The sequence below is a fragment of the Sulfurimonas indica genome, from assembly GCF_009192995.1.
In the GTDB taxonomy this organism is placed as follows: Bacteria; Campylobacterota; Campylobacteria; order Campylobacterales; family Sulfurimonadaceae; genus Sulfurimonas; species Sulfurimonas indica.
This window is the reverse complement of sequence record NZ_SDID01000006.1, coordinates 56,813-114,483: the sequence shown is the minus strand read 5'-3', so window position 1 is coordinate 114,483 and position 57,671 is coordinate 56,813. Positions and strand designations below refer to the sequence as shown.

General features: G+C 37.9%; 57 protein-coding genes and 5 tRNA genes (1 of these 62 cut by a window edge). 38 read left to right on the top strand and 24 right to left on the bottom strand.

What is annotated here, in order from left to right:
- The first annotated feature begins 75 nt into the window (after nt 1-75).
- From ES948_RS04350 to tkt, 6 genes are read left to right on the top strand one after another with little or no spacing between them, the layout of a single operon-like run.
- Complete coding sequence (locus ES948_RS04350; RefSeq protein ID WP_152183715.1) at nt 76-450, top strand: (2Fe-2S) ferredoxin domain-containing protein; 375 nt, start codon at nt 76-78, stop codon at nt 448-450.
- An 8-nt stretch (nt 451-458) separates the two neighbouring features.
- Entirely contained in the window at nt 459-824 is a 366-nt protein-coding gene (panD, locus tag ES948_RS04345; protein ID WP_152183714.1) for an aspartate 1-decarboxylase, read from the top strand.
- On the top strand, nt 824-1,135 hold the full coding sequence (locus ES948_RS04340; protein ID WP_152183713.1) for a YbaB/EbfC family nucleoid-associated protein: 312 nt from the start codon (nt 824-826) through the stop codon (nt 1,133-1,135). Before panD ends, ES948_RS04340 begins: the two co-directional genes overlap by 1 nt.
- The gene (locus ES948_RS04335) at nt 1,136-2,119 is read left to right on the top strand and encodes a DUF7488 domain-containing protein (protein WP_152183712.1); all 984 of its coding nucleotides are present in this window, start codon (nt 1,136-1,138) and stop codon (nt 2,117-2,119) included.
- Nucleotides 2,120-2,138: 19 nt separating this feature from the next.
- A complete protein-coding gene (locus ES948_RS04330) occupies nt 2,139-2,987 on the top strand; it encodes a polyprenyl synthetase family protein (RefSeq protein ID WP_152183711.1) in 849 nt (282 codons plus the stop codon).
- 9 nt (nt 2,988-2,996) lie between these two features.
- Nucleotides 2,997-4,916, top strand: coding sequence for a transketolase (gene tkt, locus ES948_RS04325; protein ID WP_152183710.1), 1,920 nt, complete (start codon nt 2,997-2,999; stop codon nt 4,914-4,916).
- Nucleotides 4,917-4,925: 9 nt separating this feature from the next.
- On the opposite strand, the gene ES948_RS04320 is transcribed toward tkt, so the two are convergent.
- Nucleotides 4,926-6,485: a SagB/ThcOx family dehydrogenase gene (locus tag ES948_RS04320; protein WP_152183709.1), complete on the bottom strand. Its 1,560-nt coding sequence runs from the start codon at nt 6,483-6,485 to the stop codon at nt 4,926-4,928.
- A gap of 59 nt (nt 6,486-6,544) precedes the next feature.
- Entirely contained in the window at nt 6,545-7,453 is a 909-nt protein-coding gene (locus ES948_RS04315) for an AEC family transporter (protein ID WP_152183708.1), read from the bottom strand.
- 26 nt (nt 7,454-7,479) lie between these two features.
- Here ES948_RS04315 and ES948_RS04310 point away from each other — a divergent pair, with 26 nt between their 5' ends.
- On the top strand, nt 7,480-7,800 hold the full coding sequence (locus ES948_RS04310) for a thioredoxin family protein (RefSeq protein WP_152183707.1): 321 nt from the start codon (nt 7,480-7,482) through the stop codon (nt 7,798-7,800).
- Here the strand turns inward: ES948_RS04310 and rlmB are convergent.
- The gene (gene rlmB / locus ES948_RS04305; RefSeq protein ID WP_152183706.1) at nt 7,787-8,539 is read right to left on the bottom strand and encodes a 23S rRNA (guanosine(2251)-2'-O)-methyltransferase RlmB; all 753 of its coding nucleotides are present in this window, start codon (nt 8,537-8,539) and stop codon (nt 7,787-7,789) included. The genes ES948_RS04310 and rlmB overlap by 14 nt on opposite strands.
- A gap of 3 nt (nt 8,540-8,542) precedes the next feature.
- Nucleotides 8,543-9,271, bottom strand: a complete 729-nt coding sequence (locus ES948_RS04300) for a YaaA family protein (RefSeq protein ID WP_152183705.1) — start codon at nt 9,269-9,271, stop codon at nt 8,543-8,545.
- Between the two features lie 83 nt (nt 9,272-9,354).
- On the opposite strand from ES948_RS04300, the gene ES948_RS04295 reads away from it, so the two are divergent.
- From ES948_RS04295 to ES948_RS04200, 20 genes are all read left to right on the top strand, one after another.
- Nucleotides 9,355-10,140: an MBL fold metallo-hydrolase gene (locus ES948_RS04295; RefSeq protein ID WP_188109448.1), complete on the top strand. Its 786-nt coding sequence runs from the start codon at nt 9,355-9,357 to the stop codon at nt 10,138-10,140.
- Between the two features lie 55 nt (nt 10,141-10,195).
- Nucleotides 10,196-10,272 (top strand) — tRNA-Thr (locus tag ES948_RS04290).
- Nucleotides 10,273-10,333: 61 nt separating this feature from the next.
- A tRNA-Tyr gene (locus tag ES948_RS04285) sits at nt 10,334-10,418 on the top strand.
- Nucleotides 10,419-10,433: 15 nt separating this feature from the next.
- Nucleotides 10,434-10,509, top strand: a tRNA-Gly gene (locus ES948_RS04280).
- 159 nt (nt 10,510-10,668) lie between these two features.
- Nucleotides 10,669-10,743: transfer RNA gene (locus tag ES948_RS04275), tRNA-Thr, on the top strand.
- A 90-nt stretch (nt 10,744-10,833) separates the two neighbouring features.
- The gene (gene tuf, locus ES948_RS04270; protein ID WP_152183703.1) at nt 10,834-12,033 is read left to right on the top strand and encodes an elongation factor Tu; all 1,200 of its coding nucleotides are present in this window, start codon (nt 10,834-10,836) and stop codon (nt 12,031-12,033) included.
- A gap of 46 nt (nt 12,034-12,079) precedes the next feature.
- The gene (rpmG, locus tag ES948_RS04265) at nt 12,080-12,232 is read left to right on the top strand and encodes a 50S ribosomal protein L33 (RefSeq protein ID WP_152183702.1); all 153 of its coding nucleotides are present in this window, start codon (nt 12,080-12,082) and stop codon (nt 12,230-12,232) included.
- Between the two features lie 133 nt (nt 12,233-12,365).
- Nucleotides 12,366-12,441: transfer RNA gene (locus ES948_RS04260), tRNA-Trp, on the top strand.
- A gap of 73 nt (nt 12,442-12,514) precedes the next feature.
- Complete coding sequence (gene secE / locus ES948_RS04255) at nt 12,515-12,694, top strand: preprotein translocase subunit SecE (protein ID WP_152183701.1); 180 nt, start codon at nt 12,515-12,517, stop codon at nt 12,692-12,694.
- A 10-nt stretch (nt 12,695-12,704) separates the two neighbouring features.
- A complete protein-coding gene (gene nusG, locus ES948_RS04250; protein WP_152183700.1) occupies nt 12,705-13,232 on the top strand; it encodes a transcription termination/antitermination protein NusG in 528 nt (175 codons plus the stop codon).
- Nucleotides 13,233-13,257: 25 nt separating this feature from the next.
- Nucleotides 13,258-13,683: a 50S ribosomal protein L11 gene (gene rplK, locus ES948_RS04245; RefSeq protein ID WP_152183699.1), complete on the top strand. Its 426-nt coding sequence runs from the start codon at nt 13,258-13,260 to the stop codon at nt 13,681-13,683.
- A 68-nt stretch (nt 13,684-13,751) separates the two neighbouring features.
- On the top strand, nt 13,752-14,444 hold the full coding sequence (gene rplA / locus ES948_RS04240; protein ID WP_152183698.1) for a 50S ribosomal protein L1: 693 nt from the start codon (nt 13,752-13,754) through the stop codon (nt 14,442-14,444).
- A 186-nt stretch (nt 14,445-14,630) separates the two neighbouring features.
- Complete coding sequence (gene rplJ, locus ES948_RS04235) at nt 14,631-15,116, top strand: 50S ribosomal protein L10 (RefSeq protein WP_152183697.1); 486 nt, start codon at nt 14,631-14,633, stop codon at nt 15,114-15,116.
- Between the two features lie 67 nt (nt 15,117-15,183).
- Nucleotides 15,184-15,558 carry a 50S ribosomal protein L7/L12 gene (rplL, locus tag ES948_RS04230; RefSeq protein ID WP_152183696.1) on the top strand — a complete coding sequence of 125 codons (375 nt, stop codon included), beginning with the start codon at nt 15,184-15,186 and terminating at the stop codon, nt 15,556-15,558.
- A gap of 213 nt (nt 15,559-15,771) precedes the next feature.
- The gene (rpoB, locus tag ES948_RS04225; protein WP_152183695.1) at nt 15,772-19,917 is read left to right on the top strand and encodes a DNA-directed RNA polymerase subunit beta; all 4,146 of its coding nucleotides are present in this window, start codon (nt 15,772-15,774) and stop codon (nt 19,915-19,917) included.
- Nucleotides 19,910-24,430 carry a DNA-directed RNA polymerase subunit beta' gene (gene rpoC, locus ES948_RS04220; RefSeq protein ID WP_152183694.1) on the top strand — a complete coding sequence of 1,507 codons (4,521 nt, stop codon included), beginning with the start codon at nt 19,910-19,912 and terminating at the stop codon, nt 24,428-24,430. The genes rpoB and rpoC overlap by 8 nt, the downstream gene beginning before the upstream one ends.
- 177 nt (nt 24,431-24,607) lie before the next feature.
- Nucleotides 24,608-24,982, top strand: a complete 375-nt coding sequence (rpsL, locus tag ES948_RS04215; protein WP_152183693.1) for a 30S ribosomal protein S12 — start codon at nt 24,608-24,610, stop codon at nt 24,980-24,982.
- Nucleotides 24,983-25,096: 114 nt separating this feature from the next.
- Entirely contained in the window at nt 25,097-25,564 is a 468-nt protein-coding gene (gene rpsG / locus ES948_RS04210; protein ID WP_152183692.1) for a 30S ribosomal protein S7, read from the top strand.
- A 12-nt stretch (nt 25,565-25,576) separates the two neighbouring features.
- Nucleotides 25,577-27,667, top strand: coding sequence for an elongation factor G (fusA, locus tag ES948_RS04205; RefSeq protein ID WP_152183691.1), 2,091 nt, complete (start codon nt 25,577-25,579; stop codon nt 27,665-27,667).
- A gap of 117 nt (nt 27,668-27,784) precedes the next feature.
- Nucleotides 27,785-28,456 (top strand): hypothetical protein, encoded by a 672-nt coding sequence (locus tag ES948_RS04200; protein ID WP_152183690.1) that lies wholly within the window; start codon nt 27,785-27,787, stop codon nt 28,454-28,456.
- Here ES948_RS04200 and ES948_RS04195 read toward each other — a convergent pair.
- On the bottom strand, nt 28,443-29,156 hold the full coding sequence (locus tag ES948_RS04195) for an arginyltransferase (RefSeq protein WP_152183689.1): 714 nt from the start codon (nt 29,154-29,156) through the stop codon (nt 28,443-28,445). The genes ES948_RS04200 and ES948_RS04195 overlap by 14 nt on opposite strands.
- A 53-nt stretch (nt 29,157-29,209) precedes the next feature.
- Between ES948_RS04195 and ES948_RS04190 the strand changes: the two genes are divergently transcribed.
- A complete protein-coding gene (locus tag ES948_RS04190) occupies nt 29,210-29,533 on the top strand; it encodes a hypothetical protein (protein ID WP_152183688.1) in 324 nt (107 codons plus the stop codon).
- On the opposite strand, the gene prfB is transcribed toward ES948_RS04190, so the two are convergent.
- Nucleotides 29,530-30,627, bottom strand: coding sequence for a peptide chain release factor 2 (gene prfB / locus ES948_RS04185; protein ID WP_152183687.1), 1,098 nt, complete (start codon nt 30,625-30,627; stop codon nt 29,530-29,532). The two genes, ES948_RS04190 and prfB, sit on opposite strands and share 4 nt — an antisense overlap.
- A gap of 62 nt (nt 30,628-30,689) precedes the next feature.
- Between prfB and panC the strand changes: the two genes are divergently transcribed.
- Nucleotides 30,690-31,511, top strand: a complete 822-nt coding sequence (panC, locus tag ES948_RS04180; protein WP_152183686.1) for a pantoate--beta-alanine ligase — start codon at nt 30,690-30,692, stop codon at nt 31,509-31,511.
- On the opposite strand, the gene ES948_RS04175 is transcribed toward panC, so the two are convergent.
- From ES948_RS04175 to flgB, 4 genes are read right to left on the bottom strand one after another with little or no spacing between them, the layout of a single operon-like run.
- Nucleotides 31,488-33,248 carry a peptidoglycan D,D-transpeptidase FtsI family protein gene (locus tag ES948_RS04175; RefSeq protein WP_152183685.1) on the bottom strand — a complete coding sequence of 587 codons (1,761 nt, stop codon included), beginning with the start codon at nt 33,246-33,248 and terminating at the stop codon, nt 31,488-31,490. The genes panC and ES948_RS04175 overlap by 24 nt on opposite strands.
- A gap of 7 nt (nt 33,249-33,255) precedes the next feature.
- On the bottom strand, nt 33,256-33,555 hold the full coding sequence (gene fliE / locus ES948_RS04170; protein ID WP_152183684.1) for a flagellar hook-basal body complex protein FliE: 300 nt from the start codon (nt 33,553-33,555) through the stop codon (nt 33,256-33,258).
- Between the two features lie 15 nt (nt 33,556-33,570).
- The gene (flgC, locus tag ES948_RS04165; RefSeq protein WP_152183683.1) at nt 33,571-34,065 is read right to left on the bottom strand and encodes a flagellar basal body rod protein FlgC; all 495 of its coding nucleotides are present in this window, start codon (nt 34,063-34,065) and stop codon (nt 33,571-33,573) included.
- A complete protein-coding gene (gene flgB, locus ES948_RS04160) occupies nt 34,065-34,496 on the bottom strand; it encodes a flagellar basal body rod protein FlgB (RefSeq protein ID WP_152183682.1) in 432 nt (143 codons plus the stop codon). The genes flgC and flgB overlap by 1 nt, the downstream gene beginning before the upstream one ends.
- Before the next feature lie 322 nt (nt 34,497-34,818).
- On the opposite strand from flgB, the gene ES948_RS04155 reads away from it, so the two are divergent.
- The 4 genes from ES948_RS04155 to ES948_RS04140 all read left to right on the top strand — a co-directional run bounded on the left by ES948_RS04155 (nt 34,819) and on the right by ES948_RS04140 (nt 38,170).
- Nucleotides 34,819-35,298, top strand: a complete 480-nt coding sequence (locus ES948_RS04155; protein ID WP_152183681.1) for a type II secretion system protein — start codon at nt 34,819-34,821, stop codon at nt 35,296-35,298.
- A 137-nt stretch (nt 35,299-35,435) separates the two neighbouring features.
- Nucleotides 35,436-35,882: a prepilin-type N-terminal cleavage/methylation domain-containing protein gene (locus ES948_RS11145; protein WP_281346797.1), complete on the top strand. Its 447-nt coding sequence runs from the start codon at nt 35,436-35,438 to the stop codon at nt 35,880-35,882.
- A complete protein-coding gene (locus ES948_RS04145) occupies nt 35,869-36,309 on the top strand; it encodes a prepilin-type N-terminal cleavage/methylation domain-containing protein (RefSeq protein WP_152183680.1) in 441 nt (146 codons plus the stop codon). Before ES948_RS11145 ends, ES948_RS04145 begins: the two co-directional genes overlap by 14 nt.
- A gap of 13 nt (nt 36,310-36,322) precedes the next feature.
- The gene (locus tag ES948_RS04140; protein WP_152183679.1) at nt 36,323-38,170 is read left to right on the top strand and encodes a primosomal protein N'; all 1,848 of its coding nucleotides are present in this window, start codon (nt 36,323-36,325) and stop codon (nt 38,168-38,170) included.
- Here ES948_RS04140 and ES948_RS04135 read toward each other — a convergent pair.
- Both ES948_RS04135 and ES948_RS04130 read right to left on the bottom strand, forming a co-directional pair.
- Complete coding sequence (locus ES948_RS04135) at nt 38,154-38,726, bottom strand: NUDIX hydrolase (protein WP_152183678.1); 573 nt, start codon at nt 38,724-38,726, stop codon at nt 38,154-38,156. The genes ES948_RS04140 and ES948_RS04135 overlap by 17 nt on opposite strands.
- Entirely contained in the window at nt 38,719-39,906 is a 1,188-nt protein-coding gene (locus tag ES948_RS04130; RefSeq protein ID WP_152183677.1) for a M23 family metallopeptidase, read from the bottom strand. Before ES948_RS04130 ends, ES948_RS04135 begins: the two co-directional genes overlap by 8 nt.
- A gap of 101 nt (nt 39,907-40,007) precedes the next feature.
- Here ES948_RS04130 and ES948_RS04125 point away from each other — a divergent pair, with 101 nt between their 5' ends.
- The 3 genes from ES948_RS04125 to ES948_RS04115 are packed head-to-tail and all read left to right on the top strand — an operon-like array spanning nt 40,008 to nt 43,021.
- Nucleotides 40,008-40,802 carry a plasminogen-binding N-terminal domain-containing protein gene (locus ES948_RS04125; protein ID WP_152183676.1) on the top strand — a complete coding sequence of 265 codons (795 nt, stop codon included), beginning with the start codon at nt 40,008-40,010 and terminating at the stop codon, nt 40,800-40,802.
- Nucleotide 40,803: 1 nt separating this feature from the next.
- Nucleotides 40,804-42,189: an FAD-linked oxidase C-terminal domain-containing protein gene (locus ES948_RS04120; RefSeq protein ID WP_152183675.1), complete on the top strand. Its 1,386-nt coding sequence runs from the start codon at nt 40,804-40,806 to the stop codon at nt 42,187-42,189.
- Between the two features lie 4 nt (nt 42,190-42,193).
- The gene (locus ES948_RS04115) at nt 42,194-43,021 is read left to right on the top strand and encodes a YihY family inner membrane protein (RefSeq protein WP_152183674.1); all 828 of its coding nucleotides are present in this window, start codon (nt 42,194-42,196) and stop codon (nt 43,019-43,021) included.
- Here the strand turns inward: ES948_RS04115 and ES948_RS04110 are convergent.
- From ES948_RS04110 to ES948_RS04095, 4 genes are all read right to left on the bottom strand, one after another.
- On the bottom strand, nt 42,965-44,248 hold the full coding sequence (locus ES948_RS04110; RefSeq protein ID WP_152183673.1) for a ComEC/Rec2 family competence protein: 1,284 nt from the start codon (nt 44,246-44,248) through the stop codon (nt 42,965-42,967). The two genes, ES948_RS04115 and ES948_RS04110, sit on opposite strands and share 57 nt — an antisense overlap.
- The gene (dnaB, locus tag ES948_RS04105) at nt 44,249-46,726 is read right to left on the bottom strand and encodes a replicative DNA helicase (protein ID WP_152183672.1); all 2,478 of its coding nucleotides are present in this window, start codon (nt 46,724-46,726) and stop codon (nt 44,249-44,251) included.
- Between the two features lies 1 nt (nt 46,727).
- Nucleotides 46,728-47,783: a flavodoxin-dependent (E)-4-hydroxy-3-methylbut-2-enyl-diphosphate synthase gene (gene ispG, locus ES948_RS04100; RefSeq protein ID WP_152183671.1), complete on the bottom strand. Its 1,056-nt coding sequence runs from the start codon at nt 47,781-47,783 to the stop codon at nt 46,728-46,730.
- Between the two features lie 82 nt (nt 47,784-47,865).
- Nucleotides 47,866-49,890 (bottom strand): TonB-dependent receptor, encoded by a 2,025-nt coding sequence (locus ES948_RS04095; protein WP_152183670.1) that lies wholly within the window; start codon nt 49,888-49,890, stop codon nt 47,866-47,868.
- A gap of 127 nt (nt 49,891-50,017) precedes the next feature.
- Between ES948_RS04095 and ES948_RS10835 the strand changes: the two genes are divergently transcribed.
- A complete protein-coding gene (locus ES948_RS10835) occupies nt 50,018-50,173 on the top strand; it encodes a hypothetical protein (protein ID WP_188109447.1) in 156 nt (51 codons plus the stop codon).
- Here the strand turns inward: ES948_RS10835 and ES948_RS04090 are convergent.
- Nucleotides 50,159-51,178, bottom strand: a complete 1,020-nt coding sequence (locus ES948_RS04090) for an agmatine deiminase family protein (RefSeq protein ID WP_152183669.1) — start codon at nt 51,176-51,178, stop codon at nt 50,159-50,161. The genes ES948_RS10835 and ES948_RS04090 overlap by 15 nt on opposite strands.
- Before the next feature lie 15 nt (nt 51,179-51,193).
- On the opposite strand from ES948_RS04090, the gene ES948_RS04085 reads away from it, so the two are divergent.
- Nucleotides 51,194-52,213, top strand: a complete 1,020-nt coding sequence (locus tag ES948_RS04085) for an alanine racemase (RefSeq protein ID WP_152183668.1) — start codon at nt 51,194-51,196, stop codon at nt 52,211-52,213.
- Here ES948_RS04085 and ES948_RS04080 read toward each other — a convergent pair.
- The 7 genes from ES948_RS04080 to ES948_RS04050 all read right to left on the bottom strand — a co-directional run.
- Entirely contained in the window at nt 52,205-54,169 is a 1,965-nt protein-coding gene (locus ES948_RS04080) for an EAL domain-containing protein (RefSeq protein ID WP_152183667.1), read from the bottom strand. The genes ES948_RS04085 and ES948_RS04080 overlap by 9 nt on opposite strands.
- A 66-nt stretch (nt 54,170-54,235) precedes the next feature.
- Nucleotides 54,236-54,730 carry an NlpC/P60 family protein gene (locus ES948_RS04075; protein ID WP_152183666.1) on the bottom strand — a complete coding sequence of 165 codons (495 nt, stop codon included), beginning with the start codon at nt 54,728-54,730 and terminating at the stop codon, nt 54,236-54,238.
- A gap of 5 nt (nt 54,731-54,735) precedes the next feature.
- A complete protein-coding gene (locus ES948_RS04070) occupies nt 54,736-55,128 on the bottom strand; it encodes a hypothetical protein (RefSeq protein WP_152183665.1) in 393 nt (130 codons plus the stop codon).
- Nucleotides 55,128-55,364 (bottom strand): PP0621 family protein, encoded by a 237-nt coding sequence (locus tag ES948_RS04065; protein WP_152183664.1) that lies wholly within the window; start codon nt 55,362-55,364, stop codon nt 55,128-55,130. The genes ES948_RS04070 and ES948_RS04065 overlap by 1 nt, the downstream gene beginning before the upstream one ends.
- Entirely contained in the window at nt 55,361-55,948 is a 588-nt protein-coding gene (rsmG, locus tag ES948_RS04060) for a 16S rRNA (guanine(527)-N(7))-methyltransferase RsmG (protein WP_152183663.1), read from the bottom strand. The genes ES948_RS04065 and rsmG overlap by 4 nt, the downstream gene beginning before the upstream one ends.
- A 35-nt stretch (nt 55,949-55,983) precedes the next feature.
- Nucleotides 55,984-57,480 (bottom strand): GGDEF domain-containing protein, encoded by a 1,497-nt coding sequence (locus ES948_RS04055; RefSeq protein ID WP_152183662.1) that lies wholly within the window; start codon nt 57,478-57,480, stop codon nt 55,984-55,986.
- A gap of 176 nt (nt 57,481-57,656) precedes the next feature.
- On the bottom strand, nt 57,657-57,671 hold the final stretch of the coding sequence (locus tag ES948_RS04050; protein WP_152183661.1) for a PAS domain-containing protein. 549 nt of this gene lie beyond the right edge of the window; only the last 15 of its 564 coding nucleotides appear in the window; its start codon lies beyond the right edge, outside the window; it ends in the stop codon at nt 57,657-57,659.

The following is a 57,671-nucleotide window of genomic DNA, read 5'->3' as shown; positions in this document are numbered from 1 at the left end:
GAACTTATTTAGTGATGTTAGAAAATAGGCTGATATTTTTGATATAATTGCACAAAAATTTTAAGGATAATTTCTATGGGAATTCCACAACCGGCATTTTATATTTTCAAATGTGAGCAGTCAGCTCCTCCAGGTATGCCAAAACCATCATGTGTTACACCACAAACTCAAGACCTTTTTCAATATCTTGCACAAAAATTGATGCAAGAGGGAATCATGGGTACAGTTCAACCGATTCGTACTTCATGTATGAACCGTTGTCAAATGGGACCAGTTATGCTTGTTGAGCCAGGTCATACAATGTATGCAGGATTAACTAAAGAAAAAATTGATAAAATAGTACAAGAGCATATCCTAGGCGGAAACGTTGTTGAAGAGTTTGTAATTGACTCTGAGATGTGGGATGAGCCAATTAGCCCGGCTGATATGAAAAAACAGATGGGAATGTAGGAAAAATAATGACAATAGAGATGTTGTACAGCAAAATCCATCGAGCTACTGTGACAGATGCCAACTTGAACTATGTTGGCTCTATTACGATAGATGAGGAGCTTTTAGAGGCTTCCAAGATGCGAGTTGGACAAAAAGTAGAGATACTTAACATCAACAATGGTGAAAGATTTTCTACTTACATTATCCTTGGTGAGCGTGGAAAGCGTGATATCTGTCTTAACGGAGCAGCTGCGCGTAAAGTTCACAAAGGTGACAAAGTCATCATTGTTGCCTATGCTACATATGATGAGAAAGAGCTTGAAACATACAAGCCGACTGTTGTTTTACTTAATGATGAGAACAACATTGACGAAGTTCTAGAGAGTATCTAATGTTTGGGGATATGGGTGATTTAAGTAAAATGCTGCAAGGCTTTGAAGAAAATGCCCAAAAGCTCAAAGATGAACTTGCAAGCAAAACTTTTTCTGTTAAGAGTGGCGGTGGTATGATAGAGCTTACACTTAACGGTAACGGTGAAGTCATTGATTTAAACATCGATGATGAACTTTTAAGTGATAAAGAGTCTCTACAGATTCTGCTTATCGGTGCGATTAATGATGCAAACAAGATGGTTCAACAAAACCAACAGCAAAGTGCTCTTGGCATGCTAGGTGGTATGGGCTCGTTTGGTGGAGCAAAGTAGGTGTTTTTTCGCCTCTTTGTTCTTGCTTCTCTTCTTTTTATAAATCTATACGCCTGTAAAGGCGGTTATGCTGCCTGTGTGGCAAAAGTAAAAGATTCTCACGCAATACAAAACAATACTTTACAAATCCCTCTTAAAAAAAGTACAAGACTGCTTTATACACATAGTAAACCAGATGCAAAAATTTTAAAATATGACCCTTTTCTCTCACTTTATCTCATAGAGGACCCAAAACCTTTTGCATACCCTTTTGATATCAATATGCGCTTGCAACTAGGCACTGCAATGGTGACAGACAAAAGCTCACGTGAGGGAAAATTTATTGAAAATCAGATAGGACTGAACACTTTGGCACGTTACAGTGAACCACTGCTGATTCCATCACTGCTTACGAGTTCTTGCTGTTCACTCGAAGGTGTAGTAACTTCTCGTGACATCATCCAAAAAGAGTATCTTAAACATTTTATAGATGCAAAAAAGAGTGAATATGGTGATATTGGTATTCGTGTGAAAAACGAGAAAGGCTCTGTTATTGTCACTGCAAGTGATCCGTTTTTTGAACACAATCCTTTTCAAGTGGGTGACTGCATAGTAGTTTTTGATGGAAGAAAAGTAAAAGCAGCCTCAACACTGATGCGTATGATTCTTTTTAGTAAAAGAGGTGTGAAACACAAAGTAAAAGTAAAAAGAGGTAATCAATATCTTACCTATATAGTCACAACAAAAAAACGCTATGGTGGCGGTGAACTCAGTGATACATTTTTAGAATCACGGGGGCTTTATTTTGACAGAGCACTCCGACTGATAAGCATAGAGAAAAAGTTCAAAGGCTATGGCATCAAAAAAGGTGACAGACTCATTCAAATCAACGGTGTGAAGATAAAAAGCCAAAAAGAGTTGCGTGAGTATCTTCAAAAAGCCAAAGACTACTCTTCTTTACTTTTTGAGCGTAACGGCTTCCAGTTTTTTGTAAATATTAAGTAGAAAAAAAGTACAATTTCACATGCAAAACTTCGAGCAATTTTTATTAGATAATTTACCACAGTCAAAGAGTATTCACCCGACCTATGAGAGTGCCCTGCACAATATGCTCGAAGCTGGCGGAAAGCGTTTTCGTCCTGCACTGCTTTTAGGCGTTGTCAAAGCCTATAATCCTCTGATGATTGAGTCTGCCTATCATGCGGCATATGCAATAGAACTGTTGCATACTTACTCCCTTATCCATGATGATCTGCCGGCAATGGATGATTCACCTCTGCGCCGTGGACATCCAACACTCCATGTCACTTATGATGAGGTAACGGCAATACTCGTTGGTGATGCGCTTAATACCTACTCTTTTGAACTGCTGAGCAATGCTCCTTTTTCAGATGAGATAAAAGTAAATCTCATCCGTGAGCTCGCACAAAACGGTGGTCTTAACGGTATGGTACTAGGTCAGGCAATAGACTGTTATTTTGAGAACAAGCCTTTGGCTCTTGAAGATATAAAAACACTCCATACAAACAAAACTGCCAAGCTTATAGCTGCGGCATTGAAGATGGGTGCACTCATTGTTGAGCGTGAGAATGAAGCAGATGAGCTTTATGATTTTGGTATAAAACTTGGTCTGCTTTTTCAGATTCAAGATGACATACTCGATGTAACACAAAGCTCTGAAGAGGCAGGCAAACTGACAAACAATGATGAAGAGAAGAACTCTTTTGTAACGATTTTAGGTTTAGATGAGGCTCTGCGTGAGGCGAATCTTTTAGCAGATGAATTAACAAAAAGTATGCAGAGTTTTGATGAGAGCCTACAGCGTGAGCTCTCACCAATACTTACAAAGTACATTAATAGACATAAAAACTAAGGATAGATGATGAGTGATAATGCAATGCGTCAAAAGATGGCAAACAGTATAAGATTTTTAGCAGCGGACATGGTTCAAAAGGCAAATTCAGGTCACCCGGGTGCACCTATGGGACTTGCAGATATTGCAGTGGTTTTAAGTGAGCATTTAAAGCACAATCCTAAAAACCCATCATGGTTAAATCGTGACAGACTTGTATTTTCAGGTGGACATGCAACAGGTCTTATCTACTCACTCTACTATCTTTGGGGATACGGTTTAGAGATTGAAGATCTTAAAAACTTCAGACAGCTCGATTCACTGACACCGGGACACCCGGAATTTGGACATACTGCAGGTGTTGAGATCACAACTGGACCACTTGGTCAGGGTGTGGCAAATGCGGTTGGTTTTTCAATGGCTTCAAAATTTATGGGCGCACAGGTAAACAGCGAGACTGCAAAACTCATTGACCATCACGTTTATTGTCTTTGTGGGGATGGTGACTTGGAAGAGGGCATCAGTTATGAAGCATGTTCTATCGCAGGGCACAATAAGCTTGATAACCTCATTCTTATCTATGACTCAAACCGCATAACTATTGAGGGAAATACTGACCTTTCAATTTCAGAAGATATCAGAGGCAGATTTGAATCTCAAGGCTGGGAAGTTTTAGAGTGTAATGGACATGATTATGACGAGATTGATGCGACTATCACGCAGGCAAAAAAAGCTGACCGTCCTGTAATTATCATCGCAAATACTATCATCGCAAAAGGTGCAGGTCCACTAGAAGGAAGCCATCACTCACATGGAGCACCGCTTGGTGAAGATGTTATCGCTGATGCAAAACGAGGAGCTGGATTTGACCCTGAGAAAAAATTCTTTGTGCCTGAAGATGTAATGGCGCGTTTCCGTTGTGCTATAGAAGCAGGGGACTTGGCAGAGCGTGAGTGGATTCACTCACTTAAAACTGCACCGCTGATGGAGCAAAATGAAGCTTTAGAGGCACTCCTTAACCATGACTTCTCACGCATTCAGTGGCCTGAATTTGACAAAGCGGATGCGACAAGAAACACAAATGGAAAGATTTTAAATGCTATTGCAAAAGCAATTCCTGCATTTATTGGTGGTTCAGCAGACCTTAGTCCATCGAACAAAACATTTTTAAATGATATGGGTGTATTTCCAAAAGGAAAAAACATCTACTTTGGTATCCGTGAGCATGCGATGGCTTCCATCGCCAATGCAATGGCACTTTATGGGCCATTAATGCCATTTACTTCGACATTCTTTGTCTTCTCAGATTACCTTAAACCTGCAGCACGTATTGCAGCACTTACGGGTATTCAGCAGTTCTTTATCTGGACGCACGACTCTATCGGTGTTGGTGAAGATGGACCAACACACCAGCCTATCGAGCATCTTTCACAATTCCGTGCACTGCCTAACTTCTATGTATGGAGACCGGCTGATGGACGTGAGAATGTAGAGGCTTGGAAAAAAGCATTGACAATGGAAAAATCTCCATCTGCTTTTGTCTGTTCACGTCAAGGTTTGGCTGTTTTACCTGATGCTGTTACAGGTGAGGCAAGCCGTGGCGGATATCTTCTAAGCGCTGATGATAATGCAGAAATCACTCTTATGGCTTCAGGAAGTGAAGTGGAACTTGCACTCAAAACAAAAGAAGTTTTAAATGCAAAAGGCAAAAAAGTAAATGTTGTTTCTGTACCGTGTTATGACCTCTTTATTGAGCAAGATAAGGCTTACATCGACTCTATCATTAAGGCTGAAACGAAAAAAGTAGCGATTGAAGCTGCTCGTGGATTAGAGTGGTACCGTTTTGCTGATGAGGTTATCGGGATGGATACATTCGGTGCTTCAGCTCCAGCGGCACAACTTTTTGAAAAATTTGGCTTTACTGCTGAGAAAATAGCACAAAAAATATAAAATAACTCTCTAGATTCTGTCTGCATAAGCAGGCAGTGTCATTATTCTACTATCTACAAACCCACGTCCAACTGTAAAGTGATATAAAATCTGAAACTTATTGTTCTTGAGCCCCAAAAGTGAATGCATCGTATCATCAAGATAACATCCGATACCCGTACCGCTAAGTCCTTGTGAGGTTGCTTCAAGATAGAGCTGTTGCCCAATCACTCCACACTCCCAGTAGAGTTCTTTGTATCTGTGTGGTCCATAATTGACTATCTCTTCTGAAAATCTACAAAGCATTCCCAAAGAGAAACTCCCGTCACTTGCTATATCTTGCGAGCAGCTGATGGCCTTTGATGCAAAGTGGTAGTCATCCTCTTTTAAAAAGTAGAGGTTCTCTAAATCACATGTTTGCCATAAAAAGTCACTGTGCATCTCTGATTGGAGGCTCTCTTTGTCTGCTTCATCTCGGAGTAAAATATAAAGCCCGCTTTTATATCCATCTACTCTATGAACAAATATACAGAGATGTGCTGCATTTCTCTTACCGTCAAGTGAGCCGTTTACACTGGCAAGTATGGTGTGAAACTGCTTCTGCGTGATTGTTGAGATATCACTCTTCATTACGTGAACACTTCTGCGTTTTAGCACAACCTCTTTAGACTCTTTTGTAGGCTCTCTTTGTACGGAGAACTTTTGGAGCTCTTTTTGTGGTATCTCTTTTGTAGAGGTTGCTTCGATGATTTGTGGAATTATCTCCCATTCATGCATCGAAGGGCTTAACTTATTGGCAATGCCTTCGTATCTATCTGGCAGAGCAGTGATGAGCTCTGAAATATCGCTCTTTGGAGATATCTCTGTTGGAGAGATGGCCAAAACCATATCGGGATGTTCTGTTTCGAAAAAGCGCTCTTTTTGGTCCAGCCCTAAAAGTTTCGCCATCACTGCATCATCTAGCGAGTCCAGTCGCGTTGTATGCCACCCTAACATCTTTGCAGAGAGCACAACACTCTGCCATGCATGCCCTGCATCAAGGTTAACATATCGAAAAGCTCGCTCGCCATATTTCCAGACCTCTCTCCATGCAATGCTAGAGAGGGCAAGAAAAAATGTTCCTTTAGGAAATTGTTGCCATATATCACTCTCAAACTTAGCCAAAAGTTCTAAAGTGTGCTCTTTTGGAGCATAGTGTATGACAGATGAGTGCTGCGATATATCAGCAAGTGCTGGCAGAATCAGATAGGCTTCTGTTGGATGTAGGTTCCCACTTGAAGCATTACACCGCACTGCCCACTGGCTTGTGTTAGAACTTTTCCAAGCTGCTATTGCCAAAGAGAATTGCAGTAGTTGTGAGAGTGCTTCTTTACAGAGTGGAGCAGAAGGATTATCGGCATCAAGTAAAGAGTAGGGAATTGTGGCATTCTCTATAGCAAGAGGAAGTACTGTTTTTTGTGTCCCTTGATACTCACGGAAAGGATCTGGTTGCGTACTCCAGTCCATATAACCGAGTGAGCGTGCATATCTTTGCTGTGAATGTTTTGTGACTTCATGGTAATGAAAAACCCTGTTTATATCTTTATTCATACTTTTATTTTCTTAAATGCAAGAGAAAATTTTTTCGCTAGAGATATTTGTAACATTATTTAAAGATAGTCAAGCGCTTTGATGCCTACAAAGATAATGCCAAGAAAAAGAAAGGAGCTGATCAGCACAAGAGCTGTTACAACTTTTGGTCGGCAGTCATAGAGGGATGCCAGATTGACATTGGCAACTGCTAGCGGCATAATGAGCTCTATAAAAATGATGCCTTTTATCATGGAGTCTAGTTCAATGTTATAAAGAACCACAAAAGCAATAAGCGGCAGCAGGAGAAACTTAAAACCCAGTACCCATGAGATGAGCGTTTTGTTTATCTTGTTGATTTTTGTACCATAGAGGTAGATACCAAATAAAAAAAGCTGCATTGTTATAGATGCATAGGCTCCCATCATAAGCATCTTCATAATGGACTCATTTGGTTTGTAGCCATTCACGCTTAAAAATATTGCGAGTATTGCTGCCCAGAGAATAGGCAGCTTTATAATGTTTTTGAGAGATGTTTTTACATCAAAACTTCCGCGTGAGTAGAAATAGACACCTATTGTGTAGACAACAAAGACATTGACAAGGTTAACAACCGTTGTGTAGGGGATGGAAGCCTCTCCAAAGATGGCGATGTTGAGAGGAATACCTAAGTTTCCGGTATTGCCGATGATGGCTACTACCATGGCTATGGAGTACTCTTTTTTATGGCTAAAGAGATGGTGTGCAAAGAGTGCTGAAAAAATCAGCGCAATAACAACTATGACAAGATAGAGTGAGGGCGCATAGAGCAGTGTAATGTCAACCGGATGCAGCAGTAATCCCCAAAAGGTTAGAAAAACCTGTAAAAAGTAGATATTTAAGAGTGTGATGGTCTTATCATCGATTTGTTCTTTAAAAGTTCTTTTGGACAAGTAGCCCATAACGATAAAAACATAAATACTTAAAATTGAAAATATAATTGAACCCATGTTAAAAGTCTAGTATAATTTCACTTATGAATACAATAGAAAATATAGAAAAAACAATAAAAGAGAATATGGCAGTGATGCTTTATTTCTCAGCACCGACTTGTAATGTCTGTCATGCACTCAAGCCAAAGCTGCTTGATGCGATAGAGAAGAATTTCAAAGAGTTTGAGATTATCACTGTCGATGTCTCCGTGGAACAGGATATCGCAGCACACTATAGTGTCTTCGCGATTCCGACGGTACTTATCTTTTTAGACGGTAGAGAGTTTGTAAGAAAATCTCGTCATATGTCCATCGATGAGGTCATAGCTGAGATAAAACGTCCGTATGAGATTATGACCTCATAAAGGCGATAAGTGCAGCTGTGATGGCAACATTGAGTGATTCAACCCCACGTTGCATTGGAATCTTGATGGAGTCATTACAGAGTGCAGCAACCTCTTTGCTCACTCCCTCACTCTCATTTCCAAGTACATAGATACTTCTCTTTTTCTCTTTTATACTGTAGATATCACTCTCTGCGTGAGAAGAGAGTGCGTAGATGTTAGCATCGTCAAGCTCACGCAGCAGATCTTCAAGTTTGTCACAAAAGTAGATAGGGAGTTTAAAAAGTGTTCCTGCACTGGCTTTTACGACCAAAGGGGAAATCTTTGCAGAGTTTTTCTTTGGAAGGATGATACCGTCAACATTTCCTGCAGCACAGCTTCGTATAATCATTCCAAGATTTTGTGGATTGTGAATGCCATCAAGAGCAATGAGCCGATAAGAGTCTAGTTTTTTTATCGTATCAGTACTTTGGTAACTTTTTGAAACTATGTCTATTGCTACGCCCTGGTCCTGTTTGGCATTTTTGGAAATGCGTGAGAGTGCATTTTTGTCATGTTTAGTGACTTCGATACCACGATTTTTTGCTAAGGTCAGTATCTTTTTAATGGAGCCGTCAGGTTTGTTTGAGTTTGCCAAATGAAGTTTGTGAATAGTTATGCTCTCATCTTGCAGCATCTCAATGACAACATTTCTGCCATAGAGTGTAATGACTTTTTCAAAAAAAGCCTTTTTATCTTTATACTCTTGTGAATCACTCATCTTTTACTCCACTATATTGAAAACTATTTCAGTTTTGTTTTTTGTCTTTTTAATCTCATGGACACTCAGCCCTTCTATCTCAAGGCTGTTAAACTCCTCAAGTGATGTGATATTGGCACGTGCTACCTCACGCAGGACTATGCCTCGATACGCTTTTGCCCAGTGAGAAACTGTTTTACCATTCTTTAAAAACTTGAGTGTCGTGTAGGGTTTTGTCACTTTGTAAAACTTGTCATAATATCCTGCGCGCAGGTCTAAAATATCATGCTCACTCAAGTAGAGGTCAAGTTGGTAGGAAAAACGCTCTTTGTAAAACTTCTCAGGAGCAATTTCTCCAATAGAGTTTCCCTGTTTCACTTTATAGTTCGCAATGGTGTCGCCTCCAAGGAGCGGTCCGTAGAGGTTTGAAAATATAAGTGTATGCTCACGCAGGTATGCCTGCGTGAGGCTATCTTGCTCACTGTATTTGAGATAGTCATAAGCCACACCGGCATAACGCTTTATGGCATGCATAAGCGGTGAGTTGAAAATATCTACAATATAAGGCTCACACTCAGAGAACTTTTTAAATCCAAAGAGTTTTTTTATAGCCTCTTCATCACCTGATAGAACTATATCATTGTATGCTTTTAAGATCTCGTCTCTTGCATGTGTCGCTCCAAAGAGCTCTTTAGGAGTTTCATTACCCCCTGCATTTTTTCCTTCTGATGGTGAAAAAAGTATTTTTAACATTATAGTTTTTTGTCCTCAGTAAATTTTTATCTAATTATATCTACATAATGGTATAATGTTTGCAAATGATTCAAGAAGTGTGTATGAAAAACGAGAAAAGTATTCAAGTATTGGGAGCATTTGGGACAAAGGCCAAAGGCTTTGGTACGACATCATTTTTAGTGAATCCGACCACTGCAATAGATGCGGGGAATTTACTCGATGCTTTAGAAGAGCGCTCTATAGAGATAGAAAATATTTACTTGACACACTCACACCTCGATCACATTGTCGATATCGCTTACATATTGGACAACTACTTTAGCCTTCGCACAAAAACACTCAATATCATGGGTTTACCTGAAACGATTGAAGCTGTAAAAGAGAGCTTTTTAAACGATACAATCTGGCCTGATTTCTCTACTATCAAACTCTATGGAAAAGATGAGATGGTTATCAAATACATTGAGATAAAAGAGGGAGAAGTATACCAGATTTCAGAAGATGAAACAATTACACCTTTTTTGACAGACCATACAGTGGCAAGTTGCGGATATATCTATACAAAAGAGAACAACTCTATTATGATTACAGCAGATACCTATTCTTTAGAGAATGTGCAAAAAATCATAGAGAATGATAAATGTATAACGAGCCTGATTCTGGAGTGCTCTTTTTCAAATAATATGAAAGAACTCGCTATTGAGAGTAAACATCTTACTTCTGAGCTGCTTTTTGAACAACTCAATAAGTTCCAAAGAGATGATTTTTCACTCTATATCAATCATATAAAACCGACATATCGAGAAAAAATCTACAGTGAGATAGAAGATTTCAAAGGAAAATGGAAGCCAAAAGTTTTAAATGATAAAGATTTTATAACTTTTTAGCAAAAACTCTTGACATTGAAAATATTTTGCACTATAATTCTGGCTCAAATTCGATGCCGACATAGCTCAGTTGGCTAGAGCAGCTGATTTGTAATCAGCAGGCCCGGGGTTCAAATCCTCGTGTCGGCACCATTGAATTTTGAATATTAGAAACAGTGTTAGACCAGAATATGATACAGTAAGTATCACGGATGGTGGGATAGTCAAGTGGCCAACGACGGCAGACTGTAAATCTGCTCCCTATGGGTTCAGAGGTTCGACTCCTCTTCCCACCACCACTCAAAGAAAAACACGCGGGTGTAACTCAGTGGCTAGAGTTCCTGCCTTCCAAGCAGGCTGTCGAGGGTTCGAATCCCTTCACCCGCTCCACTTTGATTCTGGAAGCTGAAGTATAATTTCACCTTACTTCATAATGACTATATATTATTTATACAAATATCTATATAGCAAAAAATCTAATCACATTTACTAATATTTTATTATATGTAAAGAATCATGCAATGATTTCTTGAGTTTGATAATAACTGTGCTTATGTGGCTCAGTGGTAGAGCACTTCCTTGGTAAGGAAGAGGTCGTGGGTTCAATTCCCATCATAAGCTCCATCACGAAACTATTTAACAAATTTAAGAAATAATTGAATGATTTTTGGATATAATTCCATTTCAATTCACAAATTAAGGTCGGAGGACACTATGGCAAAAGAAAAGTTTGAACGTACTAAACCGCATGTTAACATCGGTACAATCGGTCACGTTGACCACGGTAAAACAACACTAACAGCAGCTATTACTGCAGTACTTGCAGTTAAAAATGAAGCACAGTTTATGGATTATGATCAAATCGATAATGCTCCAGAAGAGAGAGAGCGTGGTATTACTATCGCTACTTCACACGTAGAGTATGAAACTGACAAACGTCACTATGCACATGTTGACTGTCCAGGTCACGCGGATTATGTTAAAAACATGATTACTGGTGCTGCACAAATGGATGGTGCTATTCTTGTTGTATCTGCAGCGGATGGTCCAATGCCACAAACTCGTGAGCATATTCTTCTTTCTAAGCAAGTAGGTGTACCATACATCGTTGTTTTCATGAACAAAGAAGATATGGTTGATGATGAAGAGCTTTTAGAGCTTGTTGAGATGGAAATTCGTGAACTTCTTGATCAATACGAATTCCCGGGTGATGATACACCAATTACTGCAGGTTCTGCATTAAAAGCACTTGAAGAAGCAAAAACTGGTACTTTAGGTGAGTGGTCTGATAAGATTATTGCACTTATGGATACTGTAGATGAGTACATTCCTGAGCCAGAGCGTGAAACTGATAAAGATTTCTTAATGCCAGTTGAAGATGTGTTCTCAATCTCTGGTCGTGGTACAGTTGTTACTGGACGTATCGAGCGTGGTATTGTTAAAGTAGGTGACGAAGTTGAAATCGTAGGTATCAAAGATACTCAAAAAACTACTGTAACTGGTGTTGAAATGTTCCGTAAAGAGATGGAGCAAGGTGAAGCTGGTGATAACTGTGGTATCCTTATTCGTGGTATCGCTAAAGACGAAGTGGAGCGTGGTCAAGTTCTTTGTAAGCCAGGTTCAATCACACCACACACTAAATTTACTGCTGAAATCTACGTATTAAGTAAAGACGAAGGTGGTCGTCATACTCCATTCTTCAATGGTTACCGTCCACAGTTCTACGTACGTACAACAGATGTAACAGGTGCAATCACTTTACCAGAAGGTACTGAGATGGTTATGCCAGGTGATAACGTAAGCATCACTGCTGAGTTAATTCACCCAATTGCAATGGAAAAAGGTACTAAGTTCGCTATCCGTGAGGGTGGACGTACTGTTGGTGCTGGTGTTGTTGCAGAGATTCTTGAGTAGTTTGGATTTTTCCAAACTGCCCAAATCCTTCTAAAGGTAAACAATAATGAGAGAAGCAATTCACTTAGGTTGTGAGAAGTGTACAAGACGTAACTACCACACAACTAAAAATAAAAAAACTCATACTGAAAAATTTTCAGTAAGAAAATATTGTAAATTCTGTAAAGAACATACAATGCACAAAGAGATGAAACTGTAAGGTTTCTTCTAAATTAAGGCACTGGTGCCGCGGGCTTCCTGTCGAAGGAAACCAAGCGTTAGCGTAGATGGCGGAATTATTTCCGACATCGTCACTATTTAGTAGGGGTGCCCTAAATTTTTTACAAAAATTTAGGCGTGTAGCTCCAATGGTAGAGCACCGGATTCCAAATCCGGGTGTTGGGGGTTCGAGTCCCTCCACGCCTGCCACCCATTTATTATTAGTAGAGCTTGAGAGCTTTATTTATAATAAATGACATTTTAAGTATAATGGAAAGAATTCATGGAATTAAGTAAACACATTCGCAATGCAAAACTAGAGTTAAGTAAAGTTATCTTTCCTACAAAAGGTCAGGTAAAACAAGCATATATCGCTGTAATTATTGTTGTATCGGCAGTAGCAGCATTTTTGGCTTTGGTTGACCTTTTAATGTCATCAATAATGTCAGCGATTTTAGGTTAAGGAGAAAGTTATGGCACATCAATGGTACTCAATCCAAACCTATGGAAGTGACAGAGCAGTTAGAGATGCAATCTTTAATATGATTGAAGAGTATGGTCTTCAAGACAAAATTACAGATGTAATTGTTCCAACAGAAGATGTTATCGAAGTAAAAGATGGCAAGAAAAAAGTAAGTGAGCGTTCACTCTATTCTGGGTATGTATTTGCAAGAATCGATCTAGATACTGAGATTCAGCACATGATTCAATCGATTCCAAAAGTATCTGGATTTATTGGCGAGGCAAATGTGCCAACACCTTTAAGTGAACATGATATCAATGTTATACTTGATCGTGTAAATAATCGTGCAGCACCAAAACCAAAAGTATTTTTTGACAACGGTGAAACTGTTCGTATTATTGACGGACCGTTTGCAAACTTTACGGCAACTGTAGATGAGTACGATTTAGAACATGGTACTCTCAAACTCAATGTATCAATTTTCGGAAGAGCTACTCCTGTAGATATCTCTTATACGCAAGTTGAGAAAATCATATAATTTAAATTCATAAAAAGGAAACAAAATGGCAAAAAAAGTCATGGACTATATCAAGCTACAAATTGAAGCTGGTAAAGCAAACCCTGCTCCACCAGTAGGACCGGCACTTGGACAACGTGGTGTTAACATCATGGAATTCTGTAAGGCGTTTAATGAAAAAACAAAAGATAAAATGGGATTCAAAGTTCCTGTTGTTATCACTGTTTACAATGACAGAAGTTTTTCATTTGTTACAAAACAACCACCAGCATCTGAGCTTTTAATGAAAGCAGCAGGTCTTAAAAAAGGTACAGATAATCCTCTTAAAAACAAAGTTGGATCAATCACACGTGCACAATTAATGGAAGTTGTTGAAGCAAAAATCGAAGATTTAAACACTGATGATAAAGAGATGGCTGCTAACACTTTAGCTGGTTCAGCTCGTTCAATCGGTATCGAAATCAAAGACTAATTATAGTCAAAAATCATCGACCACAATGATTTAAAACTCTGTGGCAGAATTATTATGGAGAATTTGTTATGAGCAAAAGATATAAACAATTATTAGAAAAAATTGATAATACAAAATCTTACAGTGTTGAAGAAGCTACTTCTACTGTTAAAGATTTAAAAAGTGCAAAGTTTGACGAAACTGTTGAAATTGCTATGAATTTAAATGTAGATCCGCGTCACGCTGACCAAATGGTTCGTGGTGCAGTTGTACTTCCACACGGAACTGGTAAAACTGTTCGTGTTGCTGTATTTGCAAAAGGTGCTAAAGCTGATGAAGCAAAAGCTGCTGGTGCTGACATCGTTGGTACTGATGACTTAGTTGCACAAATCAAAGAAGGAATCTTTGATTTTGATGTTGTTGTTGCTGCACCAGACTGTATGGGACTTGTTGGTCAAATCGGTCGTATTCTTGGGCCAAAAGGTTTAATGCCTAACCCTAAAACTGGTACTGTAACTCCAGATGTTGCTACTGCTGTTAACAATGTTAAAGGTGGTCAAGTTAACTTTAGAGTTGACAAAAAAGGTAATATCCATGCAGGTATTGGTAAAGCTAGCTTTGATGCTGCACAAATCAAAGCGAACCTTGAGAGCTTTGTTGTTGCAATTAACAAACAAAAGCCAGCTTCAGCAAAAGGTCGTTACATCAAAAATGCTGCACTCTCTTTAACTATGAGTCCAGCTGTTAAACTTGATGTAGTTGAGTTAGCTGACATCAAATAATTTTCCACCCTTATGGGTGTGAAAGTTTTTATTTTGAGATAGTCTTATCTCAGAGTAAAGATTTTCATTTTTGTGGGAATCTGGATAACTTGGACTAAAGATAGATGGGGGCATCTACCGAGTTGGTAGTGAGCTTAATCGTTACCTTTCACCCCTCTTGAAGTTATGTCTGGAAAGGAGAACTAAATGCTTAAGTCAAAAAAAGCTGAAGTAATTGATCAATTAACTACTTCATTTGCTGACACAACTGCAGTTGTTATCTGTGACTATAAAGGTTTGACAGTAGGTCAACTAGAAGAGTTACGTAAAGCTGCACGTGCAAAAGACACAAGTGTTCAGGTTGTTAAAAATACTTTAGCAACAATCGCACTAAACAATGCTGGCATGAGTGGTGTTGAGATCAAAGATACAAATATTTTCATTTGGTCTGATGATGTTATCAACGCTGCTAAAATTGCTGCTGATTTTGCTAAAACAAATGATAAGTTTGTCATTAAAGCTGGTTACTTAGATAAAGAACCTGCAGACGTAGCTAAAATCGAAGCGTTCGCTAAACTTCCTGGTCGTGATGAGCTACTTGGTATGCTTGCTGCAACTTGGATGGCACCAATTACAAATCTTGCAATTGGTATCGATGCACTACGCAAGAAAAAAGAAGAAGAGGAAGCTTAATAGCTGACTCTAATGTGGCATAGGTCACAAAAATTAAAAATATAAAAATAAAACAAGGAGCTATAATATGGCTGTAACTAAAGAAGACGTATTAGAATTTATTTCTGGTTTATCTGTTCTTGAGCTTTCTGAGCTTGTAAAAGAATTCGAAGAAAAATTTGGTGTATCTGCACAACCTGTTGCTGTTGCTGGTGTTGCTGGTGACGCTGGTGCTGCTGCTGGCGCTGAGAAAACTGAATTTGATGTAGTACTTACTGATGCTGGTGCTAAGAAAATCGGTGTTATTAAAGCTGTTCGTGCTCTTACTGGTCTTGGACTTAAAGAAGCAAAAGAAGCATGTGAAGCATTACCATCTACAATCAAAGAGGGTGTAGATAAAGAGACTGCTGAAGAAGCTAAAGCTGCTTTAGAAGAAGCTGGTGCTACAGTAGAAGTTAAGTAATTTCACTTAACAATTTGTGAGGGCTTTGCCCCTCCATCTTTGGGCGCTTTAGCGAAGAGAGAAGACTCTCCTCGCTAAAGTGCCCTTATGTCGTTTATAAGCACTGTAAAAATCTCTTGATTTCCAAGAGTACTTAAAATCTATCTGGTGACGACTAGATACGATATGCTTGAGATATTCAAGCCCCTAATTAACAACTTATCGAGGTAGCCTATGTTAAACACTTTATATTCCGGAAACCGTCTTCGTGTAGACTTCTCTAAAACTCCTCAAGAAATTGAAGTACCAAATTTACTCCAACTCCAACAAAGTTCATATGAAACATTTTTAATGTTAGACAAAAAAGATAGAACTGCTAGTGGAATTGAGAAAGTATTTCAATCAGTATTCCCTATTCATGATGCGCAAAACAGATTGACTGTTGAGTACATCGGTTCAGAGGTAACAAACCCTAAATATACTGTTCGTGAGTGTATGGAGAGAGGTCTTACATATGCTGTAAGCCTTAGAATGAAAACACGTCTTGTACTTTGGGACAGAGACGAAAACACTAAAGAGAAACTTGGTGTAAAAGATATCAAAGAACAATCAATCTTTGTTCGTGATATTCCACTTATGACAGATAGAACTTCTTTTATCATCAATGGTGTAGAGCGTGTTGTTGTAAATCAGCTTCACCGTTCACCTGGTGTAATCTTTAAAGAAGAAGAGTCAACTACTGCTGGAAACAAACTTATCTATACAGGTCAGATTATTCCAGACCGTGGTTCATGGTTGTACTTTGAGTATGATCCAAAAGATATTCTTTATATGAGAATCAACAAGCGTCGTAAAGTTCCTGTAACTATTATGTTCCGTGCTCTTGGTTACTCAAAACAAGATATCTTAAAACTTTTCTATCCTATTCAGACAATTAAGATTGATGAGAACCAATTCTTAATGGATTTCAATCCAAAAGATTATGCAGCACGTCTGACATATGATCTTATGGATGCAGATGGTAAAGTTCTTGTTGCATCTGGAAAAAGACTCTCTGCGAAAAAAGCACAAAAATTCATCGATGATGGACTTAAAGAAGTTCAGTATCCTTTAGAAATTCTACTTGATCGTTATCTTGCAGAGCCTATCATTGACCCTGAGACTGGTGAAGTTCTTTTTGATACGATGACACACATTGATGAGTCAAAACTCAAAAAGATGGCTGAAATCGGTGTAAGTGAATTCAAAATCGCCAATGATTTGGCAGAAGGTGTTGATAGCTCAATCATCAATGCATTCAATGCTGACGCAGATTCATTGAAACTTCTCAAACAAACGGAAGAGATTGAAGATGAGAATGATTTAGCTGCGATTCGTATCTACAAAGTTATGCGTCCAGGTGAGCCGGTAACAAAAGAAGCTGCGAAAATTTTCGTAAATCAGCTTTTCTTTGACCCAGAACGTTATGACCTTACGCAAGTTGGTCGTATGAAGATGAATCACAAACTTGGAATGAACATTCCTGAGTATGTAACAGTACTTACGCATGAAGATATCATCGAGTCTGTAAAATATGTTATCAAAGTTAAAAATGGTCAAGGTCATATCGATGATAGAGATCACTTAGGTAACAGACGTATCCGTTCAATCGGTGAGCTTTTAGGAAATGAGTTACACAACGGTCTTGTGAAAATGCAAAAAGCGATTCGTGACAAGCTCTCTACTATGAGTGGTCCAATGAATGAGCTTATGCCGCATGACTTAATCAACTCAAAAATGATTACATCGACTATCATGGAGTTCTTCTCAGGTGGACAACTTTCTCAGTTCATGGATCAAACGAATCCACTTTCTGAAGTTACACACAAACGTCGTCTTTCAGCTCTTGGAGAAGGTGGTCTTGTAAAAGAGCGTGCCGGATTTGAAGTGCGTGATGTTCACCCGACTCACTATGGTAGAATCTGTCCGATTGAGACTCCAGAGGGTCAAAACATTGGTCTTATCAATACTTTAGCAATGTATGCAAAAGTAAATGAGCATGGTTTCATTGAAGCACCATACAAAGTGATGAAAGATGGAAAAATAACAAATGAAGTTGTTTATCTGACTGCTACACAAGAAGAGGGCAAAATGATTGCTGCTGCTTCAAATAAACTTGATGAAAACGGTCAGTTTGTTGAAGATCTGATTGCAGTACGTCAAGATGGAGAGATTTTACTTCGTAAACCGGAAGATTGTGAATATGCAGACCTTTCATCACAAATGGTTGTTGGTGTTGCTGCTTCACTTATTCCGTTCCTTGAGCATGATGATGCCAACCGTGCACTTATGGGATCGAACATGCAGCGTCAAGCAGTGCCACTACTTCGTGCAAATGCACCAATGGTAGGAACAGGTGTTGAGAAGCTCGTTGCTCGTGATGCATGGGAGTGTGTAAAAGCAAAACGTGCCGGTAAGATTGAAAAAGTAGATGGAAAACATATCTACGTTATGGGTGAAGAAGATGGAGAGATTTTCATTGATTACTATCCATTACAAAAGAATCTTCGTACCAACCAAAACACATGTTTCACGCAAAAACCAATCGTAAATGTTGGTGATATCGTTGAAAAAGGTCAAATCATCGCTGATGGTCCAAATATGGACCAAGGTGAGCTTGCACTTGGTGTAAATGCTATGGTTGCTTTCATGCCTTGGAATGGTTATAACTTTGAGGATGCGATTGTAATTTCTGAGAGATTAATCCGTCAAGATGCATTTACTTCAGTTCACATCTATGAGAAAGAAGTAGAAGCACGTGAGCTGAAACACGGTGTAGAAGAGATTACTCGTGATATTCCTAATGTTCGTGATGATGAGCTTGCTCACTTAGATGAGTCAGGGATCGTTAAGATCGGTACAACTGTAAAAGGTGGAATGATTCTCGTTGGGAAAGTATCTCCAAAAGGTGAAGTAAAACCAACTCCAGAAGAGAGACTTTTACGTGCAATCTTCGGTGAGAAAGCAGGTCATGTTGTAAACAAATCACTCTACTGCCCACCATCTATGGAAGGTGTTGTAGTAGACATCAAAGTGTTCACGAAAAAAGGGTATGACAAAGACCCACGTGCACTCGAGCTTGAGAAAGAAGAGCGTGATTATTTAGAGCGTGAGCACTATGACAGACTTATCATGATTGATAAAGAAGAGATGCTTCGTGTAACAAAACTGCTTACACGTGAGCCTCTTCAAGCTGATATCAAAATCGGTGATACTGAGTATAAAGCCGGTGATGTGATCAATGGTGAAGATCTCAAAGAGGTAAACCGTTTTGCAATGAATGCAATTGTGAAGTCATTCTCACAAGAGATTCAAGATGAGTACACAAAAACGAAAAACCATTTCCAAAAGCAAAAGAGAATCTTCCGTGATGAGCACGAAGAGAAACTCTCTATTTTAGAAAAAGATGATATCTTACCAAATGGTGTAGTGAAGTATGTAAAAATCTATATCGCTACAAAACGTCACCTAAAAGTTGGTGATAAGATGGCAGGACGTCACGGAAATAAAGGTATTGTTTCTAACATTGTTCCTGAAGTTGATATGCCATATATGGAAGACGGACGTTCAGTAGATGTATGTCTGAATCCTCTAGGGGTTCCATCTCGTATGAATATCGGTCAGATTTTAGAGATGCACCTTGGTATGGCAGGACGTGAACTTGGTAACCAAATTCAAGAAGAGTTTGAGAAAAAACAAGCAGATTTCATTAAAAATCTAAGAGAGAAGATGATTACTATCGCTGATGTTGCAGGACTTATGAATGCATCTAAAGTTATCGGTGATATGGATGATGAGACTTTCTTAAAATATGCTCGTGACTGGGCAAAAGGTGTTAAATTTGCAACACCTATCTTTGAAGGTGTCAATGCTGGTGAATTTGAAAAGATTTATGAACTGGCAAAAATGGATGCAGATGGTAAAGTAGTACTATTTGACGGTAAAACTGGTGAGCAGATAAAAGAGCGTGTAAACGTTGGTTACATGTATATCTTAAAACTGCATCACTTGGTTGATGAGAAAATTCACGCGCGTTCAACTGGACCATACTCACTTGTTACACAACAACCAGTTGGTGGTAAAGCACTCTTTGGTGGTCAGAGATTTGGTGAGATGGAAGTTTGGGCACTTGAAGCATATGGTGCATCAGCAGTTCTTAAAGAGATGCTTACAATCAAATCGGATGATGTTGATGGACGTGTTCGTGCATACAAAGCACTTACTCGTGGTGAATTAGTACCAGCTTCTGGAATCCCAGAAACACTATTTGTATTAACGAAAGAGTTGCAAGCGCTTGCATTAGATGTAGAGATTATGGATGAGGTGGAAGACGATGAGTAGATTAGTACCCGTAGAAGTAACAGAAGAGAACAGACCAAAAGATATTAAGCAACTGCAGTTTCGTTTGGCATCACCTGAAAAGGTACTTTCATGGAGTCATGGAGAAGTAAAAAAGCCAGAAACAATCAACTACCGTACGCTTAAACCTGAGCGTGACGGTCTATTTTGTGCAAAAATTTTCGGACCTGTAAGAGATTATGAGTGTCTTTGTGGTAAATACAAAAAGATGCGTTACAAAGGTGTTGTATGTGAGAAATGTGGTGTTGAAGTAACATCTACGAAAGTTCGTCGTACTCGTATGGGTCACATCGAGCTTGTAACTCCTGTAGCACACATTTGGTATGTTAGTTCATTACCATCTCGTATCGGTACACTTCTTGGTATCAAGATGAAAGATTTAGAGCGTGTACTTTATTATGAAGCATACATTGTTGAAGAGGGTGGTGAGGCATACTATGATGCTGAAGCAAAAACTCCTGTTCTTAAATATGATGTTTTAAATGAAGAGCAGTACAGAACACTTGTTCAGAGATTTGGTGAATTAGGATTTAAAGCTCGTATGGGTGGTGAGGTTATTCGTGACCTTCTTGACTCAATCGATTTGGTTGATCTTTTTACACATCTTAAAGAGGCTATCGGTGAAACAAAATCAGAAGCAAAAAGAAAAACTATCAATAAACGCCTCAAAGTTATTGAGTCTTTCTTAAATTCAGGAAACAATCCTGCATGGATGATGCTGACGATTTTGCCGGTTCTTCCACCAGATCTACGTCCACTTGTTTCACTTGACGGTGGTAAATTCGCGGTTTCTGATGTAAATGACCTTTATCGTCGTGTTATCAACCGTAACCAGCGTCTAAAACGTCTTGTAGAGCTTGAAGCACCAGAGATTATTGTAAGAAATGAGAAGCGTATGCTTCAAGAGTCTGTAGATGCACTTTTTGACAATGGTCGTCGTGCAAATGCAGTAAAAGGTGCGAACAAACGTCCACTGAAATCACTTTCTGAGATTATCAAAGGAAAGCAAGGGCGTTTCCGTCAAAATCTTCTTGGTAAACGTGTTGACTTCTCTGGACGTTCTGTAATCGTTGTTGGTCCGGACTTACGTATGGATGAGTGTGGTCTTCCGAAGAAGATGGCACTTGAACTCTTTAAGCCGCATTTGATTGCAAAACTAGAAGAGAAAGGTTATGCAACAACTGTTAAAGCTGCGAAGAAGATGATTGAAGACAAAACAAATGAAGTTTGGGAGTGTCTTGCTGAGATTGTTGATGGTTATCCAGTAATGCTTAACCGTGCACCGACACTGCATAAACTTTCTATTCAGGCATTCCACCCGAAACTCATCGATGGAAAAGCTATTCAGCTTCATCCACTTGTTTGTGCGGCGTTCAATGCTGACTTCGATGGTGACCAGATGGCTGTACACGTACCATTAAGTTCTGCTGCGATTGCAGAAGCGAAAGTACTGATGCTTGCATCTATGAATATCTTACTTCCTGCATCAGGTAAAGCGATTGCTACACCTTCACAGGATATGGTCCTTGGAATCTATTATATCTCTTTAGAGAAAAATGGAGTAAAAGGTTCAAACAAACTTTTTGCAAATGTTGATGAGATTCGTATTGCACTAGAACATGATGCACTTGATATTCACGCAAAAGTAAGAACTCGTGTTGATGGTCGTATCATTCATACAACTGTAGGTCGTCTTTTAATTAAAGCAATTCTTCCTGATTTTGTTCCGGCTGAACTTTGGAACAGAGTTATGAAGAAAAAAGCGATTAACGAAGTTGTTGATTATGTTCAAAAGCATGGTGGTATTGGTGTTACTGCATCATTCCTTGACAGACTGAAAGATTTAGGTTTCAAACATGCGACAGAAGCAGGTGTATCGATCTCTGCTGATGACATCCGTGTTCCTGATATGAAAGCTGGGAAAATTACAGAGTCTAAAAACAGAGTAATTGAGATCCAAAAGCAATTTGAAGCAGGTCTTTTAACAGAACAAGAGAGATACAATAAAATTATCGATGTTTGGACAGATACAAACAATACACTAGCATCAGAGATGATGGATTTGGTACAAAACGACAAAGACGGATTTAACTCTATTCACATGATGGCAGACTCTGGGGCTCGTGGTTCTGCGGCACAGATTCGTCAGCTTGCAGGTATGAGGGGTCTAATGGCTAAACCTTCTGGAGAGATTATTGAGACACCGATTATCTCAAACTTTAAAGAGGGTCTAAACGTTATTGAGTACTTTATTTCAACTCACGGTGCACGTAAAGGTCTTGCCGATACAGCACTTAAAACGGCAAATGCGGGTTACCTTACTCGTAAGCTTGTTGATGTTGCACAAAATGTGAAAATTGTTGAGCATGATTGTCATACACATGAAGGTATTGAAATCTCTGATATTTCAGATCAAAATACTCTGATTGAGTCTTTAGAAGACAGACTAAACGGTCGTGTACTTGCTGATGATGTAATCGATCCAATCTCAAATGAGATTCTTTATGCTGAGGGTACACTGCTTGATGAAGTATCTGCAAAAGTTATCGCAGAGGCTGGAATCAAGACAGCACACATTAGAACACCAACAACATGTAAAAGTGAAGATGGTATCTGTGCACTTTGTTATGGTGTCAACCTTGCAACAGGCCATATTGTTCGTCCTGGTGAAGCAGTTGGAATTATTGCTGCTCAATCAATCGGTGAGCCGGGTACGCAGCTGACACTTCGTACATTCCACGTTGGGGGAACTGCATCAAGTACAGCACAAGAGCGTCAGGTTATTGCAGAAAAAGAAGGTTTCATTCGTTACTATAACCTTAAAACGTACAGAAACAAAGAGGGCAAAAACATTGTGGCTAACCGCCGTAATGCAGCTGTTTTACTTGTTGAGCCTAAGATCAAAGCACCGTTTGCAGGTACTGTAGAGATTCAAACGATTCACGATGAAGTTATCATCAGTGTAACATCTGGAGATGATACAGTAAGATATGCATTACGTAAAAATGAGATTGCAAAACCAAATGAACTTGCAGGTGTATCTGGACAGATTGAAGGAAAATATTACTTCCCATATGAAAATGGTACAAAAGTAGAAGCAGAAGATTCTATTGTTGAGACTATTAAAGATGGTTGGAATGTACCTTCACGTATTCCATATGCGTCAGAGCTTTTAGTTGACAATGGTGCTCCAGTAACACAAAAAATCTTTGCTAAAGAAGAGGGTACTGTGAAGTACTTCTTACTTAAAGGTGATTATTTAGAGAGATTTGAAGGTCTTAAATCTGGATACGAAGTAGTTGAAAAAGGTCTTTTTGCAGCTATTATTGACTCAAATAACCGTGAAGCAGTACGTCACTACATCGCTCGTGGCTCTGTTATTGTTACAGATGATGATGAAGCTGTTGATACGCAAACATTAATCGCAAAACCATCATCAGATGAATCAGTTGTGATTGCAGAATGGGATCCGTACTCAAATCCAATTATCTCTGAAGCAAACGGTGTTGTTAAATATGAAGATATCATTGTTGGAACAACGGCATCTGAGCAGTTAGATGAGCTTACTGGTAAGACACGTCTTATGATCAATGACCATATCTCTTCAGAATACAAGCCGACAATCGTGCTTGCAACTGAAGATGGTGAACTGTTACGTTATGCGATTGAGCCAAAGTCATCTATCTTTGTTGCAGATGGTGCAGAGGTGAAAATTGCTGATATCTTGGCAAAAACACCAAAAGCATTACAAAAATCATCAGATATTACAGGGGGTCTTCCACGTGTATCTGAACTTTTTGAAGGTCGTCGTCCAAAAGCAACAGCACTTATCTCTGAGATTGATGGTGTTGTGAGCTTTGGTAAACCACTACGTGGAAAAGTAAGAATCGTTGTAAGCAATGCTGATAACGGTATCATCAAAGAGTATTTTGTAGATAAATCTCATGAGCCTGTTGTAAATCCTGGTGACTTCGTTCACGCTGGTGAGAGACTTACTACTGGTATTATCTCGTCACATGAACTTTTACGTATCATGGGTGTCAAAGCACTCTATAACTACCTTGTATCTGAAGTACAGCAAGTTTATCGTTCTCAAGGGGTTAACATTGCTGATAAACACATCGAGGTTATCTTTACACAGATGTTACGTCAAGTAAAAATCGTAAAATCTGGTGATACGAAATTTATCGAAGGTGATTTGGTTTCTAAAACGAAATTTGCTCAAGAGAATGAAAAAATCATGCGTCTTGGTGGTCGTCCTGCGATTGCTGAACCATTCTTGGTTGGTATCACACGTGCTGCAGTATCAGCTGATAGTATTATCTCTGCTGCATCATTCCAAGATACGACTAAAGTTTTAACTGAAGCTGCAGTTTCAGCAAAAGTTGATAACTTAGAGAACTTAAAAGAGAATGTTATTATCGGTAGAACGATTCCAGTTGGTACTGGTATCTATAAAGATCAAACAGTTATCTTTGAAGAGCAAGAGGATTAATCCTCTGCTTCTCACGCAAACACTTCTTCACAAAACAAACTCATTTCTTTAATTCCTTCTTAAAATAAGCTTACTTTAAATAGATTTTCTGTATTATTCCGTGTCTATAATTCTCTAAAATTTATCATGAATTTTAGGAATTACATTCTACTGGAAAAAATTAAGTAAAGGAATTGTATGCCTACAATCAATCAATTGATTCGTAAAGAGCGTAAAAAAGTAGTTAAGAAATCAAAATCTGCTGCTTTAAAAGCTTGTCCACAGCGTCGTGGTGTATGTACTCGTGTTTATACAACTACACCTAAAAAACCTAACTCGGCTTTAAGAAAAGTTGCAAAAGTTAGATTAACTTCAGGATTTGAGGTTATTTCATATATCGGTGGTGAGGGTCACAACCTTCAAGAACACTCTATCGTACTTGTACGTGGTGGTAGGGTAAAAGATTTACCTGGTGTTAAGTATCACATCGTTCGTGGTGCACTTGATACAGCTGGTGTTGCTAACCGTATGGTTGCTCGTTCTAAATACGGAACTAAGAAGCCTAAAAAATAATCTGAGATTATTTTTTTAACAACAATATATATTCAAAGATAGCTACAGGGCTTACACGATTAATTTTACGTAAGTTTTGAGTAAATTTGAAAAAATTGAAGACAAGGAAAACAAATGAGAAGAAGAAAAGCTCCCGTTCGTGAAATTATGCCGGATCCAATTTATGGAAGCAAAGTTTTAACGAAATTTATTAACAAGATTATGTTAGATGGTAAAAAATCTGTTGCAGAAAAAATCATCTACAGTGCTATGGATATCATTAGCTCACGTGGTGAGAAAAGTGGTATTGAAACATTTAATGAAGCTATTGAGAATGTTAAACCGATTATTGAGGTAAAAAGTCGCCGTGTTGGTGGTGCTACTTATCAAGTTCCAGTAGAAGTACGCCCAGTACGTCAGCAATCACTAGCTATTAGATGGTTAGTAGATGCAGCACGTAAAAGAAATGAAAGAACTATGGCTGAGAGATTGGCTAATGAGTTTATGGATGCAGCAACTGATAAAGGTGCAGCGTTCAAGAAAAAAGAAGATACATATAAAATGGCAGAAGCTAATAAAGCGTTTGCTCATTATAGATGGTAATAGGAAATTAATATGCCAAGAAGTCATAAATTAGAAGATGTAAGAAACATCGGTATTGCTGCTCACATTGATGCAGGTAAAACAACAACAACAGAGAGAATTCTTTTCTATACTGGTGTTGAGCACAAAATCGGTGAGGTTCATGATGGTGCTGCTACTATGGACTGGATGGAGCAAGAGCAAGAGCGTGGTATTACAATTACTTCTGCTGCAACTACTTGTGAATGGCAAGGGAAACAGATTAACATTATTGATACTCCGGGACACGTTGACTTTACTATTGAAGTTGAGCGTTCTATGCGTGTACTTGATGGTGCTGTTTCTGTTTTCTGTGCTGTTGGTGGGGTTCAACCACAATCTGAGACTGTATGGAGACAACGTAACCGTTATAAAGTTCCTTCAATTGTTTTCGTTAACAAAATGGACAGAACGGGTGCAGATTTCTATGAAGTAGAGAAGCAAATTCGTGAGCGTCTTAAAGGTAATCCAATGCCTTTCCAACTGCCAATCGGTGCAGAAGACAAGTTCGAAGGTGTAATTGATCTTGTAAAAATGAAAGAGATTGTTTGGGATGAAGATGCAGCAATGGGTTCTGCATACCACGAACAAGATATCCGTCCAGAGCTTCAAGAGATTGCTGACGAGTATAGAGAAAAAATGCTTGAAACACTTTCTGAAGTTGATGGTAATGACGAATTTGCAATGAAGTTCTTAGAAGGTGAGGAGATCACTGAAGATGAGATCAAAGCTGCAATCAAAGCTGCAACACTTGGTATGGCAATCGTTCCAATGACTCCAGGTACTGCATTTAAGAACAAAGGTGTTCAGACACTTCTTGATGCTGTTGTAGATTATTTACCTTCACCAGTTGAGGCAGAGCCTATTACTGGTACTATGATGGATGATGAAACAAAAGAAGTTGTTGTAGAATCTACAGACAACGGACCATTTGCTTCACTTGCATTTAAAATTATGACTGACCCATTTGTTGGACAGCTTACATTTATCCGTGTTTACCGTGGATCTTTAGAGTCAGGTTCTTATGTTCACAACTCTACAAAAGATAAAAAAGAGCGTATTGGTCGTATCATGAAAATGCATGCTATCAAGCGTGAAGAGGTAAAAGAGATCTACGCTGGTGAAATCGGTGCGGTTGTTGGTCTTAAAAACACAACGACTGGTGATACTCTTTGTGATCCAGAAGAAAAAGTTGTACTTGAAAGAATGGATTTCCCGGATCCGGTTATCTCTGTTGCGGTTGAACCAAAAACAAAAGCTGACCAAGAGAAAATGGGTATCGCACTTTCTAAACTTGCTGCAGAAGATCCATCTTTTAGAGTTCACACTGATGAAGAGACTGGTCAAACAATTATCTCTGGTATGGGTGAGTTACACCTTGAAATCATCGTTGACCGTATGAAACGTGAGTTCAAAGTTGAAGCAGAAGTTGGTGCTCCACAGGTTTCTTACCGTGAAGCGATTCGTGATGAAGTTGATGAAAACTACAAATATGCGAAACAATCTGGTGGACGTGGACAGTATGGTCACGTTGTATTCAAAATGAAACCTGCTGAAGCTGGTGCTGGACTTGTTTTCCATAACGATATCAAAGGTGGGGCGATTCCAAGAGAATACATTCCTGCAGTTGAAAAAGGTTTCGAAGAAGCTATGCAGGGTGGTGTACTTGCCGGTTATCCAATCGAAGATGTTGAGATCAGTCTTTATGATGGTACTTACCATGATGTCGATTCAAATGAAATGGCATTTAAACTTGCTGCTTCAATGGGATTCAAAGAAGCTGCTAAAAAAGCAAATCCTGCGATTTTAGAGCCGATTATGAAAGTTGAAGTTGAAGTTCCTGAAGAGTATATGGGTGATGTTATCGGTGACCTTAACCGTCGTCGTGGACAAGTTAACAACATGAGTGACCGTGCTGGTAACAAAATTGTTGATGCTTTCGTTCCATTATCTGAAATGTTTGGTTATTCTACTGACCTTCGTTCAAATACTCAAGGACGTGCAACATACTCTATGGAGTTCGATCACTACGAAGAAGTTCCAAGAAATGTTGCTGAAGAGATTATCAAAAAACGTAACGGGTAATTTCTAAACCTCTTTTTATTTGCAACACTTTTGTATGAAAGTGTTGCAAACTTCATTCTTATTTAATAAAAAATAAAAAATTTGTTATAATTGCCTCAAAAAATATAGGTAAATTTTATGCGTAACTTTTTTATATTTCTACTACTGAGTACTCTTTTGTTAGCACAGAACCCGGTTGCTTTTGCCGCATTAGGTGATGTTATCTATAATAATGTCGATAAAATCGAAAAACTTAAAAATATTGATGAGTATAAAATCTACGATAAAAAGATAGATAAGTATGTAGAAGATGTAAAAAAAGCAAAAGAAGAGGGTTTTGCTTTAGAGACTGGTTCTAATGCTGTTTCAAAGAAAGCATACCTTAATAAGCTGCGTGAGCTTGTAAAAACAAATGACTTTTTTGTACGCTCGGTTGCAAGCTCATATGAAGCTGCAAAAAAACATGAAAAAAGCAGACTTTTCTCACAGATAATCAATACAGGTCTCCTTGATACCCAAGAGCGTAAAAAAGAGATAATTGACTACTACTTTGCACATCAGGAAGATATGAATGCAACAGGACTGATTCAAACATACCTAGATGAAGATGCAAAGTTAAGAGCAAAAAAAGAGGCACAGCAAAAAAGAATTATGTCGAAAAAAGAAAAAGAAGCTGAGCGTATTCGCCGTATCAGAGAAAATGACAAGCGTGAAAAAGAGCGTTTGGAGAAAAAACTCCAAGAAGAGCTAAAAAAGAAAAAAGAGGAAATCAGAGAGTATCAAAAAAAGGAACTCTCTAAAACCATTTAAAGGGCTCTTGCTCGTTTGGTCTGCCCTCTAGCGTGAGGTAAGGCTTATACTCTGCTTTATAGGCAAGTGATGGACACTCTTTTACATAGTAGCCTAAATAGATCCATTTTTTACCAGAGTTTTGTGCATATTTTATTTGATTGTACAAAGAGAGCTTACCAAGAGAGTACGATGCAAATTCCGGGTCATAATAAAAATAGATGGATGAGATTCCATCTTCTAAAATATCTATCAAATCAACTGCAATGAGTTTGTTTTCAAAGAAGTAGAGTACTTCATATCCAAAATCTTCATGTCCATTAACAAAAGAATTATAGTAATGATCAGGTGAGGTTTTATTATAATCCCATCCTTTTTTTTCATGCATATAAAGATGATATTTTTCAAAAATTTCCAGATGTTCATGAGAGAGTGTTGGTTTTTGAATGTAAACACGTAAATCTTTGGCTTTTCTCATCACTCGTCTTGCAGATTTTGAAAAGCTATAGTTCTCTACATCAATCTTAATACTTTTACACTCATCACACCCCTCACATATAGGTCGGAAGTACATTTTACCAAAACGTCGAAAGCCTCTTTCAATAAATTCTTGGCACGAGTGAGCTGAACAATTATCGATGACTTTGTAATGCATAGTCTGCTCTTTTCCTTCAAGGTATGAGCATTTATCACCCAGTAAAAATTCTTTAAGTAGATTCATACTCCGATTTTGACATAATAAAGTTTACACATAGCAAAAAAAGGAACGATAGTTTGGAATTTTTTAAAAAACATCAAAAAGAGATAATACGAGTAGTTGGAGCACTGTTGTTAATAGCTGGATTTGTGATAAACTTTTGGGTAACACCTCAAAAAGCAATGAGTGCAAATGAGATTGCTGCTGCAAACTTAGCACGTATGCAGGCAAATGTTGTCGGTAGTAATACTAAACAGGTCAAAAAGCAAGTGGATACTTCTCACATTTCAAAAGCACTTCAAGCTACACGAAAAAAGCAGATGAAGTATCTGACAATTTTTTCTATGATACTCGGAGCACTCTTTTTAGCATATAGTTTTTTAAAAAAGGAAGAGTCCTAAGAACGATTTGTCGCTATTAAGACACCTTCTATCATCTTGTCTATATCTCCATCAAGAATAGCGCTTACATTAGAGTAGGCTTCATTAGAACGTGTATCTTTGACCTGCTGGTAAGGCTGCATGACATACGAGCGAATCTGATGTCCCCAACCTATCTCACTCTTGGCAATGCCTGCCTCTTTGGCTTTTTGTTCTTCAAGTTCCAGCTCATAAAGACGTGATTTTAACATCTTCAGTGCTGTTGCTTTGTTCTTATGCTGAGATCTGTCATTTTGGCACTGTACAACTACGCCTGTAGGAATATGTGTGATACGAATAGCAGATTCGGTTTTATTAACATGCTGTCCACCAGCACCACTTGCACGGTAGGTATCAATACGGATATCTTTATCTTCGATAACAATATCAATATCATCATCGATTTCAGGTGAGACCATGACAGAACTAAATGAAGTATGACGTTTTGCATTGGAATCAAATGGAGATATGCGAACAAGTCTGTGGATGCCATTTTCCACTTTTAAGTATCCATAAGCATTCTCACCTTTGATAAGAATAGTAGCATCTTTAATGCCTGCCTCTTCTCCTGTCTGATAATCCAGTACTTCGACTTTAAAATCATGTCTTTCAGCCCAGCGTTTATACATACGAAGTAGCATTGCGGCCCAGTCTTGGCTCTCTGTTCCACCAGCTCCGGGATGGATAGACAAAATAGCATTATTGGCATCACTCTCACCGCTTAGTAGTACTTCTATCTCCATAGCACGAATCTGTTCTTCTAACTGTGGAGCATCATCATAAAGAGCCTGTAGAGACTCTTCATCATTCTCTTCTTTTGCCATCTCATAGAGCTCTTTGGCATCTTCTACAGCAGATTTTGCAATATTGTACTTTTCAAGTTTGCGTGAGAGCTGGGTTTTTTCTTTTTGAATCTTTGCGGCACGAGCTGCATCATTCCAAAATTCAGGATTGTTCTCAAGCTCTTCTATCTCACGCAGACGAGACTCGATTTTTTGTGGCTCTACAACATCTGTAATATTTTGCATCTTAGTTGTAATATTTTTTAAAAGTTCTGTATATTCGTAATTGTCCATGCTTAGCCTATATGAAAAAATCTCTGATATAATTGCACCATTATATTATATTGGGACTTAAAATGAAGACTATTTCCTCTGCATTGGAATTAAAAGCATATCTGAGAAATGAGAATAAAACCATAGGCTATGTACCAACTATGGGAGCACTCCATGAAGGGCATATCACACTTATCAAAGAGGCTAAAAAAAATAATGAAGTAGTTGTAGTCTCCATTTTTGTCAATCCTACACAGTTTTTAGCGGGAGAGGATTTAGATAAATATCCTCGTCGTGATGAAGCAGATAAAAAGATATGTGAGCTTGCAGGTGTTGATGTTTTGTTTATGCCGCAAGCTGATGAGCTCTATTTTGAAGATGAAGTAAAGATTGTCGCTCCAAATGTTAGAGGTTATGTACTAGAGGGTGCAACACGTCCAGGACACTTCAGTGGAGTACTGCGTGTTGTGATGAAGCTTTTAAATATAGTAAACCCGACAAATGCTTACTTTGGAAAAAAAGATGCACAGCAACTCAACTTAATTGAGTTAATGATAAAACAGTACTTTATGGACGTGAATATTGTCCCGGTTGATACAGTAAGAGATGCAGATGGTCTTGCACTGAGTAGTAGAAATGTCTATCTCTCAAAAGAGCAGAGGCAAGAAGCACTCAAAATTCCAAAGTCACTCTATGAGGCTTCAAAAATGGTAAGTCGAGGCATAGTGAATGTCGCAGAGATTAAAGAGCAGATGCTAAAAATCTTAGAACCACTTGAGATAGGTTATGTTGCAATACTCTCACGTGAGTTTGAGCCAATTGATGAGGTTGTGATAGGGGAGAGCATTATACTCGTTGAGGCTTTAGTCGGCGATACACGCTTACTCGACAATATTTGGCTCTAAGTATCCTTCTTCTATCATAACATCGACTGCTTGTTTGAAAACAGGAACGGCAGTTTGGGCAGCGAACTGGCTCTTTTTTGGTTGGACAACGATAACACCGATTGTATAGTTGTGAGTTTTGTCATTGGCAAATCCGATAAAGGCAGTATTGTATTTTCTTACATATTTGCCTTTTTCAACAATATGTGCAGTACCGGTTTTACCACCAATTTCCAAACCAGGCGTGATGGCTTTTTTTCCTGTTCCTTTATTGACTGTTTTGATAAGGATTTTTTTCACTCTTTGGGCAGTAGCTCCTCGTAGGACCTGCTGTTCTTCAAAAGGTTCTATCTTTTTTTCTTGATGATATTCATCAATATAACCAGTGACAATCTGCGGTGTTACCATCTTCCCGTTATTGTTAAAGACACTGTATGCTCGCATTAACTGCATGAGATTTGAACGAATCCCATAACCGTATGCACATGTTGCTTTGTATATCTCATTTTCCAATCGTTTTGAAGATGGAATAAAGCCGACTTTTTCATAGATAAGATCAGGTGTGGACTTTTGTGCAAATCCAAACTTTTTAAGACCATTGTTAAACTCATATCCTGAGAGCTTTTGTGCAAGTTGTGCAATCCCAATGTTTGATGAGTAGACGATGACATTTTCAGCACTCAACCAATCAAATTTATGCTCATCTGTGATGACTTTTCTTCCCATCTTAAAACGACCGTTGTGGCCATTGACCAGATCATAAGGATTTACAAGTTTATGTTCAAGCAGAAGAGAAAAAGTGATAGGCTTTAAAACACTTCCCGGTTCAAAACTATACTCAATCATTCCCGAGTTTAATGAAGGGTAGTCTTTTTTTCTAATTGACTTTGGAAGATATCTGTTTGAGCTAGCCATACTGTAAACTCTTCCTGTGTGTGAATCCATAATGGCTATCATAATCTCTTTTGCATTGAGTTCTATTTTCATAGTGTCAAGCAGTTTTTCTATACGAATCTGCAATGCGACAGGAATGCTTAACTTAATATCTAAACCATTTATCTTTGGTTTTGTAAAACTCTCTTTATTGAGGATGATGTAACCGTTTACATCACGTTTGCCACGTGAGAAACCATCTTGACGAGCAGCTAAATCAGCATCAAATCTTTTCTCTAGCCCTTTTACCCCTTTGATGGCCGTGTAACCGTTGTCTTCTACTTTGTGAGGATACCCGATAATCGGAGTAAGAAGATTGCCATAAGGGTATCTGCGACTCTCTCCACTCTCAATGATACTCAAACCATGAATGGAACGCAGTCCTGTTCGTGGGTTTTTCAGCTCTAGAAAAACTTTAAAACGGCGTAGCTCATAAGAGAGCTTTTTAAGGTACTGTGCCTGAATTTGAGGAATGTTGTAACTTAAAACTACTACACCTTTGCGACGCGAGAGACGTTTTTTAATGGCTTTTGATGTCATACCGGAGTAGATACTAAAGAGCTCTATAAAAAGTTCTCTTTTTTGTGGGTCAATATAACGGGTATCAACGACTGCTTTGTAGAGTTTTTTTGTTGTAGCTATATGGAAACCATCTGCAGAGATAACAGTGCCTCGCTGTGCACGTGAAGACTCTTTTGTATAGAGTGATGGAATATGACGGCTTTTGACAACAGTAAAAAGAATAACACTTAAAAATGCTATAAATGCTAAAGATATAAGAAGATAGAGAAGGAGAATTTTCTTTGATTTGTTTCGATTGACCATTAAGTTATTAGAGTTGTGTTCTACCTATCTCTTTGTATGCGCTCAGTGCTTTGTTTCTGATCTCTAGCATAAGTTTCATACTTGTTTCTGCTTTTCCAATCGCTAAAGCTGCTTGATGGAGGTCTTTTACCTGCCCCGTCGCTAAGTCTGCAATAGCCTGTTCACTCTCTTTTTGCATATCATTGACTTCATTGATAGCAGATTTGAGGTGCTCGGCAAAAGCTTCACCACCTGTTTTTGCTAAAGACTCTTTTTGTTTTAGTAAATCAGCAGTAGATGTTGATGAAATCTCATTTATATTACTCATGCTTTTCTCCATAAATTATTGCAGTAAAGATATCGCAGAATTTGCCATATCTTTTGCACTCTGAAATGCTGCAACGTTAGCTTGGTAAGAGCGGGTTGCTTCTACCAAATCGGCCATTTCCACAACAGGGTTAATGTTTGGATAGGCTACATAACCGTTCGCATCTGCATCAGGGTGGTTTGGTTCATACTTCATAAGTGGTTTTGCATCATCACGTACCACTTTATCAACTATAACACTCATTATAGCAGGATTTACCTTTTTGCCAAATTGATTTTCATCCAATGGATCTGAATATGCTGCACTTTTTGTTTTATCAGCCAACATATCATTATATACATCATTAAAGTTGATTGCTTTAAAGATGACCTCTTTACGACGATAGGGTCCACCTTCATCAGTACGTGTGGTTTGCGCATTGGCAATATTACTAGATATTGCATTTACTCGAACACGTTGCGCAGAGAGTCCATATCCGCTGATATCAAAACTGTTTAAAAAATCACTCATTAGTTAACCTTTGCAGAAGCGTCAATAACACTTGTAAAAATTGCTGAATCTTTTTTGTTTGCCATTACAAGGGCATTGAACATGATAGAGTTTTTACTCATCTCTGTTGTTTCAACATCCAAATCCACTGAGTTTCCGTCATTACGTGCCATATGTCCATCTCGGAAATATAATGTCGGTTGTAAAGCACTTCCTTCTTCTTTTGGTGTTAAATGTTTCGCATTCGTACGAGCCATTTTCAGTTGATGTGAGTTTTCTTTGTAAAGTTCATTTTTTTTAGCAATCAGTGCTTCTTCAAAACGAACATCACGCGGTTTATAATAAGGAGTATCTGCATTGGCAATATTAGATGCTATTATATCTTGACGAGCTGCACGATAGTCCATAGCCTGTGCTAAGAGACCATGTGTTTTAGAGATTTCAATACTCATAAATACTCCTTGTTGAGATGTAACACTAAACAAGCAATTTTTATTCCAATTATTAATTAATCGCTGTAACCTGAACAACTCTTTGGAACCCAGATTTTAATCTGGGCTATATGTGACTTTAAAGCCTAAAATACAAGGCTAAAATCTCACTTTCAAGAAGAATCAGTGCTTTTTTGTTGAATTAAATGTATCACAATATGGCGAGTTTTCGGTGAACTTAGATGAAGTTTACTACTTTTCAGGAAATATTAATAAAAATAGTCTCATAATAGTCTTTAAGATTACAAGAGTAGTCCAAATTTTTTAATTACAAGGAGTTCTTATGAAAAGAGCTGGTTTTACAATGATCGAATTGATCTTCGTTATCGTTATCTTAGGTATTTTAGCAGCAGTTGCTATTCCAAAACTTGCAGCGACACGTACGGATGCAGGTGTATCTAAAATGTCTTCAAATATCGCAACTGTGGTTAGTGATGCGGGTGCATATTGGACTGCAAATGGTGCATGGCCAACGAATTGGTCTGATGTAACGAATGTTTCGCTTCAAACAGCAGCAGGTGGTACAACACAATCTACAGTTATTACTGCTTCAGCATTCCTTAATGCGGGTACTACTAATGCTAATCAAGGATGTTTTCAGTTGGATACTACGACTGATGGAAACTTGACTGTTACTGCACTGGCAGCAGGAACTGACCCTGTTTGTGTAGGTGCTAAAGCCGCTGCATTAAAAAATAATATTTCTGCTGCAGATGGTACAGCAAAGGTTCATAGTTTTGGCGGAACAAGTGTAACATACTAGTCCAATATTATATGAAATTCTCACTCTTTGAGAGTGAGAATTACTCTCTTCTTTACCTGTCTTCTAAATATTAATTTCAAATTTTACTTATTAAAATTATGTTACTATTGTGCATGTTTATTTAAAGGGGAAATTGAATGAAACATGGATTTACGATGATAGAACTTGTCTTTGTTATAGTTATTTTAGGAATCTTAGCGGCTGTTGCTATTCCAAAGTTAATAGCAACTAGAACAGATGCAGAGATTTCTAAAGTTGCAGATAATATAATGACTGGTGCGGGGGAAATAGCTTCTTATGCGATGTCAAATGCGAAAACAGAAAATGATTTAAAACTTATGTCGAAGGGAATGAAGGTTTTAGAATCTTCAGGTTATGCTACACTTACTACAAAAAAAGCTGTTATCGCGATGGGAAGTGTCAGTAATTGTTTAACATTAGAAATACTGACAGGTACTACAGATGATAATTTAACCATCTCTTTAGGTACCGCTGGAAATGATACTAAGTGTTTGGCTCTTCAATCTGCAATAGATGCTGCAAAGTATCCAATGAAACTAAGGGGAACGAATGTTACATACTAAAAAAGCTTTCACGATGATAGAGATGGTGTTTGTCATCGTTATTTTAGGGATTTTGGCAGCAATAGCAATACCAAAATTTGCAGCTACAAGAACAGATGCACAGATAGCTAAAGGGCGTTCTGATATTTCTGCCATACGTTCAGCTATTATGACGGAGCGTCAAAGTAGACTCATAAAAGGAGATTCTAGCTGGATTCCACAGTTGAGTGATAACAATACGACACTTTTTACAGGGAGTGATGCTAATCATACCCTCCTTCTCTATGGTGTTTCATCCGGAAATACAGATGGGCATTGGAGAAGAGCAGCAATCAATACGTATGTATTTCGTGTAGGTGGGCAGGATTGTACTTTCACTTATGACGGTGCAGGAAAATTCACTTTAAGTGCTGCACAGCCTGCTATCTGTGATAATCTTGTAAACTAATAAATAATAAAAATTGTATTACTACAAAATCTCTATCATAGGTTCTCCTTTAGAGCCATTTACTTATTCAAGCTCTGATAATATTTCTTCTGGTACCCTTCTCGTAGTAGAGTTTAATAATCGACAAAAAAAGGGTGTTGTCATTGAAAAAACCCAAAAACCAGACTTTGAAACAAATGAGATTTTAGAAGTTCTGGATCTTTTTTACTCTTTAGAGCAGATGAAACTTGCGAGGTTTATTGCTTCATATTATATCTGTTCACTTGGTGATGCTTTTTCTTTGATGGTTCCATTTCAAGAGAAAGAAGAACAACAAGAAGATACGCAGAAATGTTTTGAGAACTCTAAAATCATACTCTCTTCAAGACAGGAAAATGCATTCAACTTTTTAAAACAGCATAAGGTTTCTTTACTTTTTGGAGATACCGGTAGCGGTAAGACAGAAATCTATATGAAATATTTTGAAGAGGTTTTAGGTGAGGATAAGAGAGCACTTTTCTTAATGCCCGAAATCTCTCTGACACCGCAGATGTCTAACAGACTGCAAGAACATTTCGGTGGGCATTTTGTTATCTGGCACTCTAAACTCACCCCTTTACAAAAAAGAAAAGCACAAGAGAAGATAAGAAGTGGTAAAGCAAAGATTATTGCAGGGGCGCGTTCTTCTCTCTTTTTACCTATTAGAGATTTAGGGCTTATAGTTGTGGATGAAGAGCATGATGAGAGTTATAAATCATCCGCGCGACCACGTTACAATGCACGTGATATTGCAATTTATATGGGAAAGATCTATGATATACCTGTAGTGCTTGGAAGTGCGACACCATCACTTGGTTCTTATGTGAAATTTCCTCACATTAGGCTCAAAGGTGGACATTTCAGTTCAAAAAAAGAGTTTATCTATGAAGCGCATACTGAAGAGATTACACCTTTAATCGAGAGTCACTTACGTGAGGTTTATGAAAAAAAAGAGCAATCCATTGTTTTTTTACCCACTCGTGCAAATTTTAAGTATTTGATTTGTGGAGATTGTGGATATACCTTTGAGTGTGCATTCTGTTCTGTTGGAATGAGTCTGCATCAACACTCACGTGCACTGAAATGTCACTACTGTAATTTTACACAGGCAATACCACAGGTTTGTCCTGAGTGTCACTCTTCTCATCTTGTCAGTTCAAGACTAGGAACTGCCGAGGCTATGAATATCATAGCAGAGCTTTTGCCAAGTGCAAAACTTGAACAGTTTGACAGAGATACTATCACTACGGCTGCCAAGTTAAAAAAAATATTGAAGCGTTTTAATGATAAAGAGAGTGATATCTTAGTCGGTACGCAGATGCTTAGTAAAGGGCATGATTATCATGATGTAACTTTAGCAGTTGTTCTTGGGATGGATAATCTTTTAAGTATGCCAGACTACAGAGCTCGTGAAAAAGCGCTCTCATTACTCATTCAAGTAGCAGGGCGCAGTGGTCGTTCCAAAGATGCAAAAGTGATAGTGCAGAGTTTTAATGAGGATTTTTTTCGTACCTATATTGAGAGATATGAAGATTTTTTAGAAGAGGAGAAACTCTTTCGCCAAGAACTCTATCCTCCATATAAGAAACTTTGCCGCATTCTTTTTGCACATAAAAATGCCCAAAAAGCACAAGAAGCTATGCGTGAGATGGAAGGAAAATTGCGAAATTTTCAAGAGTTAGAGATTGTAGGTGCAAAAAAATGTGCGCTTGAGAAAGTAGCGAATAAATATCGTTATGAGATACTGCTACGTTCTGCTAAAAGTACTGATATTATACAAGCTGTACGTGCTTCTATGGTACCGTTGGCAGAAGTGGATATGGATCCTATAGAGTTTGCTTGAGTTTTGTGTTGAAAAACCAGTAAAAAGCTAAAGAGACACCGGTTGTTTTTTGATAGGACTCATCAAAAAGAAAATCTTTTGCATTTTCATATGCTATGCTGATAACCTCTATCTCTTCATCATGAATCCCGCCACCCTCATTTACTCGCATACTCTCATCAATTTGTGCGTAATAGAGTGTCTGATGTGTTCCAGATATGCCAACAGAGGTATAAAAGGAGCTGATTTTTTCAATATTTTCCAGTGGCACATCATAACCACACTCTTCTAAGATTTCCTCTTTTGCTATCTGAACATTTGAGCATTTTTTATCAACGATACCTGCACAGAGTTCATACATATAACCATCATCAGGATTTTTATTGAGTACTGTTACCCGTAACTGTTTTACAAGGATAAAAGCATCTTTTTCTTTATGGTAAAGAAGCACTGCAACACTATCATGACTGATAACAGCCTCCCATCGTTTTTTAATGCCTTTTTGAATATAGTTTATCTCTATGGGCTTGATGAACTTTGTCTCTTTGAGCTCTTGGATAGACTCTATTTTATCCATTGTTTTTGTCCATGAAATGAATGTAAGAGATATTTTCAAATGGTGGGAGCTTTTGAAAAGGTGTTTGGTTGCCCAGATGAAGTTCAACACTCTCATCATAATTTTTCTTCAGACGTAAAAATGCTTTTTTCTCTTTGCCTCTGAGTTTTTTTGTTGTAACTTGTACAACACGCAGTGGATTAATGGCACGACCGCGTTTTCTAAGTTCAAAATGCAGATGTGGACCGGTTGAACGGCCGGTATTGCCTACATAGGCAATGGTCTGTCCTTTTTTGACATATTTACCACGATGTATGCCTCTACGAAAAGATTTTAGGTGGGCATAGCGTGTTTCATAACCGTCATTATGTCTTATTTTTATAAGGTTTCCATAGCTACCAAGCCGTGCAGCATAGACAATTCGCCCGCTTCCTGCAGCTATCACGGGAGTTCCTCTTCGGGCGGCGTAATCAACACCTAGATGGGCTTTCCATTTATGCAGAACCGGGTGCCATCTTCTTTTGGTAAAATAGGATGAAATACGCGCACCACGAACAGGACGAGCGAGTAAAAACCCTTCAACTTCATGTGCTTTTTCATCATAATAACGTCCATCATCATTGAGATAGATATAGTGGCGTTTATGATTCATCTCTATCATGGCAACTTTGAGTGTAGGCATGGAAAAAGGGCGTCCTAGACGGTACTTTTGTTCATAGATCATTACAAGTCTATCGCCTTTGCGGATGTCATTTTTAAAATTAAGAGAGTGTTTAAAACTTGCAACAAAGATTTGAGCGAGCTTTTTACTCCCTGTCTCTTTTAAAATATTGTACATTGGAGAGCTCGTAATTATTGTACTGAAGGCTTCTGTTTTGGTGGTACTGATAATTGGGATGGCTTCAAATTTGTAAGAGTTTTTATCTTTATAGATGTGGATTTGCAGTTCATCATTGAGTGGAAGTAGGATCTGTTCTATTAGACCATTATCATCTTTTAAAATTTGATAATGCACTCCAGCACGCATCTCTTCTGTAAGTCTTTGGTCATCTTTGTCAAGGTTGTAATAGAGCTCTCGAATAGGAAGATTGTGATTTTCTAAAAAGATCAGATAGGTTTCCCCGTTTATCCATCTATACCTTTCCACAACGGAAGAAAAGAGGGATGTTGCCAGTAAAAAAAGTATGAAAAATCGTATCATTAATATTAGCCTGAAATAAATAATGTGCAAAGATTATCAAATTTTTGATTAATATGAGGTTTGTTTGATATAATCGCACTATATTAATAGAAAGTTGAACAATGAAATATACGATTTTACTCATTTTGATGGTTTCACAGATGATGGCAGCTGTGATGAAAGCCCCAATTCTTACTGTTGACAATGATAAAGCACTTGCTACGATAGAGATTGACCATATTGATGTAGGAGTGAGTGGTTTTGTAGTCCATCATATCACACCCGAGCACAGTGTGATTTTGAAAAATGCAACAGTTATGGCATATGATAAAGCCAAAAAAATTGCAACAATTAAAATGAGTGAATTTAATGCACTCCGAAACAACTCTCTGCCATATGGAAAGTATAAACCAGAAGTCGGTGATACGGTAGAGCTTGCTTTTGGGTACTCTCGTGCGCTCTTAATCGCTCCAACTGAAGAGATATATCATCAAATCTCAAAAAGTGTGCGTATTCAGTGGATACATCCAGACCTTTTTGCAACGGTACTCTCTTTTGCTGGGCATCCGACACCGCTTCAGGAAGATTTTACGAGTTTTGCAAATGCTGCAAGTGTTGGACTACTTTTTATCTACTTGGATAAAAAAGTCTATACAGTGGACATTAAGAGTTTTACAATTTTAAATATTACAGATGCCTCTTTTGAAGCCAAGAAAAAACAGACACCTTTTTATACACGTGTAACAAAAATCGATGCTGCTTGGTGGGGTGAAGGGAGTGATGAGATGGAGAATTATGCTCCGCACTATTATAAGCTTTTAGTGCAGAACAATAAAAAGAACAAAGCACTCTATGAGATAGTAAAAAGTCATAAAGAGTTAGTAGATTTAGTTACTGAATTTAAGATAGGAAAATAGTATGATTGAAGCAAAACATTTAGAACATTTTAAAACTATTGTAGGTGATGAGAATATCTACAGTGATAAAGCACATTTAATTGCATACTCTTATGATGCGACACGTGAGCACTTTGAACCTGATGCTGTACTTTTTCCTCGGAATGAAGAGGATGTCAGTGAAATTTTAAAGTACTGTAATGAGCATAAAATTGTTATCGTTCCACGTGGAGCGGGTTCAGGTTTTACTGGTGGGGCACTGCCGAGTTCCGGCGGTATTGTACTGGGCTTTGAAAAACATATGAATAAAATCCTTGAGATTGATATGAAAAATATGGTTGCTATCGTGCAACCCGGTGTTATCAATATGGATCTGCAACGTGCAGTTGAAGAGGTAGGGCTTTTTTATCCGCCGGATCCGGCATCTCAGGATTATTCGACTATAGGTGGCAATGTAAGTGAAAATGCCGGTGGTATGCGTGCTGCAAAGTATGGAATTACCAAAGACTATGTCATGGCAACACGTGCAGTACTCCCAAATGGTGATGTCATTAAAGCTGGAAAGCGAACTATCAAAGATGTTGCAGGCTATAACATTTCAGGTATTTTAATAGCTTCTGAAGGAACTTTGGCAGTTTTAACAGAGATAACTCTCAAACTTATTCCAAAGCCGAAACTGACGAAAACGGCGATGGGAATCTTTCCAACGGTAAATGATGCAATGGAAGCGGTTTATAAAACAATGGCAAGTGGAATTACACCGGTTGCTATGGAGTTTTTGGATAACTTGACGATTCGTGCAGTTGAGCAGACCTTTCATAAAGGACTACCAGTAGATGCCGGTGCTCTTTTGGTTACTGATGTTGATGGCAATTTGGAAGATGATCTGAACTTCCAACTTGACCAGATTGAAAAGGTTTTTAAAGAAAACGGATGTTCTGAATTCCGTCGTGCAAAAGATGAAAAAGAGGCGGCTGATATCTGGTTTTCTCGTCGTAATGCTTCTCCTGCACTCTCAGTTTACGGAAGTAAAAAACTTAATGAAGATGTAACTGTTCCGCGTGCGGTACTACCAGAACTTTTAGAGAAGTTTTATGCCATAGCTGATAAGTACAGTGTAAAAATCCCATGTTTTGGACATACGGGTGATGGAAATGTGCATACGAATATTATGGTTGACGGTAGTGACCAAGAGCAGGTGAAAATCGCTTATAAAGCGATTGAAGAGGTGTTCCAAGCGACAGTTGACCTAGGTGGGACACTCTCAGGTGAGCATGGAATAGGACTTGCAAAAGCACCATATATGAAAATGGCTTTCTCTGATGCCGAGATGGAACTTTTTAAATCCATTAAAAAAGCCTTTGATCCAAATAATATCTTAAACCCTGCAAAAATGGGACTTGATTAAGACGATGCATCATTTAGCTCGAAAAATCTACAAAGAGGTCAGACAGTTTGTTTTGGCTTTTGTAGATAAAGAGCTGACACTTTTTGCAGCAAGCCTTAGTTTTTATACTATCTTTACTATCATTCCTCTGCTTTTAATAGTGCTGACACTGCTCACTTCCATGCCGAGTTTTGCAGAACATTATGAAAATATCAAAAATTTTATCTTCTCAAATCTGATGCCGGTACAATCTGAGCTTATTATGAAAAATATAGACAGTTTTGTGGCAAACTCTGCGAAAATGGGAGCCTTTGGGCTTTTAATGATACTTGTTGCATCCCTGATGTTTTTTAAAAACTTTGAGTATATAGCCAATAAGATTTTCCATGCAAAATCAAGAACCCTTTGGGAGAGCATAACAACTTACTGGACAATGCTTACGCTCACGCCAATTGCCCTTGGTATCTCTTTTTATATTACAGGCTATATTGCAGCACTGATGGCTTCGAATTCGCTCACTTCCGGACTCAATATTTTGCCACTTGTTCCGTACTTGATTATCTGGGGGCTTTTCTTTTTGATATTTCAAATAGGCCCAAATGCCAAAGTAAATCCAAAAGCATCAGCAATCAGTTCATTTGTAGTCTCCATCATCTTTAGTGCAAGTAAAAATGCTTTTATCTACTATGTTTTTTTGAACAAATCCTATACTACGATGTATGGCTCTTTTGCGATTGTGATGTTTTTGTTTTTATGGATCTATGTCTCTTGGATTATCTTTATCTACGGTCTGAAGTTATGTTATATGATAGATCGAGTATATAAACACACAGAGGCAATAAAAAAGCAGTAGATAAAGTGCTTCTTTTTTAAAAACAGCCAAAAGCGAGAGAAAAATCTCCCCATATAAGACTATATTTGGAACTGCTATTTTCACTGCGTGAGGATTGAGTTGCAGTAAAGAGATAAGCAGTGAGTCAAGCAGATCTCCAAATCCAATCAAATGAAGAAAAATAGAGAGTGGATAAAAAAGAGTAAAGAGTGATGTCCAAAGAATCGAGAGTGGGTGATATAGGCTGAAATTTCCAAAGATGACTAAAGAGTATGGTAGCATCATCAGATAGACCCAAAAAGGAAGCAGAAGAAATTGCCATAGCTTGTTTCTTTGTTGAAAATAGATAAGAAACAAAAAGATATAAAAAACACCGCTGAGACTTAAAGCAAAACCAATACTAAAGAGCAGTCTTGGGAAAAAGGCAATGAGTAATAAACAAGTCAGTAATAGTGTTTGCAGTGAGATGATTTTGATACCTTTCTCATAGAGTATAAATCCGGTACAGAGCATTGCAAAAGCTCTCAGAAGTGATGGTGGTACATCTAAAAAGAGCATATAGGTAAGCAGAACAAAAGTGATAATGAAAAAAGTGTCACGTTGTGCACTTCTATAGGGAAAGTATCTGTTTTGTAAAAGTCTGTAAGGGTATTTAATAAGAAAATACAGAAGTGCTGAGAGTACACCAAGATGAAAGCCACTTATGGCGATAAGATGTGATATACCAAGGTTTGAAAAAGTCTGCTGAAGGTGGTATGGTAGTGACTTTGCCAGATAGAGTGCTTGATAGATAGCGCTTGCATCATTCTCTGCATGAGCTTGGGTAATAGCAGTGGTAATGTTTTCTTTTATAGAACTTTTCGTATCAATTTCCAAAATTTTACTAAAGGCAAAGAAGCCTTTGAGGTACTCTAAAAAAGTAATTTTTCCTGCCCATACCTCTAGGAGAATATTTTTGTCTTTATAGTTTGGCAGATTTTTAGAGGCTGTTGAATAAAAAGTAAAACCATCAAAACTTTTTATCTTTAACACCTGATAGGTTTTTGTTTTGCCTTTTTTTGTAACTTTTGTTTTTGTGTATTGTTTGAGGATTGTCGCGTCTACTAATTGAGAGTCAAATTTTGTGAGTTGTTTGTATTTGTAATATTCATAGGAGAGAGAAGTTGTAAAAAGTAGGATAAAGAGAGTAAGAAGATAGAGGTAATCCTTTCTTGAGCTTAACAGCTCAACTCTCTCTAAAGAAGCCATCTAGATAGGTGGCATCTCAACTTGTGGGACATCAACCTGAGCTGATTTTGTATCGACATTTTCATAGACTGTCTCAACAGCTTGGGCAAAGCTTGGTGCATCAACAAAACGGGTAAGTTTTTTCTGAAAGATGAGTTTTACATGGCCTGTTGGACCGTTTCTCTGTTTTCCGATGATGATCTCAGCCTCTTCTTCCTCTTTTTCAACATAGGTTGAGGTAAACTCTTTTCCTTCTGCACGTGCTGCTTTTTCTCGCTCTTTTTCTTCTTTGTAGAGGTATACATCATCACGATAGACAAAAAGGATGATATCGGCATCCTGCTCAATCGAACCAGACTCACGGATATCACTGAGCATCGGACGTTTATCATTTCTGCTTTCAAGCCCACGGTTAAGTTGTGAGAGCGCAACAATAGGCATCTCAAGCTCACGAGCAAGCATTTTAAGCCCACGTGAGATCTCACTTACTTGGAGGTGTCTGTCTTGGTTACCGATCCCTGACATAATTTGGAGGTAATCAATCACGGCTATCTCAATTTCTGGATGCTTGTTTTTGAGTTTTCTAAGTTTACTTCGAAGTTGATTGATATTGACACTTCCCTGATCATCAACAAAGAGCTTGGCCGAGTTCATTCTGTCAATGGCACCATTGAGTGAGCTCCACTGGTCATCATTCATATCACCGACACGTAATTTCTGTAGAGGAATAGATGTCTGAATGGAGAGCAGACGTAGCATTAACTGCTCAGCCGGCATTTCCAGTGAGAAAAAGGCGACACCTTTGCCTTGATTGATAAGATTGTTTACCGTATTTAAAATAAAAGATGTATTGTGCGTTACCGTCATATCTTCAAGCAAAAAGAGGTGGTTCCCATCAAGAACAAAGCCATAGTAATCATCGACTTTGTCATATTCAACTTTTATGCCTGTGTGAAGATGTTCTCTTTTTGAGAGTAGTTTTCTTGCTTTTTTACGGGCAATTTTAGTTGGTATAGTATCAAGATGACCGAAAATTCTGAGTCGATAGACATCACATACATAGTTTATTTTTTTGATTCTGGCTTTTTTTGTCTTCAGTGAAACACGAAAGCCCAGAGAATCAGCTAAAAATTTAATTTGCTGCGCTAGTTTTTCATCTTTTTGGACAATTTCAAATACGTGATGTTTGTCATCATAATAACCGTCACTGTCGATAAGACCGGCTAAAAGTTTTAATCTGTTTTTTTGTGAATTTCGCAAATAGTCATGTGGAATATGTTTACAATTGAGCACACCCAAATCACGCAGTTTTTTTTGTAAAGAGTTGTCTTTGTATTTTGATATACCTCTTTTCCCTGCTGTAATGGAATATATAGGACATTTCTCTTTGTTATTGTGTTGTTTTGTTACTTGCAAAGAGAGTTTTTTTGTATAGTCTTCTAAAAAGTGAACAACTTCTTTGTCTTGTGTAGCGATACCAACATTGCTTACAGTGCCGTCTCCAAGCCAAATTCCTAAAAAGTATGGATCAACAGGAAGTTGTGTTTTTGGAAAATCAATGGCTACTTTATAACCCTTATAGTTTGAGTGGAATTTTTTACTTTTTTTGTTGTACTCTTTGATGGAAATGTTTAAAATATCACCATGCTTGTGTTTGCCTTCGTTACGTGAGCGTTTGAGTGAGAGAATATGTGATTCGTTGACACGGTAGTCTATACCTTTATTTTGACGTACCCAGTACATTTTTTCACGACCACGGGCAAGTGAAAGGACTCTTCTTGGTGTTGAATCATCACCCATCAATTCATCACCAACAACAACATCTTCAACATTTTTGAGTGTGCCGTCATACATGACAACTTTTGTACCTCGTCCAAGGCATTTCCCCATCGCAGGCCGTGCAGCGATGATGACAAGGTCACCTTTACCAAAACCAGTTGTCATTTTGTTTAGCTCTTTAAAACCGGTATCTACCCCAACGAGTACAGAATTGCCACGTGCTTTCATCTCTTTGATGTACTCCATCGTGTCAAAGGTCATCTTTGGAGAGTCTTTGAAGTCACTTGTCTGATTATCCTGAGTGATCTCATAGAGCTTTTTTTCTACGATGTCAACGACTTCTACAGATGGCAGCTCTTCTTCTACGGTTACTCGTTTTATCTCTGTTGTGAGTGTTAAGAGATGGCGTTTTAGCGATTTGTCTTTAATCTCATCGACATAGGCTTTGGTGTTAGAGATTGGGTTTGCAGCTAAAATCTCAAGCATTACCTGTTCATCAAATTTCTTTGCACGAATCAGCTCTTTTTTTATAAACTCTTCATCGATTGGCTGGTCTTTTTGCAAAAGAGTCAACATCGCTTGAAATATATCTTGATGCGCAGGAAGGTAGAAGTCATCTTTGTTGAGTATGACACTTAGCTCATCAAACTGGCTTGGCTCGAAAATGATAGAACTTAGAATTGAACGCTCAAATGCTAAATTGTAGAGATTATCTTGCATTTTATTCTCCTGCCATTTTTTCTATTTCACTGACAAAACAGTCAACCAACTCTTTTTCATCAAGGTTTGCAACGACTTCCCCTTTGACCATAACAAGTCCTTTTCCTTTACCGTAGGCGATGGCGACATCTGCGTGAGCTGCTTCACCGATGGCATTGACAACGCATCCCATCACGGAAACATTCAGTGGAGTTTTAATGTGTTTTGTACGTTGTTCTATCTCAGCAACTGCACTTACTAAGTCTGCTTCTATACGACCACAGGTAGGACAAGAGATGATATTGAGCCCATCAGGCATCGCTCCACTGTCTTTAAGGATTGCACGACCGACATTTATCTCCTCTTCAAGCTCACCAGTGATGCTGACTCGTATAGTATCACCGATACCATCAAGTAAAAGTGCACCCAAGCCAATGGCACTTTTTACTGTTGCATGAAAGATAGTGCCCGCTTCTGTAACTCCTAAGTGAAAAGGATAATTATTACGAGGGCGCAGCATTCGATAGGCATCGACTGTACGTTGTACATCACTTGCTTTGAGCGAGATTTTAATATCATCAAATCCCAAATCTTCCAAAAACTTGATGTTATACTCAGCTGAAGCCACCATCGCTTCTGCCGTAGGACCATACTTGTTATCGAACTCTTTTTCCAAACTTCCTGCATTGACGCCGATGCGGATTGGCAGGTTTCTCTCTTTGCAGGCTTTTACTATCTCTTTTATCTTGCTTTTATCACTGATATTTCCAGGATTAAAACGGATGCAGTCCACTGACTCTGCAGCAATGAGTGCGAGTTTATAGTTAAAGTGGATGTCTGCAACAAGTGGTAGAGAGATCTGCTCTTTTATGCTTTTAAGCGCAAGTGCATCTTCCATATCAGGTACTGCTACTCTGACAATGTCACAGCCTGCAAAATGCAGACGATTTATCTGCTCCACTGTTGCTGCAACATCGTGTGTATTTGAATAGGTCATAGACTGAACAGAGATAGGTGCATCACCACCGACTGTAACATCTCCGACATAAATTTTTTTGGTTGGGTATCTCTTTATCATAGAGAGATTTTATCTTTTTTTATATGAAGAAGTGCTTTAGAGGAAAAAAGTCTGCTTATAAGGCAGACTTTTTGCAAGGGTTTTAGAATTTAAAATCAAGATTTGTGTAGATATAGCGACCTGGTTCGTTCATCAACATTACATCTGTTGTACCGCCAGTGACTAAGATAAGGTCTGCATATGTATTGCTCTGTGCATATGTTTTGTTAAGTATATTATTTACACCTACAGTAAGGTCAAATTTTCTATTAACCGCATGTTTTACTTTTGCATTTAAGATTGCCCAGCCAGCAAGAACCTGTTCACCGTTCTCGTCATCGATTGTGTTCCATCTGTCACTTGCACGTACTTCAAGTGTTGCGATAGAATTATTTGCATATTCATAGTTCAGTGCCACATTTCCACGCAGTGGTGCCATATCTGCTAAGTTTGTATTTGTCTGTCCGGCAAGTGCTTTGTCTTTTTTACCACGTTTATAAGAAACTCCCATATCAACACTCATATCATCTGTGAGATAGATAGAAGCAGTTGCTTCTCCACCATAAATGTATGCATCTATATTTTCAAACGCATGTACATCTAGAGTAGATGCATTATTGTCTGCATCTTTGTGATAGTAGATATAATCTTTGAGTTTTGAGTAGAAAGCTTTTATTTTAAATTGAAAGTTAGCAGTATTTGCTTCATAGCCTAAATCTATTTCTTGATTTGTAGTATCTTTTAAATCATGAGTCCCTACTTCATTACCCGTAGAACCTAAAAAATAGAGCTCTCTAGCATCTGGTACACGATAAGCTTGTCCAATACCAAAGAAGATCTTATTCTCTTTATTGATATGATATGTCCCTAAAATATTTGCCCCCACAGAGTGATAGTTATTATCCTGGTAGCTGTCATTTGTAATGATGGTATCATCCACTCTCGCACCGACGGAGAGATTAAAAGAACCATATTTTTTATCGAGTTTTGCAAAAAGTGCACTGTTCTTTGTTACTGCATTATCAATACTTTTTCTATAACCAATTGCTGCTGCTGAGCCATTTTTTTCATAGTGTCCGTCCCATTTTCGTTTACTTGCATCAAGACCAAGAAGAAGTTGGTAGGAGTTGATATCAAAACTGTTTTTGAGTTTAATTCCATCCATATTGGTGGTGAGCCAGTTTGTCACTACTATGCCTGTATTTAACGAAGACATTCTATAATCTGTACCCATTGGATGGTCAACATCAGAGTGATAATATTGTAAGTTGATATTTTTGTATGTATCACTGATACTGTCGATATTGTACTCTACACTGTAGATATTTGAGTCATCATAAATAGCATCCATTTTGGAGTTTGCATAAAGAACATCATCACTTCTGTTTGCTGTAACGCTTAGACGCAGTTCTTGATTTTCAAATGTTTTAATAAAAGCTTTTGCCATCGCACTATTTTTAGTATAAGCCGGCATATCATAATAAGCAGGTTGTAATCTAGGGTCTTTTGAACCAGTGAGTGTTGTTGAGTTGGCAGCTTGGTATTTGTCAATTTGCTGTGCTAAAGAGTCACCATTTCCATCATGATACTGATCAGCTGATTCTGTAGAGACTGTTGCAATCATACGGATAATGTCATTGCCTCCACTGAATGTTGCTCCGAATTTTTTGTAGTTCCATGAACCAAAACCAAGATTAACAGAGCCTTTGAAATCTTTTGAGGGTTTTTTTGTGCTTATTTTTACACCACCGCTGAGTGTTCCAAAAGAAGTAACATCATATGGTCCTTCGATAACTTCTAGCTTATCAATCTGATTTGCTACAACGTGAGAAGCAGGGGGATCCATTCTATTTGGACATGCACCATAAACCTTTGTTCCGTCAACTTCTACTGTGATGTTGTCACGTTTTTGTCCACGAATGAGGATATCATTAGCAATGGCACTGCGACGTGACATATCAATGGCAGGTACATTGTCACTGAGTGCCTGAGCAAGATCAGCAGAAGTTTGTGCCTTCTGTGCGACATCAGTTACAACTGTTGCTTCAACATTAATGGGTTCTAAAGCTACATCAGCAGAGTAGAGAGCTGAGACAGCTAGAAGCGAGAGAGTAAGTGTCTTTTTCATTATAATTCCCTTGTTTTTATCTTAAATAATAATTCTAAATCTTTGAGATAAGATTTCTTTATTGATAATAGTAAAAGAAGTGTTAATAAAGTGTTAATAAAAGAAAAAATTCTGCTAAAATTGCATTATGAGTAAAAGTGAAAAGATACAAAAAACAATCACCATTGCATTAGGATTTGCCTTGGCAACCTATCTAATTATGAGTGGTATGGCGATACTGAACAGTGAAAAAAAGGCAGATGAAAATAAGACCGGCAGAATAGAGAATCTAAAAAAAGAGTGAGACCTGCAGACCAACACTTTTTGCAAAGTTCATTGTTACACAGTGCAGTGAACCGTGTTGACGGATAAGTGTAGAACAATCAATGCCGATAACTTCTCTTTTTGGAAATGTTTTTTTAAAAACCTCAAGAGCTTCCCTGTCTTGAGCTACATTATAAAGTGGGACAAGTACAGCACCATTGACAAATAAAAAGTTTGCATAGGTTGCAGGCAGTCGCTCTTCTTCATAGTAAAGTGCATCAGGCATCGGTAAGGCTATGAGTTTGAGCCCTCTCTCTTTTGCTATCATTGAGAGCTCTTCTTCCATCAAATGCAGCTCTTTATAGTGTTCATCCGCTTTATCTCTGCATTGTACGTACATAATGGTATCTTCATTGATAAAACGGGCAAGTGTATCGATATGTGAATCGGTATCATCACCGGCAAGATATCCATGGTTAAGATAAAGTATATGCTCTGCTCCAAAATACTCTTTTAGGTTCTGTGTGATTTGGATGTTATTGAGCTTTGGATTTCGGTTAGGGTTGAGCATACATGCTGCTGTTGTCAAAACAGTGTCTTTGCCGTTACTCTCAACAGCACCACCCTCTAGGACAAAGTCTAGCTTTTGCACAGGCAGTGTATAGATATCTTTGATTGTTTGAGACATTGCATTGTCTCTGTCTGCTTCAAACTTTTCTCCCCATGCATTAAATGTAAAGTCAAGCAGTTCTGTCTTACCGTTTTCTCTCACACATAAAGTAGAGCAGTCTCTTGCCCATGTATCATCAGTTGCGTACTCTGTAAAAAAAAGATTTTTATGCGATGCAAAATGTTTTTGTGTCGCTTCTTTATCTGCACAGATAACGAGACAGTTTTGAAACTCTTTTATTGTGTTGATAATATCTATAAAACAGTTCTGTGCCTCACGCAGATAAGGTGCCCAATCTGTTTGTGCGTGAGGAAAGATGATTTGTGTGAAACCTTGTTCTTCAAACTCTGCGATTAATCGTTTTTTCTCAAACATACTGTATAATTTCCTATGGCTTACATAACATTGAATAAACAACATTTTTTCAACAACTTAGATATTATTGCACAACGAAGCAAAGGCAAAGATAAAATAGCACTTGTTTTAAAAGATAATGCGTATGGTCATGGTTTGCGTGAGATGGCAGCTATGGCACAGGAGTACGGTATAAGCAGAGCTGTTGTCCGCTCCTATGTTGAAGCAAAAGAGATTGAAGAATTTTTTGATTATATTTTGGTTTTGGCAGATACTCCACAAGAAAAGAGTGCGAAAATTTGTTATACGATAAATGATTTAGACTCCATCTCAAAGTTTCCCAAAAAGACAAAAGTAGAATTAAAAGTAAATACAGGTATGAATAGAAACGGTATTGAGATGGATGAGCTGCGTGAGGCATTTTTCTTGATACAAAAACAAGAGTTAGAACTAGAGGCTGTCTTTACCCACCACAGTTGTGCTGATGAAGATCAGTCTGTTTTTGAACAACAAAATAAAAATTTTGCGCAGGTCAAAAAAGAAGTAACAGCTTTGGCAGAAGCATTTGGAATGAAAAGGCTTCGTTTTCACTCTGCCAACTCTGCAGCACTTTTTCAAACGGATGATTTTACAGAAGATATGGTACGCGTAGGTATCGCTGCCTATGGTTGTTTGGAGCTCTCTGGAAATGTTGATGCAGAGGCCTTACAACCTGTATTATCGCTCTATGCAAAGAGAAATTCAACACGTCATCTGGACAAGGGTGTATGCATAGGATATGGTGCTAGCTATACAACTTCACGTGAGTGTCAAGTGGGAAATTATGATTTTGGGTATGGCGACGGTTTTTTACGAGCTTGTTCTAACAGGTATGAGACACCTGAGGGTATCTTGTTGCTTGGCAGAATCTCCATGGATAACAGCTCTTTTTTATCCGTTGCAGAGGAGCTTTTGATTTTTAATGATGCAAGAGTGGTAGCACGTGCAGCGGGGAGTATCAGCTATGAGATATTGACCGCGCTTAAACCCTATCTTAAAAGAGTTATTTTAGAGTAAGAGCGGTGCAGGTCTTCCGATATAGTATCCTTGAATAAAATCTACACCTAAGTCAGAGAGTAACTCCAAAGCCGTTTCATCTTCAACATACTCTGCAATTGTTTCAAGACCAATGTTTTTCGCAAAAGATACAATGGTATGTGTAATTTTTTGCGCATTTTCATTTGTGGTTATATTTCGGATGAGAGAGGCATCAATTTTGAGATAATCAACATTGAGCTCCAAAACATGAGAAAAGTTGGAGTATCCGCTTCCAAAGTCATCGATAGCGATTTTCGCCTGATACTGTTTCACCTCTTTGATAAAGTTTTTAATATCTTCATAGTTCTCTATCTCGTGACTCTCTAAAATTTCAAAAACAACTCTTTGTGGTGTTGCATAGGCAGCGAGTTTTTCTAAAATAAAATGAACAGTTCTCTCATTGCGGATATCATCTATGGAGAGGTTGATTGAAAATTCATACTCCTCTTTTTTTTCAAAAAAAGCAAATGTTTTCTCTATCATGATATGTGTGATATGGTGATAGAGTTTTGATTTGATGGCAATATCCAAAAAACTGTAGGGTGTGATAACATCACCACTTTGTGTGATAATTCTGACAAGTGACTCATACTTCTCCACCCGTTTTGTGTGGAGATTGTAGATAGGTTGAAAATAAGGATGAATCTTATCATTGACAATGGCATCTTTAAGTAGCGATACCCCTTGTATATTTTTATTTACTATCTCTGTCGTGTCTACAAGATTGTCATAAATGATAAGATTTGTTTTTGCATTTTTTGCGACCTGCAGTGCCATGTCTGCTTTTATGATCAGGTCATCTTCGTTGGAAGCGATACCACAGCTGACAGTTATAAAGATAGCATTATTGGCAATAAGGTACTCATTTTTTTGAATCTCCTGTAGCAGTTTTAAGATTTTTTTTATGAAGGTATCAGTATCGATGTTCCATAAGCTAAAGACAGCATACTCATCACTAGGCAACTTGTAGACTATTGAGTGTTTATCATTGCAAAAAGCATCAATTTTTTTTGCTAAGAGTATGAGTAAAGCATCTCCGACATTATGTCCGTAAAAATCATTGATATCTTTGAAACTGTCAATGTTTATAAGGGCAAGGTGTTTATTTTTTTTCTCTTGGGTGTTATTAATGTCCTCTAAAAACTGTAATCTGTTTGGCAGACCAGTCAGTCGCTCACGTACAAGTGTCTCTTTGAGCTTTTTTGTTTGCATTCTGATTGTTTGACGTAAAAAAGTATTTATCTTTTTTGATTTTTTTGCGATAGTATAGATAATAAAAAAGAGAATTAAAAAGGCGATGATGTCATAAATGACTGAATAGATGAAGTGGTGAAAAAAGTAGTTGTTGAGTTTCTCTTTTGGCAGTTTAATGCTTAGTATGCCTCGAAGCTCTCCAAGCTTGTAGTCATATGCTTTGTCATAACGTTTTTGGATAAATGCAGGAGCTTTCTCTTTGGAAGCATGACATTGCAAACATTTTGACTCCATGATCAAAGCAGATGCATATTGATAGTAGTCAGGATTCTCACTGCTAAAGTACTCTTTTTCCATAGGATGTTCTTTAAAGTACTCGATGGCTTTTAGCTCCTCTTTATCCGCTTGGTTTTTTGGGTCTCTTGCTCTGTCTGAGACTGTTTGCAAGCTGATGGCAAAGGGGTTGTTCTGTGAAAAGGATTTATTGATATAGTAAGAACTGTAAGCCGGTAGCCCTTTTAGAGTCTCTTGATTGAGAGGAATCGTTTTATCAAAATAGAGTTTTTGGTAATAGTTTCTATGCACCATTGCATGAGATTTTAAAACCTGTGCCTCTTTTTTTGCAAACTCTTGAATCTGCAGCTGTGTATCGTTATAACTGTAAAAAATTCTCAGGAGTACAACCAGTAGAAAAATAGATGGAACAATATAGAGGATTTTATGATTTAGATATTTTTCCATTGGATTACCTTATTGAGCGATTATAGCTAATTTTTCAATAAAACTTTCTTTTTTGGACTCTATAGCTTAGAATAATACTCTTCTTGCCTGAAAGTATTTTGCTCTCCAGTAGGGATTATGAATATTAGAAAGAATCACACCATATTTACTTGAGGCATGAATAAAGGCTCCTTTTTTAAGGTAGATCCCTGAGTGTAAAACATGGTAGGATGTTTTAAAAAAGAGAATATCGCCCTCTTTTAAAGCCTTTTTTTGGACTTTCTTTCCTACTTTTATCTGCTCTTTTGTTGTTCGTGGAAGCTCGATATGAAAGGCTTCTTTGTAGATGGTTTGCACCAGTGCAGAGCAGTCTATGCCACTCTTGCTCTCTCCCCCGTAGCAGTATTTGACTCCTGCCCATTTTTCGTATGACTCGTAGAGTTTCTTTGTGATATGATTCTTATTTTCTAAGTTGTAGCTTGGCTTGTTTTGAATGTTTAAAGAAATTTTTTTATAGGGTTTTGGTGAAGAAGAACAGGATGAGAGTAGAAAAACTGCTAAAAAAACAAGAAGCTGTTTCATAATACTTAAGAACTTATCTTGACAATCGCTTCTGGAAAAAGTACACCGTCAATCCCTAAGAGTGCCATCTCTTCAATTTCACTCTCTTGAGTGATATGTACCAGGATTTTTGCATCAAAGAGGTAGTTCTCTGCTATATTTTGTGCTGTTTTTGCCAACTTCTGATGTACGACTATGTAACTCGCCCCTAAAGCAGCAGCATAAAGAAGTTCTGTAATGTTTGTCACTCCAAGTCCAAAAGCGATATGGTTGCTGCTAAGATGCTCAATAATATCAAGATTGCTTTCATCAAAGTCCAAATAGATTTTAGAAGATGGAGGTGTCTTTTGGAGACTTTCACTATCAAAGATATGAAAAAATTCATCATTTTTAATAAATCTATGTCCAAAAATGAGCATTATTTTCCAGCCTTTTTTATGCATTCATCAGAGCAGTAGTATTTTCCACTGCTTAAAATAGACTCTGAAATCTCAACATAAACACCACAGTTGGCACATTCGACCATTTCGTTTGCTTGTGGCTTTTGTTCTTTTTTCTTGGCTGTAGTGCTGCTTTTTTCTACATTCTTTTGCTTAAAAAACATAATATAGACGATGTAGATAACGGCACCGACAAGTAGTGCTTTTAGTATCATAGACTCTCTCCTAGTAGTAAATAATGTCTGTTGTGTCTCTCTATAATTTTATGTGCCATGCCCTGTGAAGCTTTTACTTCATCAAAGACACGCTCGCCTTTGTAGAAGAGAAACTTTGTATCTTTATCCCGTAGTTTTGTACTGAGATCTAAGAGCATTTTTGTATCTGTTACTGCACGTGAGGTGATCAGTTCGAAAATCTCACTCTCCATCTCTTCGACTCTTTTTTTGACTATACGGACATTTCCAAGACCCAGATCCGCTTTTATAAACTGTAAAAAACTTGCCCTTTTCGCAAGTGGTTCAACAAGTGTTACTTCTGTATCAGCAAGAGCAAAAGCCAAAATCATACCAGGAAATCCGGCACCTGTACCAATATCAAGCAGAGAATTTACTGTAGGTAAAAAGCTGACAGGAAAGAGTGCATCGAAGATAAACTCATCAAGTGTTATTTCATCTTTTGCACCTGTTAGGTTGTGAATTTTATTCCACTTAAAGAGGTGATCTTTATACTTTGTAATATTATCAAAAAAATTGTCTGGCAGAGAAATATTCTCTTTTTCTACACGTGATTGTAAATTCATAGGGTATTTTATCTTAAAAAAACTCTCAAAATGATTTATCTGTAAAATTTAAAGTTATTTTTGCCAATGTTTTTGGCATTGTACATAGCTCGGTCTGCATATTTTACAAGTGTTTGTCCATGTTTGGCATCATCTGGATAGAGACTGATTCCTATACTGCAGGTTACAATGAGTTTTTTATCATGGAACTCTATTGGTATTCGTATTGATTCTATAAGAAGTTTTGCAATGGTTGCCACACTCTCTTTAGAGTCAAACTCTTCTAAAATAATCAAAAATTCATCTCCTGAGAGACGTGAGACTGTATCGGATTCTCTCACGCAGTTTTGCAGACGTTTTGCTATCTCTTTAAGTACGATGTCTCCTACTTCATGTCCATAGGTATCATTGATATCCTTAAAATGATCAAGATCAACAAAGAGCAGTGCAAATTTTGTATATTTTCTTTTTGCTTTAGCAATTGCCTGCGTGAGTCTGTCTTCAAATAAGACACGATTTGGGAGTTTTGTCAGCGTATCATAGTGTGCCTGATAGGCAAGAGTCTCTTTTTGTTTGAGTATTGCAGATTGGGCCTTTTGTGCATCTGATATTTGAATATCAAAGATAACATAGGCCTCTTTATTGTTATAGCTAATCTTATGCATAAAGGATTGAACTCCATAGCTTGAGCCATCTTTGCGTCTGTGTTGAGAGATATTTGTTGCATTGCCATTTTTGAGCATCAGCTCTTTAAATCGTGTGACTGTTTCATGTATCATTGAGGTGTTTATGTCATAAATATTCATAGCAAGGAGTTCATCTTCACTGTATCCAAGCGTTTTAATCACACCGTCATTGACATAGAGGTAATGGTCTGTTTTGAAATCGACAATATAGATCTCTATAAGTGAGTTTTTCATGATACTTGCAAGCTCTTGACTTGTTAAAAGGAGCTGTGAGAGTTCATTGGTCTGTTTTTTTACCTCTTCTTCCAAAAGACTCTTTTGTTTTTTTAAGAGTGAGTTGAGTATCTCATTTCGTTGTTCATACAGATACAAAAAGGTCATACTTAAAATGATAGGAATTGTGATGTAGAAATATTGGAACATTGTATATTTTGCATCTGAAAACTGTTCCAAGCTCAAAATTGCAAGTACAGAGATGGCAGAGAAAAAGAGACCTACTTTCTTCCCTTTGAGAAAAAATGCGGCAAGAATCAAAACTATGTACCATGTCGTACCGATTATACCAATGTTCCTAAATGTAAATGTTATAAGAAAATAAAAAAGAGCCAAGAGAAGCGGAATGGAGATGTTGATACTCTTTTTTGACCTTCGTGCTGTTATGAGAGTGATAAGTGAAGCCACTACTGCTCCAGTATCAATGATTGCCTGGACTTCCTGATGTGAAATGTAGCGTAAAAAAGATAAAAAACTCAACATGACAATGATAATGGTAAGAATGGAATTGACAAGTATAAACTGGAGTTTAAGCTCATACTCTTCTTCTTTAAAATTAAAACCGCTTAGTAAAAAGTTTGTAATATTTATCATCAAATAAACCTTCTAATGCTTCATTGTACTCAAATATATATAAAATATATATAATATGTTGAATTTTATGACTGTGTAGATGACCAAAAGCCTTCTTGCATTTTAGTGAGCAAGAGAGGACTTTCTATAAGCGCATATTTCTTATATGCGTACAAGCACATTTTTACTAAAATTGATTAAGAGAAGATTTT

What these genes read in the sequence shown, in the direction of transcription:
- ES948_RS04350 (WP_152183715.1), top strand. Translation starts at nt 76, where the DNA reads ATGGGAATTCCACAACCGGCATTTTATATTTTCAAATGTGAGCAGTCA.
- panD (WP_152183714.1), top strand. Translation starts at nt 459, where the DNA reads ATGACAATAGAGATGTTGTACAGCAAAATCCATCGAGCTACTGTGACA.
- ES948_RS04340 (WP_152183713.1), top strand. Translation starts at nt 824, where the DNA reads ATGTTTGGGGATATGGGTGATTTAAGTAAAATGCTGCAAGGCTTTGAA.
- ES948_RS04330 (WP_152183711.1), top strand. Translation starts at nt 2,139, where the DNA reads ATGCAAAACTTCGAGCAATTTTTATTAGATAATTTACCACAGTCAAAG.
- tkt (WP_152183710.1), top strand. Translation starts at nt 2,997, where the DNA reads ATGAGTGATAATGCAATGCGTCAAAAGATGGCAAACAGTATAAGATTT.
- ES948_RS04320 (WP_152183709.1), bottom strand. Translation starts at nt 6,485, where the DNA reads ATGAATAAAGATATAAACAGGGTTTTTCATTACCATGAAGTCACAAAA.
- ES948_RS04315 (WP_152183708.1), bottom strand. Translation starts at nt 7,453, where the DNA reads ATGGGTTCAATTATATTTTCAATTTTAAGTATTTATGTTTTTATCGTT.
- ES948_RS04310 (WP_152183707.1), top strand. Translation starts at nt 7,480, where the DNA reads ATGAATACAATAGAAAATATAGAAAAAACAATAAAAGAGAATATGGCA.
- rlmB (WP_152183706.1), bottom strand. Translation starts at nt 8,539, where the DNA reads ATGAGTGATTCACAAGAGTATAAAGATAAAAAGGCTTTTTTTGAAAAA.
- ES948_RS04300 (WP_152183705.1), bottom strand. Translation starts at nt 9,271, where the DNA reads ATGTTAAAAATACTTTTTTCACCATCAGAAGGAAAAAATGCAGGGGGT.
- ES948_RS04295 (WP_188109448.1), top strand. Translation starts at nt 9,355, where the DNA reads ATGAAAAACGAGAAAAGTATTCAAGTATTGGGAGCATTTGGGACAAAG.
- tuf (WP_152183703.1), top strand. Translation starts at nt 10,834, where the DNA reads ATGGCAAAAGAAAAGTTTGAACGTACTAAACCGCATGTTAACATCGGT.
- rpmG (WP_152183702.1), top strand. Translation starts at nt 12,080, where the DNA reads ATGAGAGAAGCAATTCACTTAGGTTGTGAGAAGTGTACAAGACGTAAC.
- secE (WP_152183701.1), top strand. Translation starts at nt 12,515, where the DNA reads ATGGAATTAAGTAAACACATTCGCAATGCAAAACTAGAGTTAAGTAAA.
- nusG (WP_152183700.1), top strand. Translation starts at nt 12,705, where the DNA reads ATGGCACATCAATGGTACTCAATCCAAACCTATGGAAGTGACAGAGCA.
- rplK (WP_152183699.1), top strand. Translation starts at nt 13,258, where the DNA reads ATGGCAAAAAAAGTCATGGACTATATCAAGCTACAAATTGAAGCTGGT.
- rplA (WP_152183698.1), top strand. Translation starts at nt 13,752, where the DNA reads ATGAGCAAAAGATATAAACAATTATTAGAAAAAATTGATAATACAAAA.
- rplJ (WP_152183697.1), top strand. Translation starts at nt 14,631, where the DNA reads ATGCTTAAGTCAAAAAAAGCTGAAGTAATTGATCAATTAACTACTTCA.
- rplL (WP_152183696.1), top strand. Translation starts at nt 15,184, where the DNA reads ATGGCTGTAACTAAAGAAGACGTATTAGAATTTATTTCTGGTTTATCT.
- rpoB (WP_152183695.1), top strand. Translation starts at nt 15,772, where the DNA reads ATGTTAAACACTTTATATTCCGGAAACCGTCTTCGTGTAGACTTCTCT.
- rpoC (WP_152183694.1), top strand. Translation starts at nt 19,910, where the DNA reads ATGAGTAGATTAGTACCCGTAGAAGTAACAGAAGAGAACAGACCAAAA.
- rpsL (WP_152183693.1), top strand. Translation starts at nt 24,608, where the DNA reads ATGCCTACAATCAATCAATTGATTCGTAAAGAGCGTAAAAAAGTAGTT.
- rpsG (WP_152183692.1), top strand. Translation starts at nt 25,097, where the DNA reads ATGAGAAGAAGAAAAGCTCCCGTTCGTGAAATTATGCCGGATCCAATT.
- fusA (WP_152183691.1), top strand. Translation starts at nt 25,577, where the DNA reads ATGCCAAGAAGTCATAAATTAGAAGATGTAAGAAACATCGGTATTGCT.
- ES948_RS04200 (WP_152183690.1), top strand. Translation starts at nt 27,785, where the DNA reads ATGCGTAACTTTTTTATATTTCTACTACTGAGTACTCTTTTGTTAGCA.
- ES948_RS04195 (WP_152183689.1), bottom strand. Translation starts at nt 29,156, where the DNA reads ATGAATCTACTTAAAGAATTTTTACTGGGTGATAAATGCTCATACCTT.
- prfB (WP_152183687.1), bottom strand. Translation starts at nt 30,627, where the DNA reads ATGGACAATTACGAATATACAGAACTTTTAAAAAATATTACAACTAAG.
- panC (WP_152183686.1), top strand. Translation starts at nt 30,690, where the DNA reads ATGAAGACTATTTCCTCTGCATTGGAATTAAAAGCATATCTGAGAAAT.
- ES948_RS04175 (WP_152183685.1), bottom strand. Translation starts at nt 33,248, where the DNA reads ATGGTCAATCGAAACAAATCAAAGAAAATTCTCCTTCTCTATCTTCTT.
- fliE (WP_152183684.1), bottom strand. Translation starts at nt 33,555, where the DNA reads ATGAGTAATATAAATGAGATTTCATCAACATCTACTGCTGATTTACTA.
- flgC (WP_152183683.1), bottom strand. Translation starts at nt 34,065, where the DNA reads ATGAGTGATTTTTTAAACAGTTTTGATATCAGCGGATATGGACTCTCT.
- flgB (WP_152183682.1), bottom strand. Translation starts at nt 34,496, where the DNA reads ATGAGTATTGAAATCTCTAAAACACATGGTCTCTTAGCACAGGCTATG.
- ES948_RS04155 (WP_152183681.1), top strand. Translation starts at nt 34,819, where the DNA reads ATGAAAAGAGCTGGTTTTACAATGATCGAATTGATCTTCGTTATCGTT.
- ES948_RS11145 (WP_281346797.1), top strand. Translation starts at nt 35,436, where the DNA reads ATGAAACATGGATTTACGATGATAGAACTTGTCTTTGTTATAGTTATT.
- ES948_RS04145 (WP_152183680.1), top strand. Translation starts at nt 35,869, where the DNA reads ATGTTACATACTAAAAAAGCTTTCACGATGATAGAGATGGTGTTTGTC.
- ES948_RS04135 (WP_152183678.1), bottom strand. Translation starts at nt 38,726, where the DNA reads ATGGATAAAATAGAGTCTATCCAAGAGCTCAAAGAGACAAAGTTCATC.
- ES948_RS04130 (WP_152183677.1), bottom strand. Translation starts at nt 39,906, where the DNA reads ATGATACGATTTTTCATACTTTTTTTACTGGCAACATCCCTCTTTTCT.
- ES948_RS04125 (WP_152183676.1), top strand. Translation starts at nt 40,008, where the DNA reads ATGAAATATACGATTTTACTCATTTTGATGGTTTCACAGATGATGGCA.
- ES948_RS04120 (WP_152183675.1), top strand. Translation starts at nt 40,804, where the DNA reads ATGATTGAAGCAAAACATTTAGAACATTTTAAAACTATTGTAGGTGAT.
- ES948_RS04115 (WP_152183674.1), top strand. Translation starts at nt 42,194, where the DNA reads ATGCATCATTTAGCTCGAAAAATCTACAAAGAGGTCAGACAGTTTGTT.
- ES948_RS04110 (WP_152183673.1), bottom strand. Translation starts at nt 44,248, where the DNA reads ATGGCTTCTTTAGAGAGAGTTGAGCTGTTAAGCTCAAGAAAGGATTAC.
- dnaB (WP_152183672.1), bottom strand. Translation starts at nt 46,726, where the DNA reads ATGCAAGATAATCTCTACAATTTAGCATTTGAGCGTTCAATTCTAAGT.
- ispG (WP_152183671.1), bottom strand. Translation starts at nt 47,783, where the DNA reads ATGATAAAGAGATACCCAACCAAAAAAATTTATGTCGGAGATGTTACA.
- ES948_RS04095 (WP_152183670.1), bottom strand. Translation starts at nt 49,890, where the DNA reads ATGAAAAAGACACTTACTCTCTCGCTTCTAGCTGTCTCAGCTCTCTAC.
- ES948_RS10835 (WP_188109447.1), top strand. Translation starts at nt 50,018, where the DNA reads ATGAGTAAAAGTGAAAAGATACAAAAAACAATCACCATTGCATTAGGA.
- ES948_RS04090 (WP_152183669.1), bottom strand. Translation starts at nt 51,178, where the DNA reads ATGTTTGAGAAAAAACGATTAATCGCAGAGTTTGAAGAACAAGGTTTC.
- ES948_RS04085 (WP_152183668.1), top strand. Translation starts at nt 51,194, where the DNA reads ATGGCTTACATAACATTGAATAAACAACATTTTTTCAACAACTTAGAT.
- ES948_RS04080 (WP_152183667.1), bottom strand. Translation starts at nt 54,169, where the DNA reads ATGGAAAAATATCTAAATCATAAAATCCTCTATATTGTTCCATCTATT.
- ES948_RS04075 (WP_152183666.1), bottom strand. Translation starts at nt 54,730, where the DNA reads ATGAAACAGCTTCTTGTTTTTTTAGCAGTTTTTCTACTCTCATCCTGT.
- ES948_RS04070 (WP_152183665.1), bottom strand. Translation starts at nt 55,128, where the DNA reads ATGCTCATTTTTGGACATAGATTTATTAAAAATGATGAATTTTTTCAT.
- ES948_RS04065 (WP_152183664.1), bottom strand. Translation starts at nt 55,364, where the DNA reads ATGATACTAAAAGCACTACTTGTCGGTGCCGTTATCTACATCGTCTAT.
- rsmG (WP_152183663.1), bottom strand. Translation starts at nt 55,948, where the DNA reads ATGAATTTACAATCACGTGTAGAAAAAGAGAATATTTCTCTGCCAGAC.
- ES948_RS04055 (WP_152183662.1), bottom strand. Translation starts at nt 57,480, where the DNA reads ATGATAAATATTACAAACTTTTTACTAAGCGGTTTTAATTTTAAAGAA.